The organism is Pseudomonas sp. Q12-87 (assembly GCF_001269755.1).
GTDB classification, from domain to species: domain Bacteria; phylum Pseudomonadota; class Gammaproteobacteria; order Pseudomonadales; family Pseudomonadaceae; genus Aquipseudomonas; species Aquipseudomonas fluorescens_S.
The window spans coordinates 1-56215 of sequence record NZ_LHVI01000035.1 but is presented as its reverse complement, the minus strand read 5'-3'; the positions used below and the strand labels follow the sequence as shown (position 1 = coordinate 56215).

Sequence of the window (56215 nt, the reverse complement as noted above, 5' to 3'; positions counted from 1 at the left end):
ATGTGACGTTGTGGCGCAACGGGCGCGAAGAGCGCTTGCCCTTGAAGCCAGAGGCCCAAGCCATGCTGCGCCGCTTGGGCACTGAAGAGGGACGCCCGGCAATGCTTGCTTCCCCGCAATACCTACGCCCGGTGGCCGGGCAATCAGAGCGATCGCATAAATGAACAGTTCTATCCAGGGCCGCGTATCGCGTGTCCTGTGCTGCCTTGCCGTGGCTTGTCCATTGATGTTCCCGGGTGCGCTGCGGGCTGAGCAAGCCCAATGGCAACTGGCGATGAACAACGCGGAATTGCGCGACGTGGTCGAGGAGTTCTCGGCGATCCTGGGCAAGACCGTGGTGCTCGATCCTCGGGTGTCAGGGCGCATTACCGTCATGTCCCGCGAGGCACTGGATCGCGAGGGCGTGCGCCGGTTGTTCTACTCGGTGCTCGATGCCCACAACTTCACCGTGATCGATGAAGGCGAGCGGATCCTGATCACTCCCGTCAGCGATGCCAAGACGCGCGCCGGTAACGATGCCAAAAGTGCCACGCCGTCGCAGTTCGTCACCCGAGTCCTCGACCTGCAATCGAGCATTGCCGCCGACATCGCCGGGCTGGTGCGGCCGTTGGTATCGGCCAATGGCTACGTCGGTCCCTCGGTTTCGTCCAACGCCTTGGTGGTCACCGACACGGCCGCCAACGTCCAGCGCATCGCCGCAGTGGTGCAGCAGTTGGACGCTGGCCGCAACCGCAACCATGTGGTGGTGCGCTTGCAGCACGCCCAGGCCGCGGACATCGGACCGCTCATGGAGGCCTCGGGTGGCAAGCGCGAGGGCGACACCGCAGGCCTGGTGATTGCCGACGTACGCAGCAACCGCCTGGTGATCATCGGCGCCCCGGCGGTGCGCCAGCGCCTGGTCGACCTCGCCCGGACCTTGGACGTCCCGGCGGTCGCCTCCCAGGACAACGCGCGGGTCATTCGCCTGCGCCACAGCGATGCCAAGCAATTGGCCGAGGTGCTGGAAACCATCGGACAGGATAGAAAAACCGCACCGACACTGGCTGGCCAACGGGAAAAGAATCCGTCGAGCCCATTCATGATCAAGGCTGACGAAAGCCAGAATGCCCTTGTGTTGATCGCCGAACCGGCCCAGATCCGCACCATCGAAAACATCGTCCGTGAGCTGGACCAGCCTCGGGCGCAGGTGCTCATCCATGCGGCAATCGTCGAGGTCTCCGGTGATATCGCCGAGGCGCTGGGCGTGCAGTGGGGGCTCAACAGCGGCAGCGCGACCGGGTTCGTCAATTTCCCCGGAACCGACATCCCCATCATCGGCGGGCTCAAGGAACTGGATAAAACCACGGAAGGCGCGCTGCTGCGGCTCGGCACAGACCGCTTCAGCGCGCTGGTGACGGCGCTGGCGAGCGATACCCACAGCAATCTGTTGTCGACCCCCAGCTTGCTGACCCTGGATAACCAAGAAGCGGAAATCATCGTCGGCCAGAACGTCCCGTTCAAGACCGGCTCCTACGCCACCAGCGGCAATGGTGCGGACAACCCCTTCACCACCGTGGAGCGCAAGGACGTCGGCATCAGCCTCAAGGTCAAGCCGTATATCAACGAAGGTTCCACCTTGCGTCTTGAAGTCCAGCAGGAAGTCTCGGACATCGCGCCGTCGGTTTCCGGCGTGGCCTCTTCGGACTTGATCACCAACAAGCGCGCCTTGAAGAGCACGATCCTGGCGGACGATGGCGAGATCATCGTGATCGGCGGCCTGATCCGCGACAGTGTCCGAACCCAGCAAAGCGGTGTGCCGCTGCTGCGCAGTATCCCTTACCTGGGCGCGCTGTTTCGCTGGAACCGCGACACCCAGACCAAAAGCAACCTGATGGTATTCCTGCGCCCGACCATCGTGCGCAGCCACGCGGACCTGGCCGAAGTGAGCCAGCAGCGCTACGACGCGCTGCGGGAATTGAGCAAGCCGGGCTCGCGCAAGAACAATTCGCTGCTGCTGCCCCGGGACGCCCGCCAGCTGTTCGAGCCGTCCACCCCGGCGGCCGATTCGCGTCCCCAGCACTCGGGTGACTTGTGAGTGAGTCGTTGCCCTTTGGTTTTGCCAGGCGCCAGGGGGTGTTGCTGGAAGGCCAGGGGCCAACCTTGAGTCTGGTCATGCGCCGCGACACGCCCTTGAGCGCCGTCGCGGAAGTCACGCGCCTGTGTGGTCGGGATTTGCCCATCCAGGTCCTGGAGCCGGCGCAGTTCGCCGCGCGCCTGGCCAGCGTCTACCGCCAGGGCCAGAGCGCCGCCGAGCAGGTTGCCCAAGGCCTGGACGAGGAACTGGACCTGCTCAGCCTGGCCGACCAGATACCGCAGACAACCGACCTGTTGGAACAACAGGGCGATGCGCCGATCATCCGCCTGATCAATGCCCTGCTCAGCGAAGCGGTGCGCGAACACGCTTCGGACGTGCACCTGGAAACGTTCGAGCAATACCTCTCGGTGCGCATGCGCATCGACGGCCAGCTTCAGGAAATGCTCCGCCCTCGGCGGGAGTTGGCGAACCTGTTGGTGTCGCGGATCAAGGTCATGGCACGCCTGGATATCGCCGAGAAACGCGTGCCCCAGGACGGGCGAATGGCGTTGCGGTTGGCCGGCCATGAAGTCGATGTGCGTGTCTCCACCCTGCCTTCGGCCCATGGCGAGCGCGTGGTGTTGCGCCTGCTCGACAAGCAGGCCGGTCGCCTCGATCTACAGCGCCTGGGCCTGCCCGACGATACCCTGGCGAGCCTGCGCCAGTTGCTCGGCAAACCCCACGGCATCGTGCTGGTCACCGGCCCCACGGGCTCGGGAAAAACCACCAGCCTGTACGCGGCGCTGAGCAGCATCAACGATCAGACCCGCAACATCCTCACGGTCGAGGACCCGATCGAATATCACCTGCCGGGCATCGGCCAGATGCCGGTCAATCCCAAAGTCGACATGACGTTCGCCCGTGGCCTGCGGGCAATTCTGCGCCAGGACCCGGACGTGGTGATGGTCGGCGAAATACGCGACCGCGAGACCGCCGAAATCGCCGTCCAAGCTTCCCTGACCGGTCACTTGGTGCTCTCGACCCTGCACACCAACACCGCTGTTGGCGCGGTGACGCGGCTGGTGGACATGGGCGTGGATGCCTATCTGTTGGCGTCTTCCCTGGCCGGCATCGTCGCCCAGCGATTGCTGCGCACCCTGTGCCCGTTTTGCAAGACGCCCTATGTGGCTGATGCCGCCACGTGTCGGCGCCTGGGGCTTGAAACCAATGCCGCGCCACGGTTGTTCAAGGCCCGGGGCTGCGAGCAATGCCAGAAAGGTTATCGGGGACGCTTTGGCATCTATGAGCTGGTGACTGTGAGCGCTGCCCTGTCGCAATTGATCCATCAAGGCGCCACTGAGCAGGCGCTGGCCCTTGAGGCGCGCAAGAGCTCCCGCAGCCTGTTCCAGGACGGACGGCAACGGGTGCTGGAAGGCCTGACCAGTGTCGATGAACTGCTGCGCATCACCCAGGAGGATTAGCGCCATGCCGACCTTCGACTATCGGGCCGAAGACGCCCAAGGCCGGCGCTGCAAGGGGCGGCTGGACGCCGACAGCCCTCGCCATGCCCGGCAACTGTTGCGCGAGCGTGGCCTGCTGCCGTGGGAACTGCACGAAGGCGGGCCACAACGGGCCTTGGGGGCCGGTCATGCCGGAGGACGCCTGAATGCGGCGGACCTGGCGTTGCTCACGTTGCAACTTTCCACCTTGATCCAGGCCGGCCTGCCCCTTGAAGAATCACTTGGGGCCGTGGCCCAGCAGAGCCAGAAACGTCGTATTGCCCATCTCTTGTCGGCGGTGCGCAGCCGTGTGATGGAAGGCCATGCGTTGGCGACGGCACTGAGGACATTTCCCCAGGCGTTCCCCGAGCTGTTCTGCGCCACGGTTGCGGCGGGCGAACAATCCGGACACTTGGGCCAGGTGCTGGAACAGCTGGCGACCTACACCCAGGCACGCCAGGCATCGCGCCAGCGCATCCAATTGGCCCTGGTGTATCCGCTGATCCTGATGCTGGCCTGCGTCTCGATCGTCGCGTTCCTGCTGGGTTACGTGGTGCCGGATGTGGTGAAGATTTTCATCGACAGCGGCCAGCCCTTGCCCTGGCTGACCCAGGCATTGATCGCCGTGAGCGATGGGCTGCGCCGCTATGGACTGTTGTTGCTCGGGGCGCTGGCTGGGCTGATTGGGCTATGGCGCTGGAGCCTGCGCCAGACGGTGTGGCGCCTGCGCTGGCATCGCCTGCTGCTCAGGCTGCCCTTGTTGGGCGACGTACTGCGGGCGATGGAAGCGGCCCGGTTCGCCAGCACTCTGGCGATCCTGAGCAAAAGCGCCGTGCCGCTGGTGGAAGCCTTGCACATCGCCGCGCAGGTGATCGGCAACCTGACCATTCGCGCCCGCATGGCCGACGTCGCCCGTTCGGTCCGTGAAGGCGGGACCCTGACCCGTGGCCTGGAGCTGGGCGGCGATATCCCGCCGCTGATGCTGCACATGATCGCCAGCGGCGAACGGGCCGGCGAACTCGACCGCATGTTGGCCAAGGCTGCCGAACAACAGGAGGCCAGCCTCGCGGCGCGCATTGCGCTGGTGGTGAGCCTTTTCGAACCAGCCATGTTGGTCCTGATGGGTGGCGTGGTGCTGCTGATCGTCATGGCCATCCTGCTGCCTATCTTGAGCCTCAACCAATTGGTGAACTGACCCATGAAACTTCAAAACAACCGACCTGCACGTCGCCAACGCGGCTTTACCCTGATCGAAATCATGGTGGTGGTGGTCATCATCGGCGTGCTGGGCGCCATTGTCGTGCCGCAGTTCATGAGCCGGCCCGACCAAGCCAAGGCCACGGCGGCGCGGACCGATATCCAGGCGATTGCCACGGCGCTGGAAATGTATCGCCTCGACAATTTCCAATATCCCTCGACCCAGCAAGGCCTGGAGGCGCTGAGCAAACGCCCGTCCGGCACGCCCGCGGCAAGAAACTGGAACCCCCATGGCTATTTGAAAAGCCTGCCGATCGACCCCTGGGGCACGCCTTACCAGTATCTCAATCCTGGCCACAAATCTGCCGATGGCAGCTATGACCTGTACTCGCTGGGCGCCGACGGCTTGCCGGGTGGGGATGGAATGGCAGCCGACATCGGCAATTGGGCCGAGTGAAGATGGGCCGTCGTTGTCGGGGCTTTACCTTGCTGGAACTGATGGTCGTCATCGTTCTGATTGGCGTATTGGCGAGCATGGTCAGCCTCGCCCTCGGCCCGAGCCCGGCCCGTGAGTCCCGTCAGCAAGCCGAGGACTTCGTCCGTGCGGTGCAGCAATTGCGCGAACGAGCGGTGCTGGAGGGGCAGGAATATGGGCTGCGGATACAGCGTGGCGGCTATCAGGCCATGCGATTCGAGGCCAGGGATTGGACTGCCGTGGCGGCGATTTACCGGTTGCCCGAAAACCTGACCCTTGGGCTGGAGCAGGACGGTCACGTCGTGCCCCTCGATGATGCCCAGGGCCCGCCGCAATTGCTGATGCTCAGCAGTGATGAGATCAGCCCGTTCAGATTGTTCATCCGAGCCTTCGGCCAGCCGGTTGCGCAGGTGTCGAGTGATGGTTTGGCGGAGCCGTCGATCGATGCGTGATACTCGCAGGCTGGCCGCCGGTTGCCAGGGGTTCACTTTGTTGGAGGTCATGATTGCCCTGGCGATATTCGCCACGGTGGCGGCGGCTGTGCTCTCGGCCAGCCAGTTCGTGCTCAAGCAAAGCGCCGGGCTCGAGGATCGCCTGTTCGGCGCCTGGCTGGCGGACAACCAGTTGAGCGAACTGCGCCTGCAAGCCGCTACGTCGCCAGGGCAACAGTTGCTGGACCGACACCTGGATCGTCGCGACTGGACCCTGCAACAGCGAATCGCGCCAGCCAATGACCCGCGTCTGCTCCAGGTCGAGATCCAGGTCAGCCGCGCCGGTAGCCCGATGGTCGTGCACCGCACCACCGGGTGGATCCGCAATCGCCATGAATAAACAGTCGGGCTTCACCTTGTTGGAACTGGTCATCGCCATCGCCATTTTTGCCCTGCTCGGCCTGGCCGGTTGGCGTTTGTTCGATGGCGCGGTGCGTGCCCAGCAGGGCGCTGGCCAACATGAGCGCGAGATCCGGGCCTTGCAGCGTGCCGTGGCGGTGATCGAACGGGATGTGTGGCAGGCCGTCGACGGTACTGTCGTGCTCACGCAGGGACATCTGCAACTGCAGCGCAGCCATTGGCGCAACCCACTGGACCAGCCGCGCAGTGAGCGACAAACGGTGGACTATCGACTCGAGGGCGCCGCGTTGTGGCGCGACAGTGTCGGTGAAGGCACGACCCGCGAGCAGCGGCAAAAACTGCTCGAAGGCGTACACAGCCTCGATTGGCGTGTGTTCGATCCGCAACGGGGTTGGCGCGGCGACACGGTGCGTGATACACCGCCGTTGGCGCTGGAATTGATCCTGTCGACGGGGCGTTTCGAACAGGTCCGTCGCGTGCTGCTGTTGCCGGGGGCGTTGCCATGAATCGACAACGAGGCGTGGCGCTGATCAGCGTGTTGCTGGTGCTGAGCCTGGCGCTGCTGCTGGTCGGTGGCATGCTGCGCAGTCATCGCCTGTTGCTCAAAAGCAGCGCGCAGCAGTTGCAACAGGTCCAACTGCGGCAGTTGGGGTTGGCCGGTGAAGCCTGGGCCCAGGCGAAGCTGGAAGGCAGTGCGATTACGCCGTCCGGGCCCGTGGACCTGAGCCAGGATTGGGCTCGGTTCGAGCCGGTATTCGAAGTGGAAGACGCCAGGCTTCATATCGATATCGAGGATTTGTCCGGGCGCTTGAACCTCAACGCGTTACTGGCCCGGGGCCAAATCGACCCAGTCACCCTCGGCCGTTGGACGCGGTTGCTCGCTTCGCTGGATCTACCGCCGCTGGTGTTGCCTCAGGTCGGGGCGGTCAAGGAGTTGAGTCAATTGCGTTTGTTGCCAGACATGGATGGCCAGACGCTGCGCCGCCTGGAACCCTGGGTGGTGCTGCTGCCCAAGGAGGCGCGACTGAACATCAATACCGCACCGCAGCGATTATTGATGACCCTGGACGGCATGGAGGCCGAGCCGGCCAAGGCGTTGATCAGCCAACGCGCGCAAGCGCCCTACACCAGTGTGCAGGCCTTTACCAACGACCCGTTGCTGTCCGGATTGGGCCTCAGCAGCCATGGCCTGGGGGTCAGCAGCCGCTGGTTCCGCATCACCGTGAGCGTGACGCACGCAGGCAGCCGCCTGCGCCTGGCCTCGGATATCGAGCGTAACCCCTTAACCGGACGCTGGACGGTGCTCCAGCGTCGTTTCCTGCCCATCAGCCCCAACGAGCGTCCTTGATGAAAACCTGGCTTTACCTGACCGCTGACGGCTTGAGCGCGCCTTGCGCCAATTGGCCCTGCTGCGTGTGGTCGCCAGCGGGCGAACGGCGTTGCATGCCCTTGCACGAAGCGGCCCGCGAGCTGCATGGGCATGTCGTCGATGTGTTGTTGCCGATGGAAATGTGCAGCGGGTTGCGCAGCGAGCCGTGGCCCTCACGGCGCCATCCCCGACCCCAGGCGCTTGCGTTCGCCATCGAAGAGCAACTGAGTGAGAACCTGGAGGCGCTGCACATCAGCGTCGGCCCACGGGATCGTCAACAGCGCTATCCGCTGATCGTGACCCAGCGAGCCCGATTCCAAGCGTTGCTGGCCCTGCTCGCTGAGCAAGGAATCGATGTGGGTACAGTGCATGTCGATGCCGATCTGTTGCCTGACGACAAGGCGTATGGCGTGCGCTGGTTCGGTCGCTGGTTGCTGGGCGGCGCGCTGTCGGCGCGGCTGTCGTTGTCCGCCCGAGCCTTGGCGGCGCTCAAGCCGGGCTTGCCCGAGGACATGCATTGGCTGGATGAAACACGAGATTGCCAGGGCATCGATGACTGGCTACTGAGCAGCGGTGGACATTCCATCGATCTGTTGCAGGGTGAGTTTCGTCGGCGTCGCCGGCCTCTGCCTTGGCGCGGTGCGGCGGTGGCTGCGCTGGGAGCACTGGTGCTCAGTTGGGCTTTCAATGAGGCCCGGGTGCGGTTCCTTGAGAGCGAAACCCGGCGCCTGTATGCCCAGGCGGAGCAGCAATTCAGGTCGCTGTATCCCGGGCAAAGCCGGATCGTCGACCTGGCGGCACAATTCCAGGCCTTGCAGAGCCGAGGTGGGCCGCCTCGGGACACTCAAGTTGCGCGGCTGGTGCGTCTCACGGAGCAGGTCATTGGCGCCAGCAATGTCGAGGTGCAGCGCATCGATTTTCGTGAAGGCGAAGGCTGGAAGATCCAGTTGACGGCCAATAGCTTCATCGAACTCGAACAGTTGCGCGAGCGCGGACAGCAAAACGGGCTGCCCCTCGCATTGGGCAGCGCCAGTAAGCAGGACAATCGGGTGCAGGCCATCCTCACGCTGGAGGACAGTTGATGAACGTCAATGCATGGCGGGGCTTGATGCAGGCGTGGGGGAGGTTGTCACGTCGTGAGAGAGGTTTGTTGCTGGGACTGGCCGCTCTGGTGTGGGTGGCGGTGGGTTATACCTCGATCTGGCAACCCACCCGGCAACGGCTGGACATTGCCGAACGACAGTATCGCCAGCAGGCCGAACTGAGCGCCCGGATCCAGCGCGCCGAGCCCGTCCGGGACATGAGCGCCGCTACACGGCCCTTGTCGGTGCGAGCCAGTGACAGTGCGACGGCGGCGGGGTTGGACATGGCCGAAATGCAGATCGACGGCGACTCGTTGCGACTCACCGTCAGCGGCGATGCCAGCCGGTTGCTTCATTGGTTGGATCAACACGAGCGGGACGGCACGGCGTTGCAGTCGTTGAGCCTGGAAGCGCGGGACGGGGTGCTTGAGGCGCGGGTGGTGTTGGGCCAGATCAACTAAAACTGTTCGAATTGGGGACCTGGTCTAAACCTGAACATTCCCCGGCAGCAACGGCAATTTCGCCAGTTTTACCGCCACCCACAACGCCACCGCGAGCAAGCTGCCGATGAACAGGCCGATCCCGTTCCAGCCTGCCAGATGCCAAGCTACGCCGCCTGCCGTGCCCGCGACGCTTGAACCGGCGTAATAGCTGAACAGGTAAAGCGACGAGGCCTGCCCCTTGGCTTTGAGGGCACGACGACCGATCCAACTGCTGGCGACCGAGTGGGCGCCGAAGAAACCGAAGGTGAACACCAGCATGCCCAGGACAACCAGCCACAGCGGCGTGGCCATGGTCAGCGCAAGGCCGGCGAGCATCAGGGCGATGGTTGCCCAGAGCATCTTGCGACGACCGAGCTTGTCTGCCAGCGCGCCGACTTTCGCCGAGCTGTAGATGCCCGACAGATACACCACCGACAGCAAACCGACGAAGGCCTGATCCAGGTGATACGGCTCGGCCAGCAGGCGGTAGCCGATGTAGTTGAACAGCGTGACGAATGCGCCCATCAAGACGAAGGCTTCCAGGAACAGCAGCGGCAGGCCGGCGTCGCGAAAGTGCATGGTGAAACCGTCCAGCAGGCTGCGCGGGTGCAGCGAGCGGGGACGGAAGTTACGCGACTCGGGAAGGATCCTCCAGAACACCGCCGCCGCAATCAGGGCCAGGCCGCCGATCACCAGCATTGCCGTGTGCCAGCTGACAAAATCGATCAATACCCCAGTAATCAGGCGTCCGCACATGCCGCCGATGGCGTTGCCGGCGATGTACAGCCCCATCGCCAGGCCAATGTGTTTGGGATGGATTTCTTCACTCAGATAGGTCATCGCCACCGCCGCCAATCCGCTCAACGACAGCCCCACCAAGGCGCGTAGCAGTAACACGCCGTGCCAGGTCGGCATCATCGCGCTGGCGATCGTGCACACCGATGCGGCGAACAGCGCCGCGACCATCACTGGCTTGCGGCCGATGCGGTCGGAAATCGGGCCGGTGATCAACAGGCCGATGGCGAGCAGGCCGGTCGCCACCGACAGGATCAGGCTACTTTGCGCCGCATTGACGGAGAACTCCCTGGACAACAGCGGCATCATCGGCTGCACGCAATACAGCAGGGCGAACGTTGCAAAGCCACCGCTGAACAGCGCCAGCACCGTGCGCATGAACTTCGGCGTGCCTTTTTCGATGTAAATGTCTTTGAGTTCGGCGACGGCGTCATCCTGCACACGAGGCGGGATTTCATGGGCCAATGGAGCGAGAGCAGTTTTCACGGTGGACCTCAGCGAAGCACGGCCAGGCAGGCAATGGAAAAAGCATATAGCCGGGTAATCTTTCTATCCAATATATTGTTCGACCTGTTTAAGACGTTTTACGACCTATTGGATTGCCCATGGAATTGCGTCACCTGCGCTACTTCATCGCCGTCGCCGAAGAACTGCATTTCGGCCGGGCCGCCCTGGCCCTGGGTATTTCCCAGCCTCCTTTGAGCCAGCAGATCCAAGCCCTGGAGCAGGAGATTGGCGCGCGGTTGTTCGAGCGCACCAATCGTCGGGTCGAATTGAGCGAGGCCGGGCGATTGTTCCTCGAAGAGGCACGCCGGGTATTGGCCCAAGTCGACAAGGCGGCTGACGTGGCCCGCCGTGCCCAGTTGGGGGAACTGGGCGAGCTGAAAATCGGCTTCACCTCTTCGGCGCCATTCAACTCCACCATTCCCCAGGCGATATTCGCCTTTCGCCAACGCTTTCCGGCCGTGCACCTGAACCTGCGGGAAATGAGCAGCACCCAGGTGGCCGATGCGCTGCTGGATGACGCGATCGAGGTGGGCATCATGCGTCCGCTGCCATTGCCCGACTCCCTCAGGGAAATCGAACTCAGTCGCGAACCCCTGGTGGCTGTGCTCAGTGCCAAGCATCCCCTGGCCCAGGGCAATGAAGAAGGCCTGTTTCTTTCGGCATTGGCCCAGGAACCGTTCGTGTTCTTCCCCCGCAGCTACGGCAGCGGCCTCTATGCCCAACTCCTGAGCCTGGCCCGCGACGCTGGCTTCAGCCCGCATTTCGCCCAGGAAGCCGGCGAAGCCATGACCATCATTGGCTTGGTCGCGGCGGGGCTTGGCGTTTCGGTATTGCCAGCGTCTTACCAACGCATGCGTATCGATGGCGTGGTCTACCGGCCGCTGCTCGACCCGGCGGCGGTCTCGGCGGTGTGGCTGGTGCAGCGCAAGGACCAGCGCTCGCCGATGGCGAAGGCGTTTGTGGCGTTGTTAAACGATGGGGTGGAGTTATCGACGCAAGCATCTCTCAATCTTGCGGAACGCTCCAAGTGATCCGGGCTCTGGCTAAGTGTGAAAAAGGGCTCAGACTTTTTTGTACAGGCTGTACCGTCCGATCATTATCTATTTCGCAAAAACGCCAAAATCGCCTCGCGGGTAGCCTGCGTTTGTTCTTCCAGCACCCAATGCCCGGTGTCTACCAATATCAATGAATGCGGTTGTGTAGCGATGCACAAGGCCTGCTCGGCCAAGGTCTTTCCTCTCGAATGGTCACCGCCGATGGTGAGCACAGGAACAGTCAGTTTATTCTTGGAAAACTCCTGGTTGTCATTCGCATCATCCGTTATCCAGGCTGAATACAGCTTGAAGGCGGCTTCCATGCGTCCGGGCCGGGAGTAGTCTTCCACCAGCGCCTGTCGCACCTCATCTGGCACTTTGTCGTTGCCTTCGAAGACAAAATCATCAAAAAACATGTCCAAGTAGGTTTTTTCCTGCCCTCGGATCATGCGGATGGCCGTTTCGCCAAAAAAGCGGAAGTGCCATTTGCTCGCAATGCCGGCCGCAGGGTTCCCGTTATAAGCGGTTTCCCAGCCGGGGATACCTGGAATGAATCCATCCATCAATATGATGTGTTTGGTTTCTTCGGGATATAACGCTGCGTAGGCGTAGGCAATGATTAACCCCATGTCGTGACCTACGATATCGACCTGCTTGATATTCAGCAGCGTTACCAGCTCGTGTAAGTCATGTGCCATGTTTTTTTTGTCGTAGCCACTGATGGATATATCTGTTTCTCCAGCACCGCGATAATCAGGAATGATCAGCGTAAAGTCGGCACGCGCCAGTGCACCTACCAACGGCTCCCAATTACGCCAGCTGCCTGGAAACCCATGCACCAGCAGAACTGGGTGTTGGCCATCACCGCTCATAAGGTAGTGCAGGCGAATGCCGTTCACGTATGCATAGGCACGTGTAAGTTCCACGCCGTCAATAACGACGCTGTTTTGTTTCCCCGAAGAGGATGTGGCGTGGTTGGTAGACATGGCTGCGCGGCCGGACCAGGCTATTGTGTCCATCAATTTTTTATCCATGTCTGGAGCCAGGTTAATGTTTCTGAGGCGCGTGTTGCGGCTCATAAGGCCGAGCGGTTTACCGACTGTTGCCCCAACGATGTCTAAAAGACTGGAGCTATCCCGGATCCCCTCGATACTGTCAGAGCTGACAGTTCCGACAAGTGGCAAAAAAAGCGCTGCTCCAATTGAATCAGCAGAAGAGGGGCGGGTGGAAAATAAGGTGTAACTTGCGTAAGGCTCCTCCCGACTGTAGGAAATCGCGCGTTCCTAGTTACGACGTTTCCTGTTCGCTACAGATGCCGTGTTTTTGGGGTTGCGACTCGCCAGCGCTGCAATGTTTTATTCATTATTTCGAGTCATCCGGCTCAGTGCGCCTTCCCGACGGAAAGGGACGCTGCCTGAAACCCCTGAATAAGGCCCCTGGAAATGCGTCCATCTTTGCATGCCCCTTACACCAACGAAATCTCTCATGAATCGCTCCGCCATTTGGATGACTTGTATTTGGTGCAACGGCAACTGGAGGGTTGCGACGAAACAGTCGTGGCCTTTATTAATCGTCAAAAATCTTAAGTCGAAGCTCATCCTCCACTCGCTATTTACCGAGTAGCCACTGAGGGTAGCCAGACTCGTAACGGCGGAACGGTCCAGCAAGCGTCATCGTCGTTGCGGTTCACCTTGGATAATGGCTGGAAAATACGAGCAGCGCAGAAAGGCGACCAGGTTGTGTACGCCGATGGCAGCACGGCGCGGATCGTAACCGCCGCCGGGGAAGCCAACAGCAACATTGCGCTGGTCGGCAGCCGCCTGAGCAATGGCGACGAGATCATCAATACGCTCCAGAGACGTTTCTTTATCATCGTGCGTGAAGGCGTGCCGATGGCAGAGGATTTCTTGCCCGCGCTTAAGCTGGCGGATGTTCACCGCCTGCACTCGAAGACGATGAGGGGGGAGTCCAATGAATGAGGAATGCCTGTGAGAGCGAGCCTGCTCGCGATGACGGCACAGCCATTCTCACCGGTACTGACCAGGCGCTCCCCCAAAGGTATTTCGCTTAATTGATCGGCATCCTCCCAACGGCTGGGTCACGGCATGGACACAGTACGGTAGGCCGCGATTTCATCTCAGCGTTGGTTGTTCAACAGTGCGTCAGCGCGCCCTCGGGGCGGGGCCAGGTTGTCCAGGGCGCGGTTGACCAGTAACTCGCCCAACACGGCCAGCTGTTGGATGGCCAGCGCCACGTTGCGCCGTGGGCCTTGCAATTCGCAGGCGAGGTCGGCGGTCATGACGTTGAGCGAGGTAAGGGTTTCGCAGGCGTGGCAAAGCAGGGACTCGGTGTCGACATCCGGAATGATCATGAACACATGACTGGCAGGCTCGGGACGGCCAGGGTCGTACATTCGGGAGTCGTCGAAGTCTGGGGACTCAGGGAGGTTGGGGGGTGTCCTGTTCATGTTGAGCTCCTTGCAAGATTTAAGGGGCGTCACTCTTATTTGTCCAGCCGGACTATGTATTGACTGACGGTCAGTAATATTTAGCAGAAAAACCTTTGGCACCCATCAAATTATTTAACATCTATGTAAAAAAATGATTCATTTGTATTGAGTCTATGAAGTTCCTTCAGGGTTTTCTTTTTGTGGTGTAAGAAATATCGCTCGATTCGTAGTCGAAGATCTTTGTGTGTAGGAAATACCCTGCATTTCAAATATAAGTATTTTTTCTGAGAGGCAGGGTGTGTAACATGCCCCACCCTATGAAAATCACTTTCGAAGGTGTTTCGTCAAGGTGTTTGATTTGTTGTGATTATAAGGAAGTAGCGAGGCGTAGATGTTTAAAAGAGATCGGACAGAAAAGCTACGGAATAATATTAGATACCTTATAAAAAGCCGTGGGGAAACACAGCTGTCCTTGTGTAATGCGAGCGGTTTGACCAGAACAACTATCTACAACATCCTAGAAGGCCGGGTTGTTAACGTACAGCAGTCCACTATTCGTAAGATATCCGATTTTTTTGGTGTTTCTTATGAAGAAATAGAGACGGTGGATTTTGAAGAGAAGGAGATTATAGAGAGCAGTGTGTCCTTGTATGGAAATATGAACCCTGCTGCGGTGCCGATCATCAAGGAAAGCCAGGTCATTCAGAATATGAATAAGCGAATTGGTGAGCTGATTATCAGTCATTCCTTGACTTATTATTTTGGCACGGCGTGTAATTTGATAGGCGTTTTATTGGAAAACAAAATCAATGGGATGAATGATGCTGGTGATTTACTGATAGTGAAGAAAGGTGCATGGACCAGAGAAAGTGAAAAGCTGGTGTACGATAAAGTAATCGACAGATTTTTCGTCGTTGCTGAGATTTGCGTTGATCCGGATGTAGTTGTTGTGATTGGAGATATAATAGAGGAGCGTTTCAATGGCTGATGGCCCAGGAATGGAGAACAGTAGATATAAGCTGTTGGGCTTTGACAACCATAAAAGCCTCGCGATCATCATGGTGATAGCAACCGGACAAGTCATCAGAATAAAGTTGGAGAATTTATTGCGTAGTGAAGTTGTGGATGATTTAAATAAGTCGGAAATTCGGGAGGTTTATAAGAAATACTATTCGGGCGGAACAGCACTGACTGCTTACGAGGTCAGGGATCGTCATGAACGATCATGGTTGATTTACGTGGTTTTGAATTTGATGCTGTTTGCGATATATATTTTTACTAATATTTCCGCCGCAAAGCTTGTCTATATAGAATATTTCGATGTGGTGGTTACTCCAGGTGTTTTTTTATATCCGTTGACTTTTCTTATGGTGGATATGCTGAATGAGTTTTATGGGTTTAGGCTGGCACGAAAGGCGATACTGTTTGGGTTTGCAAGTAACGCGTTTATTCTTGTTTTATTAAGTGGCAGCAGTTGGCTTCCGGGACTGTCGGGTTGGAAGCTTGACGGTCCCTACAGTGAGGTTGTCTCTCATGTGCTAGCTGTGTTAGTAGCGTCGTCGGTTTCTTTCGTTTTTTCTGAGTATGTGAATTCCTATTTGTTATGTCGAATAAAAGAACTCACAAATTCTAGATATTTATTCTTGCGGGTTTTTCTCAGTACCTTCTTTGCGGTGATAATAGATAGCTATATTTTTTGCTTTATTGCATTTTATGGAAAGATGCCAGTTTCGGAAATCTTAAACATAGTCTATGTTCAAATAGTGATAAAGATGTGTTTTGCTGTTTTTAATGTACTACCCGCCTATGGCGTCAGGGCGTTGTTTAGAAAGTACGTAACCGGTGCCCAGCCTGCATAAGAGCTCAATGGGCTATTGCCTCATAGCCCATTACCCTTCGAGCGTTGGGCCTATAAATCCAGTTTTGTCTTCAGGCTGTTCATGATCTCCACCCGGCTTTCAAGGTAGTGGCTCAGGCCCTTTGCGCGCAGATGACAGGCGGCGCAGTCACCGCAGCCACTGCCCTTGATGCCGTTGTAGCATGTCAGTGTCTGTTGATCGATGAACTCCAACCGCCCGTGATAATCGGCCAGCGCCCAGATTTGGGCTTTGTTCAGCCACATCAAGGGCGTCTCGATGCGCAAGGGATAGTCCATGCCCAGTTCAATGGCGTTGTTCAGCGCCTTCACAGACGCATCGCGGCAATCCGGATAGCCCGAGAAGTCGGTTTCACACACACCGGTGATAAGCGTTTTCGCACCCACCTGATACGCATAAATAGATGCCAGGGTCAAAAACAGAATATTGCGCCCGGGTACGAAAGTGCTAGGCAGGCCATCGCCTTCGTTTGCCGAAGGTACTGGAATGTTATCGCGGGTCAGGCTGCTGATGGCCAGTTCCTTGAGTAGCGTGGTATCCAGTATTTTATGTACGGTCACGCCAAGGGTTTTGCAGAGCCGTTTCGCCACTTCAATTTCTTCACGGTGGCGTTGGCCGTAGTCGAACGTGATGCAATGAACTTCGTCGTACCGGGGCAAGGCGTGAATCAGGCAAGTGGTTGAATCCTGGCCGCCGCTGAAAACGACGACTGCTTTTTTTCTCATTTCATTCATTTTGGACCTGTCCCAATAGGTGTTGAAGAAGTGACCGTAGCTCGAAGCTCAACACCTTGTTGTGGGACGTTTCCGAAATTGCGTACTCCGCTTTCTCTATTTGGTTTTTCGGTGGCAGGTGAAGCGGTTTGAGGATCGCTGCCACGGCTGGCGCCGCATATTCAGAATTATCCGTGTGGGGGGCGGCGCTTGCCGTGGCAATCGGTGCTCACCTCGATCCTTTATTTTTCCACTTAGCCTTCCCAGACCGTCGCAGGTTTATTCGCGTGGTAGTCGTAAAACCCTTGAAGCACCCAAGTATCGCCCTTGCGTTCAAACGCAGCGCGCCATGCGCCTCTGCCGCTGCCGGGGGATAGCTGGGCCATGTCGTACCAGTAATATTTGTTGATGCGTTTTGTCGTGGCCCGGCCGGCTCGGATGTCATCCATGATTTCGGTGATCTTGGCCCTGGCTGCTTCGGGGAAGTTGTCATAAGACATCTGGGTTTCAGCCAGTGTGCTGAGGCTCACCGTGAATTTATCGGTGGCAATCGACGCCTGCGCGGTGGCCGGAGGGGTACTGGTGGTGGGCGACTTGCCGGGAACCTTTTTCGTCCGGACCTGGGTCACGACCTCGATATCGAAGGCGTCGTAGTTCGAGAGGTCTTTCGTGAAGTTGCTAATGTCCTCTCCCGTCACCAGCAGGGTTTTTCGTTGCGACTTGCCCCTGTTGGCAATGACGTAGGGAATCCTGTTACTGCGCAGTTCTGTCAGCAGGCCGGGCTTGTGCCGTTTCTTCATCTCGTCCCTGAAGGCGCTGAGCTTGTTCTTTTTGTATTCCAAGAAGTTTTCGGGCGTCGCTTTGTACTTATTCCTGGCGGCTTCAACTTCGGGCCCCTCCCCCGAATACAGAGCGCCCAGCTCTGCCCAGACTCGCTTCTCCGCTGCTTTGACCACGTCGTTGATGTCGTTCTGGATCTTAGTCATCGCCGCTTTCTTTTTTCCCTGGTCGGGAATGATGGTGATGAATAACGCGCCGGTAAGGTTATCCGGCAACGAGGACATCATCATCTTGAAGTTACCCTCGTTGTCGAAAAGCTCTTTCTTGAGCGGCAGGGTCATGTCGAATATTTTTATTTTCTGGGCGGAAGTAAGCTGGATCCCCCGTACCTGTGAGTCGATGTCTTTGGTGCAGTAATCGATGGCCTGCCAGACGTTGAATTTATAAAGCAATTTTTCGTGGGCGATTTTATGGTGGGCGAGGCCTCGCAGGCGCCTGTTGATTTGACTCAAGAGCGAGCGATAGGTGTCGATGTCGTTGACGCCGAGGTCATTCATGCTCTCGTGCAGGATGCGTTCGGCCAGTTCACCGGGCATCGTATGGATGACACTTCTTGCCGTATTCATCACTTCCCAAGAAGGCCAATGATGATCGACCAGCACGCCTTCCAGCAATGCGTTGTAAGTCCTCTGCTGCGACGTTTCCGGGGTCCGATTCAATAGGCTCTGTACGATTCCGCCACCGAGCAACCGTTGCGGCGCCTCGATCTGCCAGCGACCGTTTTTCCACGTCACGGTCCGCTGGTGGGTACGGTTGTTTGGCGAATAGATAATCCGCTGGCTTTCTTGCACTGCGGTTTTGCAGTAGTCATTTTCCAGCTTCAAGTAACCTTGCCCGTTCGCGTCCCTGAACAGGTTGCGACCTTCGGGAATCAGCCCCTTGCCGTCAAAGCCTCTTAAAAGGAATGGCCCGAGTTCCGGATCAGGCATGCGGAGCAGGGGAGACAGTTGGGGTCGAGTGTCGCCCCGGCGTCGTGCCGCGCGAGCCATGATCAAGTCCTGTCCGGCCTCTACCAGGACTTCACCCAGCCCACTGATGAAATCGCTCGTCCACTGGCTGAAACTGCCGCCCTCGTCTTTTATTGCCGACACCGCGGCGCCACCGGCCATAACGGGCAGTATCGCGCGCCCGAGTACCCCGCCCAGGCGGCCGGCATAAAACATGGCCATCGCGCCCGTCAGCAACGCGACACCATTCCTGCGCCCCTCCTGGGCTGCCGCGCTGTTGCGTTCGGCGTTTGTTACTGTCAGTGCATCAACTGTCTTGAGCGCGTGGCTGATTTGCGTCTCGTGCAGCGTTTTGAGCAGGTTGCCTTTAACCACCGGGGACCCGACTTTCAAGGCGAAATCATCCTGTACCCGGTGTTTTATCCACGAGAGGGTGGGCTGCGTGACTTTCTTGATTTTCTCGTTGAGTGTCAGGTTTTCCGATGCAGGCACCAGGCTGGAAAGCTGATCGGCCTGCTCCATCAAGGGCAATTGCGCAATCAACCAGCGGGTCATTTCCAGCGAAGCCGTGAGCGTCTTTACCAGGGCGGCTTCCAGCTCCCGGTCGCTTCCGGCGTCTATGTCCCTGAACATTTTGCCGTCCGGCGCACCAGGTGTGTACAGCGTCAACGAGGGCCGGCTGGCGAAGGTTTTGACCCCGAAGGCCAGCAGCTCTTTCAACACGCTATCGCCCCATTGAATCTGTCGGACCACCACCTCGTGCCCATTGACCTTGCGGCGATCCTCGGGGGCCGGACTGTCGAGTGCCGAGAGCACCAGGTTCAGCCCGGTGTTGTCCTTGTCTTGCGTAAAGTCGCCTGAGATATGGGCTGCCCATGCCTGCGCACGCATTTGCCTGGCCTTCAGCAGCATCCATTCTGCCTGGCGCTCCCGGGCCGCGACCTGCACTGCGGCCGGTAGCCGGGCGCCGACGTTCGCCCGTTCGATGACTTCGACAATCTGCGCGAAGGACAACGGCCCTTCGACGGTCGTGTGAGCCGCATTGCGTTCGTCCGGCGTCAGGTTGGACATCGCCCACTCGGTCATGGAACGGCGGTCTTCATACATTGCCTGCGCCTTGCCCAGCGCTACCCCGGAGCCAAATGGCGACTCGCCCGTCGGCGCGTTGGGGTCGATGATCTGCTTGCGAATACTCAGCGACACCGAATCAGGATCGACCGGGGCGTATTTATCCTTGATGAAACCGGCGAGCAACGTGCGGGTGCGGTCCGCAATGGCCTCAGGGGTGGCCAGTGTCACCGGGTCCGGCAATGGTGGCGCATCCACCGTGGTGAATTGCAGGTCTTGCACCGCCCGCCACCAGGCCACGCGATCATTGCCAGTGACGTTGGGATTGCCGCGCAGCCAGTCGTCGAGTTTTTTCTGATACAACCGTAACGCGCGCTCGTCCATGGCGCCCGCCAGGTCCAGCCTTTGCCCGACGTCTGCCGCAGTGTCCACCCTGGCGATCCAGGCAGTGATGTCCTCGCCTTCTGCCGGACCGTTCAGCATTGCCTCGGCCACGGCTGTTTTTTGCACTGATCGCAAGTCCATGACCAGGCGGGCGAGGAAGTCTTCGGAAATGGGTGTGAGATTCACCGCGTCCACAGCGCTGTCTTCATCCTCCGCCAGACTGGCCTTGAGTGCCGCCAAGTCTTCGTACACTCGCAGCGGATTACCCGGCCTATATAGCACCGCGCTTCCCGAGTCCTCGACACGGTCATGCCGGGTCAGCGCAACGGCTGCCGGCATCGATACGCTGGCCCACCACCCTTTGGGAGTAATTTCCAGGCTGTACACCCCAGGCCGATCGCTGTCGGGCATCCTCGCGCGAGACGCCGCGTCCAGCCCCGACAGCGCATGGTCCGTCACCGCCTTGTGCATCGGCAGGCTCAGCGTTCCGTCCACCCGATGAAGATCCGCCTGGGCCTTGAGTTGCATGCCCAGTTCAAAAGTCAGCCAATCGTTGATGTTGAGGTTCGGGCTGAAATCGGGCGGCTTGTTCCAGAAATCATCCAGTGCGCCTGTCAGCAGTTGTTCATGCACAACGGGTGAAGTGCTGATGAGTTGTTTGATTGCCGCTTTTGCTTCAAGGCTATTGAGGGCCATCGGCATCTGCGTGGCATCGTCTTTGTTCGTGACGATATTGATATTGGCCAAATCGTCGAAGAGCTCTCGCGCATTCACCTTACCGGCGACCGAGCGCCAGAAAAGTGTGTCGAGGGCGACCGTGTCCATTACCGTTCGCTGCGACGCGGGTCCATCGCCGGTTTGCAGCCGGCAGACGAGTATTTCGTTGAGGGTGAACTGGCCCGATAGGGCGGGGAAAGCTCTCTTGAGCCAGTAATCCAGATGTCGCGTCGCTACCTTCGAGAAGCGTGGGACGGCGTCGTTCAGCCGGATCATTTGCTGCTGCGAGGCCTTCAGCTGATGCATCAGCAGGGCGCTTGGGTCTGTGGCGCTGGCGGCCTGTAGCGGGTTGTCTTGCGGCATGTTCTCTTCCTGAGAAATTGTTTGGAAGAGACAACCTATTGAAAAAAGGCGAAGGCGAGGTGGTACATAGATACCGCACGCAACGGTGCCGGCAAGGGTATGAAAATTCCTTCCGCCAGGACGCTACAGGCCTGCGGAACCACAATTGCTGTGGGCGCGAGCTTGATCGCGATAGCGGTGGTTTGGCTTGCAAGGATGTTGGATGTGACGGCCTCTTCGTGAACAGGCTCGCTCCCACACTGGACTTTCAGCGGACAAGGAATCTGTGTTCGACACAGGTCCCCTGTGGGAACGAGCTTGCTTGCGATAGCGGTCGGGCTTATTGCACCTTCGCCAAGTCCCCTTTCAACGCAACGCCCGCCATGATCGCGCCGGCGTGGCATTCGTAGGTGGTAGGGTCTTTGCGCTCGTTGCTCTTGTAGAAGCTGACGATGTTGGTGACGGCGTTGGCGCCCGCATTCTTGGCGGCCTGGTGCAGGGTGATCAGGGCCGATTGCAGCACCCATTCGCAAGCCACTTCATCGGACTTGTTGAACGCGTTGGTTTTCTTGTTGGTCACGGCACCCGGGCTGATCACGGTGACGGTGCCGGCCGGTTTGTTGCCGGCCAGGTAGAACTTCACGCTGCCGTCGATCTTGCCGGTGCGGATGGCTTCGGCGACGACTTTGTCGAACGGCAGGTACAGGGCGGTATCACGAGCCTGGCTGAGGGTCGGCAGGGTGCTGAGCAACAGGGCGGCGGTTACGGCGATCTTCTTCAACGACATCATGGTCTCCTTGACGAGGGTACGGGGTTTTGAATCCGATTCAGTGCCAGCGGCGGAAAATCAGCGAGGTGTTGACCCCACCAAAGGCGAAGTTGTTGTTCATCACGTATTCGTTGCTCATCGACCTGAATTCATTGCGCAGGTAATCGAGCTTGCCACATTGGGGGTCCACCTCGTCGAGGTTGAAGGTATGCACGTAGAGGTCGCGGTTGAGCATTTCGATGCTGAACCAGGACTCCAACGCCCCGCAGGCACCCAGGGTATGGCCGAGGAAGCTCTTCTGCGAACTGATGGGCATGCGTTCGCCAAACAGGCTGCTGGTGGCCAGGGTTTCGGCAATATCGCCCTGTTCGGTGGCGGTGCCGTGGCCGTTGACGTAGCCGATGGCGGCAGGCTCGAGGCCGGCGTCTTCCAGGGCCAGCTCCATGGCCCGGCGCATGGTGCCCAGTTCTGGCCGGGTGGCGTGCTGGCCATCGGCGTTGCTGCCAAAGCCAACGATTTCGGCATGGATATGCGCGCCACGCGCCAGGGCGTGCTCCAGTTCTTCGAGCACCAGCATGCCGGCGCCTTCACCGATCACCAGGCCATCGCGGTCCTTGTCGTAGGGACGCGGGCTGGTTTGCGGCGCATCGTTTTTCAAGCTGGTGGCGTAGAGCGCATCGAAGACCATCGCTTCGGTCGGGCACAGTTCTTCCGCACCGCCGGCAAGCATCAAAGGCAGGCGGCCGAACTTGATCGCCTCGTAGGCGTAGCCGATGCCATGGCTGCCGCTGGTGCAGGCGCTGGAGGTGGGAATCAGGCGCCCGGTCAGGCCGAAGAAAATGCTGATATTCGCCGCTGTGGTGTGGGGCATCATCCGCACATAAGAGTTGGCGTTCAGCCCTTCGGCCACGCTGTTGAGCAGCATGTTGCCGAAGGCCTTGATCTCGTCGGTGCTGCCGGTGGACGACCCGCAGGACACGCCCATGCGCCCATCCTTGATCGACGCGTCGCCCAGCAGGCCGGCGTCGGCCAGGGCCTGTTCCGCCGCGCCCACCGCCAGGCGCGAGACCCGGCCCATGCTGCGCAGTTGCTTGCGCGTCCAATGGGCCGGGACCAGGAAATCGTCGATAGGCCCCGCCAGGCGGGTGTTCAGCTCGGTAAAGCGGTCCCACTCAGCCATGCGCCGGATACCGCTGCGGTTGGCAGCGAAGTTCGCGGCGATGGTGTCCCAGTCGCTGCCCACCGAGGTGATGCCGGCCATGCCGGTGACGACAACGCGCTTCATCAGCACAAGCCTCCATTGACGGCCAAGACCTGCCGAGTGATGTAGCCAGCTTCGGCGGACATCAGGAAATTCACCGCGCCAGCCACCTCTTCAGGCGTGCCCATGCGCTGGGCGGGGATCATTTTCATCAGTTCTTCCACGGGTACGTTTTCATCGAGCATGGCGGTGTCGATCAGCCCAGGCGCGACGCAATTGACGGTGATCTTGCGCTTGCCCAACTCGATTGCCAATGCCTTGGCCGCGCCGATCAAACCGGCCTTCGAGGCGCTGTAGTTGACCTGGCCGCGGTTGCCGATCAGGCCGGAAACCGAGGTGATGCAAACGATCCGTCCGGCGGCGCGACGACGAATCATCGGCATCATCACCGGGTGCAGCACGTTATAGAAACCGTCGAGGTTGGTGCGCATCACCGTGTCCCAGTCGTCCTCGCTCAAGGCCGGAAAGGCGCCGTCACGAGTCAGGCCGGCGTTGAGCACCACGCCGTAATAGGCGCCATGGGTGTCGACATCGGCTTCGAGAATGGCCTTGCAGGCGGCACGGTCGGCCACATCGAATTGCAGCACCCGGGCGTTGCGGCCCAGGGCCTGGATCTGCGCCTGGACGGCTTCGGCCTCGGCGCGGCCGCTTCGGCAGTGCAACACAATGTCATGCCCGGCCTGCGCCAGGCGCAGGGCGATGGCGCGACCGATGCCACGGCTGGAGCCGGTGACCAGTACGGATTCAGTCATGGCGGGTTTCCTGTTGCGGTTTATCGTTGAGGTATTGGGCGGCCTGGGGTGGGCGGAACACGTTCAGCCGGGCCGTGGCATGGATGCCGGGGGCATTGATGTGGCATTCGAACACGCCCATGCCGTTGTCGTCTTCCAGGGAACGCACGCCGTGGATGGTCAGTTCAGTGCCGACCGGAAAACATTCGACGTTGCATTCGAACTTGCGCGTGCCGAGCAAAAAGCCCAGCTCCACGGCATCACCGCGTTGGCGCGCATGGCAACCGGCAAACGCCGCGACGCTCTGTGCCATCAACTCGATGCCGACCCAGGCCGGCAGCGCGCCGTCCTCACGGTTGAACAAACCACCGGGTTTGACCGTGGCCTGGGTATGGATCTGCTCGTCATCGAACGCCAGGATCCGGTCGATGAGGATCATATCGCCTGCGTGGGGCAGCAGCTCGGCGAGCGGCCAGTCAATCATGGGGCGTCTCCGATTATCAGGCTGACGTTGTTGCCGCCGAAGGCAAACGAGTTGCTCATCAGGCGACGCGGCGATGTCGGGTCCAGGCGGGTTTTGGCCGTTACCCAATCCAATGCCGGCAGCCCAGGATCGGCCTGGCCGTCCCAGACGTGGGGTGGCAGCGCCCGGGCGGGGTTTTCGCAGCTCAGCGCCAGCCAGCAGAACGCGGCTTCCAGCGCCCCGGCTGCGCCGAGGGTATGGCCGGTCATGGGCTTGGTGGATGAACACGGCACACCTGCCGGAAACAGACCGGCCACCGCCTGGCTTTCCATGGCGTCATTGTGTTGCGTGGCGGTGCCGTGCAGGTTCAGGTAGTCGATCTGGCCGGGCGCCAGGCCTGCGCAGTGCAGGGCTTTTTCCATGGCCTGGCGGGCGCCGCGACCACTGGGTTCAGGGGCGGAAATATGGTGGGCGTCGGAACTGGCGCCGTCGCCCAGCAAGGCAATCGGTGTGCCTTCAGAGGGTGTCTTGCTCATGAGAAACAGCACCGCTGCTTCGCCAATATTGATGCCGCTGCGATTCACTGAAAACGGGTTGCAGCGATCGCTCGACACCGCTTCCAGGGCGGAGAAACCGTTGAGCGTCAGCTTGCACAGGCTGTCGACGCCACCGCAGAGCACGGCATCGCACAGACCCAGATCCAGCAGGCGGCGGGCGCTCATCAACGCCCTGGCGCTGGAAGTGCAAGCGGTGGAAATCACGTAGGAGGGGCCGCTCAGGCCGAGCCAATCGGACAGGAAATTGGCCGGTGCGCTGAGTTCCTGCTGCTGGTAGTCGTAGCCGTCGGGGAAACGCTGTTCGCGCAAGTAATGGGCAATGCCATGGCTGGCTTCATCGATGCCCGAAGTGCTGGTGCCCAGTACGATGCCGATGCGGGCACGGCCGTATGCCTGAATGGCCTGATCGATCTCGGCGCGAATCTGCAGCCCTGCTTCCAGCAGCAATTGATTATTGCGGCTGCGCTGCGCCTCCAGTCCTTGCGGGATGCTGGCGAGTTCGCCTGACACCGAGGCCACCGGCAACGTTCGCTCGGCCACCCAGCTGTCTTCGATGCGCACGCCCGAGCAGTCGCCGGCAAACAGGTTGCGCGCAACGGTGCGCTTGTCGCGGCCCAGGGCACAGATCACCCCGAGCGCATTCAGGTAGGCGGTCATGGGGCGCTCTCGGTCAACGATGTGATGCGGTAATGCGGGCCTTCGGGCAGGCTTACTTCGAAGTCCAACGGCCGCTCGTAACGTACCTGCCAACGCGTATCGAGGGTCCGTTGCGAGGCCTGTTGTCGGGCGCTTGGGTAATTGCCCGGCAGTTCGGTTTCGGGGGTCAGGGCAAACAGCAGCGCGGCGAACAGCTCCCGGGCTTCGGCGTTGGGCGGTAACAGGCCGTCGGCCTGCCACTGGCGGTCGACCAGGCGCTGGCGGGCCACGGGAATGCCCAGCGGGTCCATCATCGACCAGCGGATGCTGGCCTCTTCACGCTGGATTACCAGCAACCAGTCCTGGCGCTGGCCGTCGAGTTTTCGTTCGATGTGCAATTGCATGGGCAGCGCCAGGGTCGGTGTGCGCTCGGGCAGTGGCGCCTGGCTGGCGCAGGCGCCAAGCAGCAGCAGGCAGCCGATCAGCAGGCTACGGATCATTCGGCGGCCCCTTCGAGTGGCTTGCGGGCCACCACGTTGACCAGGGTTTCCTCGCGCTCGCCAAACGGTTTGGGCCGGCGCAAGCCAAGGCGTTCCAGCAAGCCGAAATCCTTGGCGCGGCTCCACCACAGGTACGGGTAGGACACGTTGCGCGCCTCGAACTCGAAACCCTCGCTGCGGATCATCTCAAGGTATTGCGCGGCACTTTTTTGTACATGCATGGGGTGGCGGAACAGCCAGCGGATCACCCAGGTGTCGATGTAGGCTTCGGTGGACTCGGCGAACATCAGGTAGCCGCCGGGCTTGAGTACACGGTAGAACTCGGCGAGGGCTTTTTCCTGTTCCACCAGGTGATGGAAAGTCTGATGGCAGAACAGCAGATCGACGCTGGCATCCGGCACGGCCAATTGTGCGCAGTCGCTGCCGATCAGTTCCACCGTGATGCCCTGGCGTGCGGCTTCGCCAGCGCTCAGTTCGAGGCTATGAGGGTCGGCGTCCACCCCGATCAGGCTTTTCGGCGCGAACGCCTGGCGCAGGTATTGGAATGACTTGCCTTGGCCGCAGCCGGCATCCAGCAACACTGGGTTGGCCGGCAGCGGATGGCTGAACAGACTGCGCAGGTCATTGATCGCCACGCGCAGCACATGGTGCTGCCACGTATGGCTGCGCAGGAACCAGAAGCCGAAGCGCGTCTCTTCGACGTAGTTGTCGCTCAGGTAGCTCATCGCAGGGCACTCATGATGCCGGGCTCGCACAGATTTCCGAAAGCATGCGCAGGCGCCGCTTGGGTTCGCTGACGAACGGGTTGCGCTCGTCCCAGGCGTAACCGGCCAGGATCGAACTGATCATGCGGCGGATATCATCCGAACCTTCGGTATAGAAAATCACGTCCTGGAAAGTCCCGGCGTACCAGCCCTCGACATAGCAGCGGAAGGTATCTACGCCGCGCTTGAGGGGGGCGGCGAACTCGCTTTGCCAGTCCACGCTTTCGCCTTGCAACTGACGGTGCAGCACGCCAGCGGCCATGCTTGCCGAGCGCATGGCGATGGTCACGCCGGAGGAAAACACCGGGTCGAGGAACTCCGCGGCATTGCCCAGCAGGGCGAAGCCAGGGCCATGCAGGGTTTTGACATTGGCCGAGTAGCCGCCGATGGTCCGCGCCGGGGTATCCCACACGGCGTTCTTCAACACTTCGGCCAGGCTTGGGGTTTCGTCGATGAAACCACGCAGGCAGGCGTCGAGGTCATCGGTGCGGCCGGCGAAGTGTTCCGCCGCCGCGACCACGCCCACCGAACAGCGTCCGCCGCTGAAGGGAATGGTCCAGAACCACACATCGCGCTTGCTCGGGTGGGTGGTGATGAGGATCTTTTCGCGGTCGAAAGTCGGCGCGTCGATGCGATCCTCGATGTGGGTGAACACCGCCTGGCGCACTGGGAAGTTCGACGGCGCCTCAAGGTCGAGCAGGCGCGGCAGGACCCGGCCATAGCCGCTGGCGTCGAGCACGAAGTCGGCTTCCACGCGGTATTCGCTGCCGTCTTCACGCTGCACGCCCAGTTGCGGCTTGGCGAGGGTGAAATCGGCGCTGGCGATAGCTTCGCCATAACGGATCTCCACGCCTTGCAGCGCGGCCTGGTCGGCCAGCAATTTGTCGAAGTCGGCGCGCTGCACCTGGAAAGTCGTGGGTTTGCCGTGGCTGAAGGTGTCGCCGAAATCAAAGGCGCTGTAGCGCTCGCGCCAGGCGAATGCGGCGCCGTTCTTGCGCTGGAACCCGGCGGCATTCACGGCCTCGAGCATGCCGGCTTCTTCGACGAAGTCCAGGCAATGGGACAACAGGCTTTCGCCGATGGAGAACCGGGGAAAATGCTGGCGCTCGATGACCAACACATCGTGGCCCTTGCGCTTGAGCAACGCGGCGGCGATGGCGCCGGAGGGGCCCGCACCGATGATGACGACCTGGCGACTTTCCATTTCAACGCTTGGCACTTGAGCTCCTGGCCGGGACGGCAATCGAGGGAATACGGTGGAAACCGGCCACGGCCGGTAGCAGTGTTGCGATCAAACCCATCAGCATCAGCATGAAATACAACGCCGGGCTGATGAGCTGTTGTTGCAATAGCAGGTTGAGGAAGACGATTTCACTCAAACCGCGAATATTCAGCAAGACACTTTCACGCCAGCGGCTGGCGCCCGCGAAGGATGCGCCGGCCCAACCCAGCCCCAGCCAGTTGCCGAGCAATTTGCTGGCAATGGGCAACAGCAGCAATGCCGCCAGTTGCACCCCGTTGAAGCTGTTCAGGGCGCTGTGGACGTTGATCTGCACGATGCCGAACGTCAGGATCAGCGGGATCGCCAGGTACGTCTGCAAACCCTGCATCCAGGCGGCGTTGAGCGGCAATTTCAACGGCACTTTGAGCGCGGCCATGCACAACAGGTAGCCGATTCCGACGATCAGTGCGTTGAGCCGGTAATGCTCGGCCACCACCAGCAGGGCAAAAAATACGCCGCTGTGCAGCAATGGCTGGCGCAGGCCAACCAGGCGCAGCAGCAACGGCACGCAGGCGCCGGCCAACGGCAGCAGCAGGCTACTCAGATGGAGGCTGCCCTGGGCCAGGCCGAACAGGCTCCAGCAGGTCAGGTCGATCAGGATCGCCGTTTGCACCAGTCGCCGAGTGGCGGCGGGCGGGTAGTCGATATGGCGCAAGTACAGGTACAGCACCGGTATCGCTGTGATTGCGAACAGCAGGCCCACCGCCAGGGAACTGATCCACGGCTGGGGCGGCAGCAGCCAGAACGCCGTCGCCAGGCCGCAGGCAAATGGAACGATGAAGCTTGGCAGGGCGATCTTCATGCTCTGGCGGTCCAGGCGCAGGTCGATCACGTCGCTGAGGATGTGCCCCAGCAACAGCGCAAATGCGAGGCTGTAGAAATTCTTCAACCACACCGGCGACACCAGTTGCGCACCGCTGAGCTGCCAGCCCGGCTCGATCCAGAAATACATCAGCAGCGGCAGGCCGAACGTCGCCAGTAGCAACTGACTGACAATCGGGATCAGCCCGAAACGGCGACCCACGAATGTTGCCGCCGCGAACAATCCCAAGGCCATGAGCCAGAACACCGGGACCATCATTGCAGAGCCTCCTGCACGACAGGCGCGTGTGCCTGGCGTCCGGCCCACGGCGCCAGCATGAAACTGAAGGCCAGCCCCAGGCTCACCGCCAGGCCGAAGTTGCTCACCGCCGGTGTGCTGGACAGCGCCAGCAGGCCGAACGATAGCCAGGTGGTGACCGCCGCCAGCAGGGTGCCCAGCAGGCTCACGGCGGCGCCGCCGATTTGCTCGCGCATGAGAATGGCGTAATCGACGCCGATGGCCGTTACCAGCAGCAGGCCGAACAGGCTGAACAGCGTCAAGGGCTGGCCCAGCCAGCCAAGGCTCGCCAGGCTGCACAACGCGGCCAGCAGCGGCAGGGCGACAATGCGCAGGGCGGCGCCGACGCCGAACGGCCAGATCAGCACCAGCACAATCAGCACGCAGGAGGCCAGTTTCAGTTCGGCGGCGCTGACCTGGGTAGCTGCGAAGATCCGGTTCAGGTCCCCCAGGCGATCCACCAGTTGCACGCCCGGCAAGTCCACCGCCTGCACCCGCAGCAGCGCGGCATCGTTCAGGCCTTGCAGGCTGATCGTGGCGGCCACGCCTTGTGCGTTCGGTCCGAGCCAGAGCGTGCGGTACGGCTCGGCCAAGGGCCCGGTCAACGCGGCATCGATGTCTTGCACCGGCAACGCCTGCAGTTGCGCCAGCTCCGCTTGCAGCGCGGCGACCGGCACGCCCAGGTCCAACAGCGGTTGCCAGAACGTCGGCAACCGGGCCAGGCCTTCACGCACTTTCTGTTGCTCGGCCGGTGGGCTGACCAATTGGTTCAGCGACAGGTAGCCCTGGAGTCTTTCCAGGCCGATCAACTGGTCGAGCCGTTCATTGAGGGCTGTCTGACGCTCAAGCAGTTGTGCCTGATTGGCGGCGCGGATCAGGAAGAACTGGCTGGTGGGCTGGAATCCGGTGATGCGGGCGATGTCCCGGGCTTCATCGGTCAGGTGCTGGGGCGTGCCGATCCATTGGCGGATATCGTTTTTCGTGGTCAGGTGCCAGAGCCCGCCCGCGCAGAAGGCCAGCAGCAATACCAGCAGCACGGGTGTAGGCAACCGCGTGAGCAGCGCCTCGCGCACCTTGAGCAGGTTTTCACACAGGCGCAGCGGCCACTGGGCCGGACGCAAGTCGGCGCCCTTGAGCAGCGCCGGCAGCAGGCAGACGGCCGTCAGGTAGGCACCGACGAGCCCGGCGGCAGAAAATATCGCGATCTGGGTCAGCGCCGGGAATGGTGTCCAGGCCAGGGCGAGATAGCCGATGCAGGTGGTCGCCAGGCTCAGGCTCAGCCCTGGCAGGGTCAGGCGCAAGGCCGGCCAACTGCGCCACGGCTTGAGGCTCCAACTCTTGGACAGGTAATGCAGGGGGTAATCCACCGCCACGCCGATCAGGCTGGAACCCAGTACCAAGGTCATCACGTGCATGCGGCCAAACAGCGCCACGCACGCCACTGCACCGAACAGCATGCCCACCAACACCGGCACGAACGCCAGCCACACCCGCAGGCGCCGGAAGGCCAGCAACAGCAGCAGCAAGATGCCGACCGTCGCGCCACCGCCGACCCAGGTAATTTCCCGCGAAGCCTGTTGCTGGCCGCTGGCGGCATAGAGCAAGCCACTGGCGGCCAGCAGTTGCCCTTGGGCCTGCTCCGCCTGATCACGGCTGCGTTGCAGCAGCTCGGCCACTTGCAGCGGCAGGTTCATGTCGAACGCGGTGCCCTGGGCGCGGGCGCGCAGCATGACCCAGCTTTTGCCGTCGGCATCGGCTATCAACGCACCGCTGCCCACGTCCAGCTGTATCGCGCCGCGTTGTGGCTGGCTGTTCTGGATACGCCCGGTCAGGCCCAGCCAGTCGTCCTGGTTCGGCACCAGGCTGAAGCCGGTGAACGGATCGAACAGCGCCTGCACCCGTTGCTGGATGAACGCCTGGGGCTGGTCGATCAATTGCTGGCGGTCCGCCGCCGAAAGCATCGCCAGCCGCCCGTTGAGCAGTTGCGTGCGCAGGGCCGGCAAGTCGGCTTGCAATGTCCACTGGACCTTGTCGAACAAACCGCTGGCTTGCCATTGCTCGCCCAGGGTTTGCGCCAGGGCGATGGCTTGTTGGCGGTCCGCATGACCGACCAGCACCAACACCTCGCGATTGAGTGGCTCCTGCATGCGCTGTTCGGCGACGAGCTCCAAGGCATCGGGCGAGGTGCCCGGCACCAGCTCCATGAGGTTGGCCGACAGCGGCGCACCGTTGCGCCATTGCCAGCCGGCGAGCGCCAGCACGGCCAGCAGCAGGATCAGGAACAGCCGGGGCAGCATCCGTTCACTCGGCAAAATCATGTTGCTCCGCTTCGCTCAAGGGTTGCGCGCGGGTAGCGTCTTGCATGCGCAGGACCGTGCTGTCGCCCTGGGTTTCCAGCAGTTCGATGCGTTGCACCAGTTCGCCGCCGTCGATGTTGATCTGGTTGAAGACCTGTTTGAGCAGCACCGAGCGCGGGGTCAGGGTGAGCTTCCACTGCTGCGGCTCGCCCGCCAGGCTCAGTTCGAAGTCCCGCTGCAAGCCACTGCTGTCGCCCTGCAATACGGCCAGGAACAACCGGTTCTGTTCGGCGCCGGCACTCTTGTTCGGCAGCATCTGCCAGGCGCTGCCGTCCCGTCGGGCGATGCCTTGGGCGGTGATGCGATAGTCCTGTTGCAACGGCGTCTGCAACAGCCAGAGCAGGCCGTGGTTTTTCGCCAATACGAAACGGCCCTTGCTGGTCAGGGGCTGGGGCAGGGCGCGCAGGTGTTTTTCCTGGATGAACTGCCCGTGGATCACCTCCGGGCGGGCCAGTTGGTCGCTCAGCTGTTGCAGGTCGAACGCCTGGGCCAAGGGCACCAGGCCGCACAGCAACAGCCAGACACACAGGCGCTTCATGGCAACTTCCTTTCAACGGCTTCGACAAATACCCGCGGCGAGGCCAGCAGCATTTCGCGACTGGCGACGTCCACGGCCACTTGCACTGAACTGGCACGGGTAAGCCGTTCCCCGGTGGCGGCGTCGCTGATCAGGTAGTTGATCTTCAACCGGTTCTCCCATTCCACCAGGCTGGCACGTACGATCAACGCCTGTCCGAACACGGCGCTGCGCACGTAGCGCAGTTGCAGGTCGATCACCGGCCACGCATGGCCGGATTCGAGCATGTCGGTGTAGTTATGGCCGATGTGATCGAGCAAGGCGCAGCGGGCCACTTCCAGGTATTTGACGTAGTGGCCATGCCAGACCACGTTCATCGAATCAACGTCGAAAAACGGCACCACGATCTGCGTCTCGACATGCAACACGCCTTGGCTACGCATGCAGCCTCCAGTGTTGCTCGGCGATGCGTTGCAGGCACAGGCGCAGTTCGCCTTCCAAGGCGCGGTCTTCGATGACCGGCGCGAAGTCCTCGGCCAGTTGCGCGTGCATGGCGGCCAGGGCCGGCGGCAAGGGGCGTGCGTCTTCGGCGCGGCTGCGCAGCCACACGCCCTGGTTGGCGGCCAGCAGCGTGGCGGCGGCGACTTGCTCGGTCAGTTCCAGCACACGGATCGCATCCCGGGCGGCGATGGTGCCCATGCTCACCTTGTCCTGGTTGTGGCACTCGGTGGAGCGCGAGAACACGCTCGCCGGCATGGTGTTTTTCAGCGCTTCGGCGGTCCAGGCGCTGGTGCCGATCTGCACGGCCTTGAAGCCATGGTTGAGCATCGCCCGCTCGGCGCTGGCGCCGGACAGGTTGCTCGGCAGGCCGTGGTTGTAGCGCTCGTCCACCAGCAGCGCGAGCTGCCGGTCCAGCAGGTCGGCGACATTGGCCACCAGGTTTTTCAGGCTGTCCATGGCGAAGGCGATGTGCCCGCCGTAGAAATGCCCGCCGTGCAGCACGCGCTCGGCTTCGGCGTCGATGATCGGGTTGTCATTGGCGCTATTGAGTTCGGTTTCGATGAACGAGCGCAGCCAGTTCAAGCTGTCGGCCAATACGCCAAGCACATGGGGCGCGCAGCGTAGGGAATAGCGATCCTGCAGGCGATGCAGCGGCGCGGTCGGCGCGTCGATGGCCAGGTCCTTGCGCAGCCACGCGGCGACTTGCATCTGCCCCGGGTGCGGCTTGGCGGCGAACAGGCGCTCGTCGAAGTGTTCCGGATTGCCTTGCAGGGCAACGACGTTCAGCGCAGTGATGCGGGTCGCCAGTTGCAGCAGGTAATCGGCCCGGGCGAAGGCCAGGCAAGCCAGGCCGGTCATCACGGCGGTGCCGTTCATCAGCGCCAGGGCTTCCTTGGGCCGCAGCACCAGCGGGGTCCAGCCCAGTTCACGATGCACATCGGCGGCCAAGCGGCGCTCGCCGCGGAACATCACTTCTCGCTCGCCGGACAGCGTGGCGGCGACATAGGACAGCGGCGTCAGATCGCCGCTGGCGCCCACCGAGCCTTCTTCCGGGATCAGCGGCAGGATGTCATGTTCGAGGAAGGCCTGGAGCCGCTCCAGCAATTCCACCCGCACCCCGGACACGCCATGGCACAGCGACTGCAAGCGCGCGGCCAGTACCGCGCGCGTGGCCTGGGCGTCCAGCAGCTTGCCCAGCCCGCAGCCATGGAACGTATACAGATGACGCGGCAAGGCCTCGACGTGGTGCAACGGCACGGCCACTACGCAGGAATCACCGTAGCCGGTGGTCACGCCGTAGATCACGCCTTCCTTGTCCAGCAAGGAGTCGAGGAATTGCGCACCCTTGGCAATGCGTTGGCGGAACGCCGGATCATCCTGCAACTGCGTCGGTGCCTGGCGGTTGGCCAGGGCCAGCACATCTTCGATGTGCAAGGGGCGTTCGCCGAAGGTTACCGGCTCAAGAGTGGGCATCGTCATCGGTCTTCCAGAAAGGGTAAAAGTTGAACCACTGTTGTGGGCCCTGGAGGCAGTACTGCGCCAGGCGTTCGGCATAGCGGCCGGCCCAGTGGGCGATCACTTGTTCGCGGTCGTTGCGTTTCCATGTCACGGCATCGGCGAAGGGCTCGAGGGTGACGCGATAGCGGCCCTCGTGCTTGAGACACATCAGCAGATTGACCGAGCATTTGAGCAGGCCGGCCATCAGCCAGGGGCCTTGGGGGAATGCAGCCGGATGGCCCATGAAATCCACGGTCACGCTGCGCCCGCCGTGCAGCGGCACGCGGTCGCCGGCAATCGCCAGCCACTCGCCGCGCTCCAGGCGTTCGCTCAGTTGCAGCATGATCACCGGGTTCAGCTCGCTGACCTGGATTAGCCGCAGGTGCGTGGCGCCGGCTTCGCCCAGCAAGCGATTGAACTGCTCGGCGTGCTTGGTGTGCACCAGCACGTTCATGGTCACTTTCTCGCCCAACTCTGCCAGCGCCCGACACATTTCCAGGTTACCCAGATGCGCGCCCACCAGCATTTGCCCGCGCGCATCGCGAAGATGATTGCGCAGCAGCGCGGTATCGACGATTTCGATCTGCTCGATGCTCAGCTTGCCGTTCCAGACGTCGAGCTTGTCGAGCAGTGAGTCGGCAAATGCCATGAACTGCCCGAACACCCGCCAGCGGGTCGGGCGCAACTCGGCGCGGCCGCTCCAGTCAGCCAGGCGCTGCTGGTATTGCCAGGCGGCTCGGCGAGCGCTGCGACCAAAAATGAAAAAGTACAGGACGATGCCGTACAGCACCGGGCTCAGCAACCGTCGGCCCAGCACTTTGGCGGCAATTGCCGTGAGTTTCATCAGCCAGAAGCTGCCGCGTTCCTGGCGGTCGGCCCAGTGTTGCTTGTCGGCCTGAAGGCTCATGCTCGCCACCGTCGCCAGAGAATCAGGGGGAAACGCGCCAGCATGCCGAAGAACAACCGGGTGTGCATGCTGGAGATCAGGACGTTGTCGTGGAACAGGCGAAAGTGCGATACGCCGTCCTGGGGGTAGTGGACACGGGTGTGCAGCCAATGCATCGGCTGATTGCGCCAGGCCAGGCGCACGAGGATGTCCGAATCGAAATCCATGCGCTTGCCGATATTGGCCGAGTCGATCAGCGCCAGGGTTGGCGGCAGGGGATAGACCCGAAAGCCGCACATGGAATCGCGAATCTGCAGGGACAGGCTGTTGATCCAGACCATGACGTGGGTCAGGTAGCGTGCGTACAGGCGACCTTTCGGCACGCTGGCGTCGTAGTGGGGATAACCACAGATCACCGCGTCAGGGTGGGCACGGGATTGTTCGATGAAGGCCTTTACGTCGCCAAGGTCGTGCTGGCCGTCGGCGTCCACCTGCAAGGCGTGGCTGAAGCCCAGGCGCGAAGCCTCTCGCAAGCCGGTCATCACTGCGCCACCCTTGCCCTGGTTGACCGCCAGCCGGACCAGGTGAACCCGCTCGCCCTCGGCCAGCCGATCAAGCACGGCGGCGCAGGCCGGGCTGCTGGCATCGTCCACCAGCACGCAGGGCAGGCCATTGGCGAGCAGCGCCTGGACCACAGCCGAGACGGCGGTTTCGTGGTTGTAGACCGGGATGATGGCGCAGGGGTTATGCATGGTTTGCACCTTCCACCGATCTACTTTGCGTCGCTATCCTGTGGCGAGGGAGCTTGCTCCCGCTGGGCTGCGAAGCAGACCCTAGTTCTTGAGAACCCTGGGCGAGCGCTGCGCGCTCGAGCGGGAGCAAGCTCCCTCGCCACAGGAGGGCGGTGTGAGCATTAATCATCGGCCATCCCCAACACAATCCGCCCACTGGAACACGCTGCCGTGTCATTGCGATAGGCGAAATACAGCTTGCCGCGCTCGCGGTCGAAGCGCAGGTGCAGCTGGATTTCATCGCCGGGACGCACCAGTTGCTGGAATTTCAGCACCTCCATGCCGACGAACCGGGGCGGAAGGTCCAGCAATTGCTGGCCAAGGCTCATGGCCCAGTCGACCTGCACGACCCCCGGCAGTACCGGCGCGGTGGGGAAGTGACCGCTGAAGTACGAAAGATCCGGCGGTACGACCAGGCGCAGGTTCCATTCGCCGTCGGTTTCAGTTTGCTCCAACACGTCGGGGGCTTTGGGGCGTGGCGACATCAGCAGGGCTTCGACCTCGGCCTGGGGCAGCTTGCCCTGGGCATTGAGCGGCAGTTGCCGCAGCCAGCGCCAGCGCCTTGGCAAGGCCAGGGTTTCGCAATGGTCGCTCAGGTGCCGGCGCAGACCTTCGGTGACGGCGCGCCGGCCCAGGTTGCGCAAGGCTCGCAGGCCGTTTTCGCTCAGTACCAACAGCGCGCCGAGGGAGGCGCGACTTTCCTGGACCACCCCCAGTCGCGCTTCGCTGACCCAGTCGTGGGCCGCCAACGCCTGTTCCAGCATCGGCAGGGAAATGCGCTTTTCCTCGAGCTTGACGATGCGGTCCAGTCGTCCGAGCAGCTCAAAGCGCCCGTCTTCGGCGATGCGCGCTGCGTCGGCGGTGTGCTCCACATGGCCGACCGGCAAATAGGGCGAGGCGATCAGCAAGGCGCCGTCGCTGTCCTGGCTCAGCGTCACGTCGGCAAAGGGTTGCCACAATCCGCCGCCCTGGCGCCAGGCGATGCCGCCGGTTTCCGAGCTGCCAAAGATTTCCGTCGGCCATTGCCCCAGGCGCTGCTGCAAAGCCTGGGCGGCCTCGGTGGGCAAGGCGCCGCCAGAGGAGAACACCCGACGCACGCAGCTCAAGGCCGGCCAGTCGAGGTTATCGCCCATGCGCTTGAGCAGGGCCGGACTGGCGACCCAGGCGAAGGTGGGGTGCTCTCGGCTGGCGCGTTGCAGGTCTTCCGGGAAGGCCAGTTGCCGACGCACGAAGGGACGTCCAGCACACAGCGGCCACAGTACTCGGAACAGCAGTCCGTAGATGTGCTGGGCGGCGACGCTGCCGATCATGCAGGCCGGGCCAAGGTCGGCGCCCCACAGGTGTTCCAGGGCATGGACCTCGTTGCTCATCTGGCGCAGGGTTTTCTCGATGCGCTTAGGCTCGCCGCTGGAGCCGGAAGTGCACAGGCTCAGCCAGCACTGGTCGAGATCCAGCTCGGCGGCGTCCATCGGCTCCTGTTGCAGATCGCCTGGATGAGTATCACCGGGTTGGTCGGTCAGCCACAGGTCGACGTCCGTCGCCCAGCGCTGGCGTGTCTGCGCTTGGAGGTCGGCGGGAAGCAGGACGCGCACACCGGCGCGCCAGGCGCCGAGCAGGGCGACGGCCAGGTCGGCGGCATCGTCCAGGTGCACGGCCACATGCCGCACGCCCAGGGCCTTGAGGCGGGCAGCCAGGCGCAGTGCCGCATCGCGCAATTGCGCGTGATTCAACGCCGGATCGACAGCGACTGCGCGCTCCGGCTGAGCCTCGAGCAGCATTTGCTCAAGTGTTATCCAATTCATGGGCGGCCTCTTACCCGTTGTCGTATGAGCCATTCAATGGCAAACAGCAGCCCCATCAATCCGTAGGAAATCAGGCCGGTGTACAACATCCACCAGCTCAGCGGCGCCCAGAGGGTCAGGGCGGCGGCGAGCAAACCGTTACACAGGAAAAACACACTCCAGGCCACCGTGACCTGGCGGGTATACACCACCGCTCTGGCCGGCAGCTGCGGCTCGCGCAAGCGGGCCAGGCGTTCGGCTACCGGCGGGCCGTATTTCAGGCTCAGGGAGAACAGCCCGAGCATGAACGCGCTGATCAGCACCGGATACCAGCGCAGCAAGAGTGGGCTGTCGAACAAAGCGAGCAATCCACAGAACACAATCGCCGTGACCGCCATCCAGCGGCTGCCTGCCCCACCTTTGCCGAGCAAAGCCCGGGCCAGCCACAGGCTACCCAGCAGCAGGCCGAACTGCCACGGGGCGAAATGCTCCATGCCGAAATACACCGCAAAAGGGTACAGCAGGCCCGCCAGCAGCAGGCCAAGGCCAATCAGCCGGGTCATGCGGCCGGTTGGACCAGTCGATAGACCGCCTCGACCACGTCATTGACGGTGCGCACGGACTTGAATTCCTCCGCGGCGATTTTCTTGCCGGTCTGGCGCTTGATGTGGTCGATCAGGTCGACCGCGTCAATGCTGTCGATTTCCAGGTCCTGGTACAGGTTCGATTCCAGCGTCACACGCTCTGCGTCCAGCTCGAAGAGCTCGACCAGAGCATCGCGCAGGGTGTTGAAAATATCGTCACGAGTTTGCATGGTCTGGTCTCAGGCTTCGCTTTTTGCAGTGACGAAGGCCGCAAGGCTTGCCACATTGCTGAAGTGGTTACGGGTGTCCTTGGCGTCGGCGTCTATCTTGATGCCGTACTTTTTCTGGATCGCCAGGCCAAGCTCCAGGGCGTCCACCGAATCCAGGCCCAGGCCTTCGCCGAACAGGGTCTGGTGGTCGCCGATGTCACCGACGCCAATATCCTCCAGGCCGAGGGCGTCGATGATCAGCTGTTTGATGTCACGGTGCAGATCGCTCATCTTCGGCGAGCTCCTTGATGAAATAGTGATGCAGAAAATCGTTGAGCCTGCGCGAAGCCTGGGGTGGTGGGCCGAGCGCGGCGAACGCCTGTGGGTCTATATCGGCCCCGATGCGAAAACTGAAGTGCACGCGGCGTTTGGGAATGCGATACCAGGGTTCGGCCTTGGTCAGGGTGGTTGGGTAGACCTTGATGGTGACGGGTGTGAGAATTTTCGCACCCCGCAAGGCAATGGCCGCACCCCCCCGATGAAAGGCCGGCGCCTGGCCTGGCTGGGTGCGCGTTCCTTCGGGAAAGACGATCAGGGTCTGCCCCCCTTGCAAGGCATCGCTGGCGGCGTCGAGCATGTCCATGCTGCCGTCGTTGCTGATGTATTCGGTCGAGCGCAGCGGACCACGGGTAAAGGGGTTGTCCCACAGGCTCTGCTTGACCACGCAGTTGGCGTTGGGCACCAGGCCGATCAGGAACACGACATCGATCAACGAAGGGTGATTGGCGATGATCATCTGCCCGGGCCGCCCGAGTCTTTCGGCGCCATCGATCTGATAAGTCAGCACCCCGGTGCGGGCCATGAACCGGATAAAGAACCAGAACAGCCGCCCGACCGTGCGGCGAGCCCTTTGCCGGTGGGCCTGGGCATCGCCGGGCAACCAGGCCAGCACCGGAAAAACCAGCAAACGCAGGCACAGCCCGCCCAGCCCGAACAGGGCGAAGCTTGCGGCGGTCGCGATAAGGCGCCAGTAATAGGCGTCGCGATGTTTACCGGTCACCGGTTGCGTTGCCAGGTCCATACGCGATTCTTCCAGGCATGTTGGCAGGTGGTTTGGTTGTTCAGCAGCGTACGCAACAGATCCAGGGCATGGGGCCAGTCATTGCCCGGCGACTGGCCGGCCTGTGGGGCCAGGTCCAATTGCCAATCGTCGCCAGGGGTCAGCAACAAGCCCACCGCATAGGGAAACGGCACGTCATCGACCCACGGTGCATAGACCTGCGGCGGTTGTTCCTCGGTGATCACCAGCAATACTGCAGGCGATCCTTCATTCAACAGCGCGGCAGCTTCCAGCACGCCGTGTTCCAAACCGTCGCCATTGGCGGCCAGGGCGGTCATTTCACTGGTTTCGCCGCGCATGATTGACCACAGGCCAATCACCGCGTTATGCACCGACAGGCTGAACTGGGTCGGCGATAAGGGTTGGTCGGCGGCCAGGTCCTTGAGAATCTCGAAAGTGCGCGGGGTTTCGCCGTGACGGGAAATAAAGACCAACGGTAGGTCCGGTCGGCCTTCGGCCAGTGGCCAGCCAACGCTGAAGGCCATCCGCGCCAGGCGGCTGAGGCGTCGACGCTGCATGGCCGGCAGGAACGATACGTCGGGGGCGGCATCGCTGGCAGGCAATACGACCGGCTGTCGGCTCCATGCCAGCCAATCGTCCACGCTTTCGAGCCCAGGGGCCCACGCGCGCCATTGGGCGATACTGAAATTGATCACAGATTCCATCCCACCCCTGCGGGCTTTTTTTTTGTCACGGTTCAGTGGTTTGACCCGCGTCCAACCCTGCATGGCCTTGCGACCCAAGTGGCGCGCATTATCCCGGTGCGGTTGGCTTGTAGCAAATGTTGGTTACATTTTGCCCAGCAAAATGTACGGGTTTGTTCGTTGCAGGTCCTGCATCGGCTATTGTCCTGATCATGAAGCGCCTGTCTGTCGCCTATGTCTGTCATTCTCCGGGCGAATTGACGCTCCCATTGTGGGAAAAGCCACCAATGCTGTAGTCCTTCTACGCAGAAGGTAGCTAAGCGGTGTAACGGCCTACTACACTCGGGAATCTTTGATACACGGAGGTTTTGACATGCGGCGCGTGGTATTCAATCAGAAAGGGGGCGTGGGCAAGTCCAGCATCGCCTGCAACCTGGCGGCGGTCAGCGCCAGCGAGGGGTATCGCACGCTGTTGATTGACCTGGATGCCCAGGCCAATTCCACTCAGTACCTGACAGGCCTGACCGGCGATGACATTCCCATGGGCATCGCTGATTTCTTCAAGCAGACCTTATCGTCGGGACCTTTCTCGAAGAAGAACAAGGTGGATATCTACGAGACGCCGTTCGACAACCTGCACGTTATCACCGCCACTGCGGAGCTGACGGATCTGCAGCCCAAGCTCGAGGCGAAACACAAGATCAACAAGCTGCGAAAATTGCTTGAAGAGCTGGATGAGGATTACGACCGGATTTACCTGGATACGCCGCCGGCGTTGAATTTCTATGCCGTTTCGGCGCTGATTGCCGCCGATCGAGTGCTGATTCCCTTCGATTGCGACAGTTTCTCCCGCCAGGCGTTATACGGCCTGTTGGCAGAGATCGAAGAGCTCAAGGACGACCATAACGAAGGCCTGGAAGTCGAAGGCATCGTCGTCAACCAGTTCCAGGCCCGCGCCAGCCTGCCACAGCAAATCCTCGACGAACTGATTGCCGAAGGCCTGCCGGTGTTGCCGGTATACTTGAGCAGTTCGGTGCGCATGCGCGAATCCCACCAGGCGAGCCTGCCGCTGATCCACCTGGACCCACGGCACAAGCTGACCCAGCAGTTCGTGGAATTGCATGGGTTGCTGGAAAGCGCCTGACTTGCTGGCTATGCAAACCCAATGTGGGGGCGAGCAAGCCCGCTCCCACTGTTGTGAAAAGGCTTCAGATTCCCTGGCTACGCAACCACTCCATCAATTGCGGCAGCGGAAATGCACCGCTCTGGCGCGCCACTTCCCGACCGTCCCTGAACAGGATCAGGCTGGGAATCGAGCGAATCCCCAACTGCGCCGATAATTGCTGATTGGCCTCACTGTCGAGCTTGGCCAACCGGCATTTACCCGTCAGCTGCGCGGCGGCCTGCTCGAACACGGGGGCGAAGGACTTGCACGGCCCGCACCAATCGGCCCAGACGTCCACCAGCAATGGCAGGTCGCCCTTGATCTGGCTGGCGTAGTCGCCTTGCTTGAGTTCGAACGGTTTGTTCAATAGCACTTGGGCCTTGCAGCGCCCGCACTTGGGCTGGTCGCCCAGGCGTTCGGCGGGGATGCGGTTGAGCCCGTTGCAATGGGGGCAGGGGATCAGCATCGGGTCGGTCTCCAGGAAAAATCGTTGGCACAGATTGAACACTATATACAGACCACCACAAAACCTGTGGGAGCGGGCTTGCTCGCGAAGGCGATGTATCAGACACATAGATGTCGACTGATACTCCGCCTTCGCGAGCAAGCCCGCTCCCACATTTAGTACAGTGTTGCCGATTATTTCCCGTTGGTCAGGGTGTTATAGCTGGTCATCAGGTTGCGGTAGTCCGGGATGTGGTTGGAGAACAAGGTTGCCAACCCTTCCACATCGTTGCGCCAGTCGCGGTGCAACTCACAGGCCAGGCCGAACCAGGTCATCAGTTGGGCGCCCGAGGAGGACATGCGGTCCCAGGCCGATTGACGGGTCAGTTCGTTGAACGTGCCGGACGCATCGGTGACCACGAACACATCGAAACCTTCGGCCAGGGCCGAGAGTGCCGGGAAGGCTACGCAGACTTCAGTGACGACGCCGGCGATGATCAGTTGCTTCTTGCCGGTGGCCTTGATCGCCTTGACGAAATCTTCGTTGTCCCAGGCGTTGATCTGGCCAGGACGGGCGATGTACGGCGCGTCTGGAAACAGGGTCTTGAGTTCTGGCATCAGCGGGCCGTTAGGGCCGGTTTCGAAGCTGGTGGTGAGGATGGTCGGCAGTTGGAAGTACTTCGCCAGGTCCGCCAGGGCCAGCACGTTGTTTTTGAAGCGGTCCGGATCGATGTCACGTACCAGGGACAGCAGGCCAGCCTGGTGGTCGACCAGCAGAACGGCGGCGTTATCTTTGTCGAGACGGTTGTAGGAAGTTGTCATGGCGTAGCCCTCATTAAGTTTTGGTTGCCGAAGGTTTCGGCGTGGTTAAGGTTTTTAATGTCGGTATAGCGATTGATCGGTGACTCATCCGGTCGAAGCGCCCGGCTTCAATCCGTGTTGCGTTTCGATGGGTGTAGATTAAAACTCGCACCTTTGATGCGCTAGACTGCGAAAATCCGCCTTAGCGTTCTATTTGGAGAACGGTCATCGAAGACCTCAATACGCTGTATTACTTCACCCAGGTGGTCGAACACCGCGGTTTCGCCGCTGCTGGCCGTGCGCTGGACATGCCCAAGTCCAAGCTCAGCCGACGCATTGCCCAGTTGGAAGAACGGCTCGGCGTGCGGTTGCTCCATCGCACCAGTCGCCACTGCACGTTGACGGAGATCGGTCAGGCCTATTACCAGCGCTGCCTGGCAATGCGGGTCGAGGCCGAGAGCGCGGCCGAAGTGATCGAGCGCAACCGTTCCGAACCCCAGGGGTTGGTGCGCATCAGTTGCCCGACAGCGCTGCTCAACAGTTGGGTCGGGCCGATGCTGACCCGCTACATGCAGAAGTACCCGCGGGTTGAGTTGTTTATCGAGAGCACCAACCGCCGGGTCGACCTGATTCATGAAGGCTTTGATATCGCTTTGCGGGTGCGCTTCCCGCCGCTGGAAAACACCGACATGGTCATGAAAGTGCTGAGCAACAGTACCCAGTGCCTGGTGGGCAGCCCGGATTACCGCGAGCGCCTGTCGTCCCCCGCGTCCCCAGCGGACCTCAACGGTTTGCCAAGCGTGCATTGGGGCGGGGCGCAGCGTGAATATCAGTGGGAATTGTTCGGCCCGGACGGTACCCGGGCGTTGATCCGCCATGAGCCGCGCATGGTCACCGATGACCTGCTGGCCCTGCGTCATGCCGTGCTGGCCGGCATCGGCGTCGCTCACCTGCCTACAGTGGTAGTGCGCGAGGACATTGCTGCCGGGCGGCTGGTGGAACTGGTGCCGGGCTGGACGCCGAAGTGCGGGATCGTCCATGCGATCTTCGCTTCACGACGCGGGTTGCTGCCGTCGGTGCGTACGCTGATCGATTTCCTCGCCGAGGAATTCAGCCACAGCGACATGGCCTAGCGTGGAGGCAGCCAAACCACTGTGTTTTCCATGTGGGAGTGGGCTTGCTCGCGAAGAGGCCGGCACATTCGATAGAGATACCGTCCATCAGGCCGTCTTCGCGAGCAAGCCCGCTCCCACAGAGGCTTACATTCCGGGTTTGTACCAGATTCATCAAGGTTGCCATTCATCAGGTGTGCCGCACTGAAAAGGTGTCGCGGCCTCAAAAAGACACAACGTACCTGTTTGCAACCTCAGGAGGTCCCATGAACCATCCTCAAGACCCAACCACCCCACAGGCAGTGGATAGCCCCAACGACGACGGCTTTGTTCTCGGCACCGCCGGCCGCGACGAAGACCCCAACGCCGCCCCGGCCTACGCCATCGATAGCCGCCACGACCGCGATGAGCTGACTCCCGAAGATGCCCGTGGTATGCCCGGTTACCCCGAGGAAAAACCGTCGGAAAAACCGGCCGACAAGGACAATGCCGAAGCCGAGCCGGGTATCGAGACGCCTGAGCAAGGGAACGATAAGGTGGGGTGAGCTGGGCTCACCTCCACTCACATTTTTTAACGAAGCTCGAAGCATTGGCTAACTAGGCTAAAACGCATTCGGGCGGACGTCCGTCTGAAGGAATGTATCGCAACTTGCGATATTTGCGATCTGTGTTTAACTCTTCCATAGCAAAATGCGATAAGGACGTTGCATGCATGTGATCACTGAGAAACGCATTGGGAGGCCAAGGAAAAATGGCCGCGCTCAGCTGGCGCGCTGGATCAATGGTATCGACTTATCAAGCGCAACAGCCCTGCTGACTTCGCTGCGATGAAGTCCATTTTTCCCGCAACCGATAAGGTCGGTCCGTTACATGTGTTCGATATTGGTGGCAATAAGTTGCGACTGATCGCCGTGGTTCGCTACCGGCCGCAGCGCTTGTACATCAAATGCGTGCTGGATCATCACGAATACGATAGAGGCAAGTGGAAGGAGGAAAAAGGATGAGCGCACTGATAGAACAAGTCGCCGCCCATTGGGAGTTTGTGTCGCCTCTGCTGCGCAAGCCCAAGAGCGAAGAGGATTATGACCGGTTGGCTGCTGCTCTTGATGAATTGTTGGCCTTGGTGGGCGATGACGAAGCCCATCCGCTCATGAGTCTGGTGGATATTATCGGTGAATGGATCGAGGCATGGGATCACGAGCATCGACCGATGCCCAGGGGGAGCGGCGTCGCAGCGCTTCGTTACCTGATGCGTGAACATGGCTTGAACCAGAGCGATTTGCCGGGTGTTGGTACTCAGTCGGTGGTGTCGGAGGTATTGAGCGGTAAGCGTCAGCTCAATTTGAGGCAGATCCGTTGGTTGGCGGAGCGCTTTTGTGTCTCGGTTGAAACATTCATTTGATGACCTGAAATACCAATTCGCTTTTGTGGCGAGGGAGCTTACTCCCGCTCGGCGGCGCAGCCGTCGTAAAGCCGGTTGACGCGGTCTGCCTGGAAGTCCGTGTCAGTCCAGCTTGGGGCGGCTGCGCCGCCCAGCGGGAGCTAGCTCCCTCGCCACGGGGCTATGTATTTGGCAGGAAGGTTACGACGAGCAGCTGATCTCCAGATGCTTGCCCCACTCCGGCGGACGTTGCGCGTAGTTGTCCATGCCCGGTTGTTCTTCGAATGGTCTGCTCAGAACGGTATGCAAGCGGCGCACTTCGTCGTAGTCGCCTGATTCGGCGGCGTCGATGGCTTTTTGCGCCAGGTAGTTGCGCAGCACATACAGCGGATTGACGGCGTGCATGCGGATGCGGCGTTGGTCTTGATCAACAGGGCCTTCGCGATTCACCCGGGCGACATAAAGCTCGCCCCAGGCATCGAAGCCCTTGAGGTCGACGAAATCATCACGCAGGGTGGCGACGGCTTGTTCGGGAGACTGATCGCCCAGCCGACGGAAGAACAGGCTGTAGTCGACGCCGCTGTTTTGCATCAATTGCAGCAGCCGCTCCAACAGTTTCTGGTCATCCTCCTCGGCACTCGTCAGGCCGAGGCGACGGCGCATCAGGTCCAGGTAGTGAGCCTGGAAGAGTGGCAGGTACAAACCGAGGGTCTCGCGCAGGGCTTCGACACTGATGAAGGGCGTCAAGGCCTGGGCCAGGGCGCTGAGGTTCCACTGGCCGATCGGCACCTGATTGCTGAAGGAATAGCGGCCCTGATCGTCGGAGTGATTGCAGATGAAGTTGGCGTCGAAATCGTCGAGGAAAGCGAACGGCCCAAAATCGAAGGTGATGCCCAGGATCGACATATTGTCGGTGTTCATCACGCCGTGACAAAACCCGTAGGCCTGCCATTTGGCGATCAGTTCGGCGTTGCGCTCGACGATTTCACGGAACATCGCCAGGTACGGCTCCGGTTGTTCGCGACACTCGGCGAAGTGCAGGTTCAACACATGCTCGGCGAGGGCCGCTTGCAGCTCGGGCTTCTTGGTGTAGTAGAAATATTCGAAATGCCCGAAGCGCACGTGGCTGGGTGACAGGCGCAGCACCATGGCGGCGCGCTCTTGTTTTTCGCGCCATACCGGGGTGTCCGAACCGATCACGCACAAAGCGCGAGTGGTTGGGATGCCCAAGGCGTGCAAGGCTTCGGAGGCGAGGAATTCGCGGATCGAGGAGCGCAACACCGCGCGCCCGTCGCCCATCCGCGAAAATGGCGTCTGGCCGGCACCTTTTAGGTGCAAGTCCCAATGTTCGCCGGCCTCGTTGTACACCTCACCCAACAGCAACCCACGGCCATCGCCCAACTGCGGGTTGTAATGGCCGAACTGGTGCCCCGAATACACCATCGCCCGGGGTTCGGTTTCGGCCCAGAGCTTGTGTCCGCCGAAAATCTCGGCGAACAGCGGCGTCTCGGCTTCTGCCGGGTCCAGGTCCAGCAGCGCCATGGCGGCGGGGCTGGCAACCACCAGGCGCGGATTATCGATGGCCTCGGGCAGCACATGCGCCGAAAAACCGTCGCCCAGGCGGGCAAAACGGTTATCGAAGGTCAGCGTTTCCAGTGTCTTCATGGGCGTCTCCGGCGGGGCGCCCTCAGGCAACCCGCTATCAATCGAGAATGTCTTGCGGCGGCTCGGGCACCGGTTTGATGCTGGCGACCGCCGAAGGCACAGGCGTAATGGACTTTTTATCGGGCTCGGCAGGCACCAGTTTGTACTCCTGGCCTTGCATGTTCTTCAGATAGATTTCCATCTGACGGAAGGAGATGTTGATATGTTCCTTCTTGAACTCCCGGTTGATGAAGCGGTTGATCTCGTCCAGCACCGGGTTGCGGTCGCCAAGGTCGCGCACGTGCATGCGCAGTTCATGGTCCAGGGTACTCTCGCCGAAGTTCAGGAAGTACACGATCGGTTCCGGTTCCTTCAATACCCGTGGGTTTTCACGGGCCGCCTTGAGCAGCAACTCGCGAACCCGATCCAGGTCCGAGCCGTAATCCACGCCCAGTTTCAGGGTTACCCGGGTGACGGTGTCGGTCAGCGACCAGTTGATCAGTTGCCCGGTGATGAACGTCTTGTTCGGGACGATGATGTCCTTGCGGTCGAAGTCGGTGATGGTGGTCGCACGGATGCGAATCTTGCTGACCGTGCCCGACAGGTTGCCGATGGTAATGGTGTCGCCGATCCGCACCGGACGCTCGAACAGGATCATGATCCCGGAGATGAAGTTGGCGAAAATCTCCTGCATGCCGAAACCCAGGCCCACCGACAGCGCGGCCACCAGCCATTGCAGCTTGTCCCAACTCACGCCGAGCGTAGACAGCGTGGTGACGAAACCAACGCCGGCGATCACATAGGACAGCAGCGTGGTGGTGGCATAGGCACTGCCCTGGGCCAGGTTCAGTTTCGACAGTACGAACACTTCCAGCAGACCTGGCAGGTTGCGCGCCAGGGCGAAGGTGATGCCGATGATGATCAGCGCGCCGAGCATGTCGCCAATGCTGATGGGCACCATGTTCATGTTGACGCCGGTGCCGCTGGTGTATTCGTAGAGGGTGATGTTATCCAGGTAGGAGAACACACTGATCAGGTCCGACCACACCCAGTACAGTGCGGCCATGAAGCCACCCAGCAGGGCGAGACGGATCAGGCGCAGGGACTGTTCGTTGACCTTTTCGATGTCCAGGGTCGGTTCCTCGACCACCGCTTCGCCGTCGCCGGCCTCCTTGGCCGCTTGGCGCTTGGCCAGGGCCCGCTGGTACGCCAGGCGCCGCGCCGCGACTGACAGGCCGCGCACGAAGGTGGCTTCGATCACCAGCCAGAACATCAACAAGTACAGGGTGTTGATCAACCGGTCGCTGAGCTTCAGCGCGGTGTAGTAGTAACCGAAGCACACCGCCACGAACAGCGCGATGGGCAGCGCGGTGAACATCACCCCGACAGCCTTGCGAAACAGCGAGGTGTTCTGGTGCGTCGGGCTGCTCAGTAGCAGGCGGCTGAGTAACCATGCCATCAGGGCGTAGCAAGTCAGCACCACCGGCATGCCGAGTACGTCATCGGCCAGGGTTGCAGGTTGCAACTCGGCCACGGCCACCACGGCCACCAACGCTAATACCACCAGCCCGAGTCGACGGATCCAGCCTTGGAGGAATTCGACCTGGGGTTTCTCCCAGCGGAAATGCAACTCGGCCACACCGCCCGGCGCCAGCACTCGATAAGCGGTGTAGAACACCAGCCAGGCCTGGCCGATCTGCAGCAGCGCTGCGCCGAGGTTGGCGTTCTGGCCGCGGGCGTCAATCTGCAACGCATAGCCACAGAGTGTCAGCGCCAGGGCCACCGGCATCGCCAGCAGGATATTGATGAGGATCGCCTGGGGGGTGTGCCATTGGCTGTCGCGCTTGAAGTGGCCGACGTCCTGGTGAACCTTGTTCAAGCGAGCATAGAGATTCTTGCGCCGCCACAGCAGCGCGCCGATCAGCAGCGCCAGGGGCAGGAACAGCAGGGGGCGCTGGGTCAGGCCATCGGCCAGCTCGCTGAGGCTCGAAGCCCAGGGCAGCGAGTCGATCTGTTTTTCCAGGCGTGCCGGCACGGCACGCATCCATTCGAAATCCAGCGGCTTGTTGCTGGGAATCCAGAACATCTGCTCTTCGAGGGTCGCCCGCAGGCTCTGGGCTGTGCTGAGCAACTGCTTCTGATTGAGCTGCAAGGTGATGGATTCGTTGAGTACCGCGCTCAATTCACGGTTCAGGCGTTCCAGCAAGTCGACACGGGTCAATGCCAGCTCAAGCAGCGCCTTGCGCAGTTGCGGTGTGGCTTGCTCCGATGGCTGAGAGGCCAGCAGGCCGTCGACGTAGGCGCTTGGGTTGCTGAGCAATTCGCGTTGTTGGCTGACTTCGAACTGGTACAGGCGGATATCGGCGATCTGGTCGGCCAGGTTCTGGTCCAACTTCAGGCGCGGCAATGTCTGGCGCTGCTTATACAAAATCTTGGAGAGCAACAGGCTGCCCTTCAGCACGCTGATCTGCTCGTCCAGGGCGGCGTCGGTCTGGGTGACGCTGTCCAGCAATTGCTTGGTCTGCAAATTCTGCTGGGTGACCTCGTTGAGGCGGTCGGTGCTTTTGAGCAAGTAGTCGGAGAGCTTCAGGTTGGTCGAGCTTTCGGTCGCCAGCAGACTGCTGCCACCGGCCTTCTGGGCTTCGATGGATTGCTGGGTCACGGTTTGCTGGGACTGGGCCAGGCGCTTCTGGTTGATCAGGTTTTGCAGGTCCTGTATCTCCTGCTCCATGCGGGCGATTTTTTCCATCAGCAAGTCATGCTGGCCGTTGCCCAGGTCCTGCAGTTGGCTGTTGCCGGCCAGTTCCTGGCGGCGCAGCGGAATCAGCGCATTGAGCGCCGCCAGTTCGGCGTTGAGCTGGTCGCGCTGTTCGCTGCTCAGGGCTTTGCCGGCGTCGCGGCCGGCCTTGAGGATGGTGTTGATCTGCTGAATGCGGGTCTGGCTGCTGGAAATTTCCGCCTGCGCGCGCTCGGGACGGGTCTGGGCCGTGATGATCAGGCTGTTGGCGTCGGCCAAGGCTTTTTGCAGATCGCTCTGCTGGGTCGAGCGTTCCGTCAGCATCTGTTCGAGCTGGGGAATCGGCAGGTTGGCGTAGCGTTGCGCCACCGGCACCACCATGGTGCCCTTGAGCCGCGCCAGCTCGCGCTGATTCTCGATGTTCTGCTTGGGCGCATTGGCCAGTTGCTGTTTAAGGGCGAGCAGCTTCTGCTCGTAGTCGGCCTGGTTGGCGAGCTGGGTCAGCGTCCCTTGCAATACGGCCTGCAGGGCTTTCTGGTCGGCTTCCGGCAGCTTGCGGTCGGCGATCTTGTCCAGGCTGGCCTGCACCGAGGCACTGGTGGGCTGTTCAGCGGCTTGCAGCGTGCAGACAGAGAGACTCAGGCCCAGCAGGGCGATGGCAAAGAAGGAGCGCAGGGTAGGCATAGAGACCGGTCAAGCAAGTGAGAGTGGGAGCAGTTTAGAGGAACAAGCCGGGACCCGGGCGACTTCCTTCGGGGAATCTGACGCCCACTTTGCCGATCTTGTTCCCGTCCATGGCCGCGACAGTCCAGAGGGTGTTGTTCCAGTCCACCTGGTCACCGACCACGGGGGCACCGCCGACTTTCTGGGCGATAAAGCGGCCCAGGGACATGTCCGGATCGATACCGTCCAGCTTCAGCCCGTACAGGGCAGCAACCGCAGCCAACTGGGCGTCTCCTTCGAGTACGAAGTCGCCGAAGAAGCGCAGATCCAGACCCCGTTGCGGTGCCTGGCTGAACAGTTTTCCGAGGGCTGGCAAGTCGTGTTCATGGCCGATAACGCACAGTAAATCATCGACTTCCAGCACCGTACTACCCGACGGATGGAGCAATTGCTGGCCGCGAAACAGTGCCGCGATGCGCGTTCCGTCGGGCATTTTCAGGTCTCGCAGGGGCGAGCCGATGCACCATTTTTCGGCGCCGAGGCGATAGATGAACAACTCCCACTCGCTGGTGACGTGCACTTCCAACGCCGCCCGGGAAATCGGCAGCGGCTCCGGCGGGACAGTCACATGCAGCAACTTGGCGACCCATGGCAGGCTTGTGCCCTGTACCAGCAGCGAGACCAGCACGATAAAGAACGCCAGGTTGAAATAGAGCTGGGCGTGGGGCAGGCCGGCCATCAGGGGGAAGACTGCGAGGATGATCGGCACCGCGCCGCGCAGGCCGACCCAGGAAATGAACGCCTTCTCGCGGCCATGGAAAGCCTTGAACGGCAGCAGGCCCACCCATACCGACAAAGGACGAGCGAACAGGATCATCCACAGCGCCAGGCCCAAGGCAGGCAGGGCAATAGGCAGCAGGTCATGGGGCGTGACCAACAGCCCAAGCACCAGGAACATGCCGATCTGTGCCAGCCAGGCCATGCCATCGAGCATATGCAAGATGCCATGACGGCTGCGCACCGGGCGGTTACCGATCACCAGGCCGCAGAGGTAAACCGCCAGGAAGCCGCTGCCATGCAAGGCGTTGGTCAGGGCGAACACGGCCAGGCCACCGCTGATGACCAGGATCGGATAGAGACCGTTGGCCAGGTTGATACGGTTGACCAACTGCAGCATCACCCAGCCGCCGCCCAGGCCGAGCACCGCACCGATGCCGAACTCGCGCACCAAATGTCCGAGCAGGCTCCAATGCAGGCCGGTTTCACCGCTGGCGAGCATGCCGATCAGCGTGACGGTGAGGAACACCGCCATGGGGTCGTTGCTGCCGGACTCGATCTCAAGGCTGGCGCTGACCCGTTCGTTCAGGCCCTTGCCACCCAACAGCGAAAACACCGCCGCGGCATCGGTCGAACCGACGATGGCGCCAATCAACAAGCCTTGGATCAGGTTCAGATTGAACAGCCACGCCGCCGCCAGGCCGGTCAGCCCGGTGGTGATCAACACGCCAACGGTGGCCAGCGACAACGCCGGCCACAGCGCCACGCGGAAACTCGACACCCGCGTGCGCAAGCCGCCGTCCAGCAGGATGACCGCCAGGGCGAGGTTGCCGACCAGGTAGGCCGTTGCGTAGTTATCGAAAAGAATACCGGCGCCGTCGACACCGGCCACCATGCCCACGGCCAGGATGATCACCAGGATCGGGATGCCCAGGCGGGATGAAAGAGAACTCACCAGAATGCTCGCACCTACCAGCAACGCGCCGATCAAGAACAGGCTGTTGATGGTCGTCGCAGTCAAAGGCAGTACTCCGGAAAGCTGAGGGCGGGCGCAGACTGACCATGCAGTCTGCGTGCCAGCGATTCTAACCTGTTGAAATGTGATGCTGTCAAAAAAGGTTTGGGATTGAGGTACAAGCGCGGCAGCAATACTGTGGCGAGGGAGCTTGCTCCCGCTCGGCGGCGAAGCAGTCGTCGCTTTTGAGGTCCTGGGGCCGCTTCGCCGCCCAGCGGGAGCAAGCTCCCTCGCCACAGAGCGGGTCGATCAGCGATCAACCCGGCAGGTAGGTCAGAGGCTGAACCGTCCGACCATGCTGTTGAGGTCCACGGCCAGGCGCGACAGTTCATTGCTGGCGGCGCTGGTCTGGTTGGCGCCGGTGGCCGATTGCACCGACAGGTCGCGAATGTTCACCAGGTTGCGGTCCACTTCACGGGCCACCTGGGCCTGTTCTTCGGCGGCGCTGGCGATCACCAGGTTGCGTTCGTTGATCTCGACGATGGCCGAGTTGATCGTGTCCAAGGACATGCCGGCACCGCGGGCGATGTTCAGGGTCGATTCGGCGCGTTCGGTGCTGTTGCGCATCGAGTCCACGGCCTGTTCGGTGCCGCTCTGGATGCTGCCGATCATGCGCTCGATCTCGCTGGTCGACTGCTGGGTGCGATGGGCGAGGGCGCGAACTTCGTCGGCGACGACCGCAAAACCACGACCGGCCTCACCGGCACGGGCGGCTTCGATGGCTGCGTTCAACGCCAGCAGGTTGGTCTGGTCGGCCAGGCCGCGGATGACGTCGAGCACCTTGCCGATGTCGCGGGATTCTTCGGCCAGGTTGCCGATCAGCGTGGCAGTGCTTTGCACATCGCCGCTCATGCGTTCGATGGCACTGACGGTTTCCTGCACCAGGTCGCGGCCGTCGCCCGCCGAGGTGGTGGCGTTCTTCGAGGCTTCGGAGGTGCTGACCGCGTTACGCGCGACTTCTTCCACGGCGCTGGTCATCTCGTTGACTGCGGTGGCGGCCTGTTCGATTTCATTGTTCTGCTGGGTCAGGCCACGGGCGCTTTCGTCGGTGACGCTGTTGAGTTCTTCAGCGGCGGAGGCCAATTGCGTGGCCGAACCGGAAATCCGCTGCAAGGTGTCGCGCAGCTTTTCCTGCATGGTCGCCATCGCCCGCAGCAGGCGCCCGGCTTCGTCGCTGCCATCGACCGTGATCGGTCGGGTCAGGTTGCCCTTGGCGATTTCTTCAGCTGCATCCAGGGCGCTGCTGATCGGACGGGTAATGCTGTTGGTCAGCAGCCAGGCGAACAGCAGAGTCAGACCGGTGGCGATGACCAGCAGCGTGACGACCCAATTAAACGCCGACGAGTACTGCTGTGCAGCGCCTTGGTTAAGCGCCTCGGCTTGTCGGTTGTTGATTTCCAACAGGCGATTGATCGCCGCATTGATTGCGTCGGAGTTGGTGAGCATTTCGGAGTTGAGCAGCGCTTGCAACTGATCGATCTGATTGTTGCGCGAGAGGGTCTTCATCCGCTCTTCTAGCTGACGGTACTGATTAAGCAACTGCGCATATTGGTCGTAGGCGGTTCGCTCGTCCGGCGCGCTGATGAGCTTTTCGTAATTGGCCTGCGCTTCGCGGATCTGCTGGTTGCGTTGCTCGAACAGCTCATAGGTCTTTTGCTGGACGTCGGGTTCGCGATTGGTCAGCAGGCGATAGGACAGCACGCGAAGGCGCAGGGTGAGTTGGGTGAACTCGTCCAGGGCCTTGATGCTGGGTACGCTGTTCTGGACGATGGTGTCGCCCGATACGCGGATTTTGCTCATCTGGGTCAGGGCAAATACCCCAAGCGCCAGCATCAGGGCGCCGATCAGGGCAAACCCCAGGAACGCCCGCGGCGCGATGTTCATATTACGTAGAGACATGGAAAGTACCGTGAAGAAGCGCGTCCGTGCGGGGCTGTGACTGGTTACCTGGCTTATCGGTCCTGCGACTGGAGTCTTGAGGGCGATGCGTGCTTTTGTCGCACCGCAACGCGGTCGGCGCGACGAAGGGTAGGAACCAGAATCCTTGTTTACAGTCTTTACAGCTCGCGAGGGAAACACCGCTGCCCTCTGAGCCGTGGCGCTGGCGGTGACTTTTCTTTATCGTACGCGCCCCTTGAAAAAGACTGGAAATCAATATGTTGGAAGCATCCCTCAGCCAGCTGGAGCAACTGGTCAACGACCTGGTGCAACAGAACCGTCACCTCGCTGGACTGAACGAAACCCTGAGCGCCGAACTGGCGAAGGCCAAGGATGAAAACGAAAGCCTGCAACTGAACCTGATGGAACAGGAAGAACTGCACGGCGCCACCGCCGCCCGTATCCAGGCGCTGATCGAGCGCGCCAGCAGCGGTCCCGTCAGCGCATGAAGCATGCCGCCGATGGGGTGACAGTCGTTTCGATCCTTGGGGAAGATTATTCGATCAAGGCACCTGCCGGGCAGGAACAGGCCCTCCTGGACGCCGCTTCGATGCTCAAGGCTGCCCTGGCCGATACCAAGAGGAAATACCCGACGCTGATCGGTGATCGCCTGTTGGTGCTGGCGGCGATGAACCTGTGCTCGCAGCAGATGGAAATGCACAAGCAACATCAGGCGGAACTCGTCCGTTATGAAGAGCAAGTCAGCGCCACGGTCGAGGTGATTGCCAAGACGATCCAGCAAGCCTGAAGTCTTTCAGGACTAAGGGTTGTCGGTGATCCAAGTGTGGGAGCGGGCTTGCTCGCGAAGGCGGTGTATCAGTCGCAATTGATTTGCCTGATATACCGCCTTCGCGAGCAAGCCCGCTCCCACAGGTTTTTCAGGTGGATACAGGATCTATATTCACCCCGGCCTTCTGTGGGAGCGAGCCTGCTCGCGATTGGCCTTCAGCCGCGCCACAAGTCTCGCCTCAGAACCACTCATCCCGCATCTCCAGGCACGTATCATCCCGCGCCTCAAGAATCGCCAGGTCATGATGACAGCCCGGCACTTCCCACGTCAGGAAGTACCGCGCGGCCTGCAGCTTGCCTTTATAGAAGTCGCGGTCCGCGGCATTGCCCTTGGCCAGGCCTTCCTCGGCGCGAATCGCCTGTTCCAGCCAACGCCAGCCAATCACCATGTGGCCAAACACCTTGAGGTACAGCGCCGAGTTGGCGAGGCTGCTGTTCACTTTGCCTTGGCCCAGGTCCGTCAGCAGGCCGAGGGTGACCGTCTGCAGGCGTGCCACGAGGGTTTCCAGTGGCTGGCGCAAGGGTGTCAATGATTCGCGTGCTTGGGCGCGTTCAGTGGTGTCGGCCACCAGGCGGATCAGTTGCTTGAGCCCGGCGCCGTCGTTCTGCGCCAGTTTGCGTCCCACCAGATCCAGGGATTGGATACCGTGAGTGCCTTCATGGATCGGGTTCAGGCGGTTATCGCGGTAGTACTGCTCCACCGGATATTCGCGGGTGTAGCCGTGGCCGCCAAGAATCTGGATCGCCAGCTCGTTGGCCTTCAGGCAAAACTCCGAAGGCCAGGATTTGACGATAGGGGTCAGCAGGTCCAGAAGCTCATGGGCACGTCGGCGCTCGGCTTCGCTTTCCAGTGTGGTGGTGTCGTCGAATAGCCGCGCCGCGTACAACCCAAGGTCAAACGAACCCTCGACGTAGGCCTTCTGGGTCAGCAGCATGCGGCGCACATCGGCGTGCTGGATGATTGCCACCGGGGCGGTGGTCGGGTCCTTGCTGTCGGGCACCCGGCCTTGCGGGCGCTCGCGGGCGTACTCAAGGGAATACAGGTAGCCGGCATAGCCCAGCATCACCGCGCCCATGCCGACACCGATCCGCGCCTCGTTCATCATCTGGAACATATAGCTCAAGCCGTGGTGCGGTTTTCCTACGAGGTAACCGACGCATTCACCGTTGTCGCCGAAATTCAACGCGGTAGAGGTGGTACCGCGCCAGCCCATTTTGTGGAATAGACCGGCCAGCAGCACGTCGTTGCGCTGGCCGAGGCTGCCGTCATCGTTGACCAGGAACTTGGGCACGATAAACAGCGAAATGCCCTTGACCCCCGGCGGCGCGTCCGGCAGTTTCGCCAGGACCATGTGCACGATGTTTTCCGACAACGGATGATCGCCGCCGGAAATGAAGATCTTGTTGCCTTTGAGCCGATAGGTGCCGTCGGACGCCGGCTCGGCGCGGGTCCGAATATCTGACAGGGATGAGCCCGCATGGGGTTCGGTCAGTGCCATGGTACCGAAGAAGCGGCCGTCGATCATCGGTTGCAGGAAGCGCTGTTTCTGCTCCTCGCTACCAAAGCTTTCGATCAGGTTCGCCGCGCCCATGGTCAGGAACGGGTAAGAGGTGGATGCGGCGTTGGCCGACTGGAAGTGTGCGAAACAAGCCTGGGACAGCAGCGTTGGCAGCTGCATGCCCCCCGCGTCGAAGCTGCGCGCAGCGTTGAGAAAACCCGCCTCCAGGAACGCGTCCACCGCCGGCTTCACTTCCGGGATCAGAACGGCTTGGCCGTTTTCGTAGCGCGGTTCGTTTTCATCATTCTTGCGGTTGTGCGGCGCGAAATATTTCTCGGCGATGTTGCGGGCCGTCGCGAGGGCAGCGTCGAAGGTTTCACGATTATGTTCGGCAAACCGCTCGCGCTGGGTCAGGCCCTCGGCATCAAGGACTTCGTACAGCTCGAAAGCCAGATTGCGGGAACTGAGCAGCGTCTCGGACATGGCGGCCTACCTTTTTGGGAATGGGCCGAGTCTAGGCGTGGGGATAGAGGCTGAACAGGAAGATTGATGGCGGTGATGGAGGGGCGAGGTCGACACTAATCCAATGTGGGAGCGGGCTTGCTCGCGAAAGCGGTTGG

The 56215-nt window shown here is 61.1% G+C and carries 53 protein-coding genes and 3 pseudogenes (1 of these 56 cut by a window edge); 22 read left to right on the top strand and 34 right to left on the bottom strand.

Features of this window, described 5'->3' with window-relative positions; genetic code table 11:
* The 11 genes in view from AD663_RS25815 to gspM are tightly spaced (at most 4 nt apart) and all read left to right on the top strand, a layout consistent with a single transcriptional unit that may run on beyond the window.
* On the top strand, window positions 1-164 hold the end of the coding sequence (locus AD663_RS25815; RefSeq protein WP_053214763.1) for a type II secretion system protein N. Its footprint begins 376 nt before the window's first position; the window shows 164 of its 540 coding nt (coding positions 377-540); its start codon lies off the left edge, out of view; the stop codon is at window positions 162-164.
* Window positions 161-2074, top strand: coding sequence for a type II secretion system secretin GspD (gene gspD / locus AD663_RS25810; protein ID WP_053214762.1), 1914 nt, complete (start codon window positions 161-163; stop codon window positions 2072-2074). The genes AD663_RS25815 and gspD overlap by 4 nt, the downstream gene beginning before the upstream one ends.
* A complete protein-coding gene (gspE, locus tag AD663_RS25805) occupies window positions 2071-3534 on the top strand; it encodes a type II secretion system ATPase GspE (RefSeq protein ID WP_003186597.1) in 1464 nt (487 codons plus the stop codon). Before gspD ends, gspE begins: the two co-directional genes overlap by 4 nt.
* 4 nt (window positions 3535-3538) lie before the next feature.
* Window positions 3539-4747: a type II secretion system inner membrane protein GspF gene (gspF, locus tag AD663_RS25800; protein ID WP_003186596.1), complete on the top strand. Its 1209-nt coding sequence runs from the start codon at window positions 3539-3541 to the stop codon at window positions 4745-4747.
* A gap of 3 nt (window positions 4748-4750) precedes the next feature.
* The gene (gene gspG / locus AD663_RS25795) at window positions 4751-5206 is read left to right on the top strand and encodes a type II secretion system major pseudopilin GspG (RefSeq protein WP_003186595.1); all 456 of its coding nucleotides are present in this window, start codon (window positions 4751-4753) and stop codon (window positions 5204-5206) included.
* A gap of 2 nt (window positions 5207-5208) precedes the next feature.
* The gene (gene gspH / locus AD663_RS25790; RefSeq protein ID WP_003186594.1) at window positions 5209-5676 is read left to right on the top strand and encodes a type II secretion system minor pseudopilin GspH; all 468 of its coding nucleotides are present in this window, start codon (window positions 5209-5211) and stop codon (window positions 5674-5676) included.
* Window positions 5669-6055, top strand: coding sequence for a type II secretion system minor pseudopilin GspI (gene gspI / locus AD663_RS25785; protein WP_003186593.1), 387 nt, complete (start codon window positions 5669-5671; stop codon window positions 6053-6055). Before gspH ends, gspI begins: the two co-directional genes overlap by 8 nt.
* Window positions 6048-6581 (top strand): type II secretion system protein GspJ, encoded by a 534-nt coding sequence (locus AD663_RS25780; protein ID WP_003186592.1) that lies wholly within the window; start codon window positions 6048-6050, stop codon window positions 6579-6581. Before gspI ends, AD663_RS25780 begins: the two co-directional genes overlap by 8 nt.
* Window positions 6578-7423: a general secretion pathway protein GspK gene (locus tag AD663_RS25775; RefSeq protein ID WP_003186591.1), complete on the top strand. Its 846-nt coding sequence runs from the start codon at window positions 6578-6580 to the stop codon at window positions 7421-7423. The genes AD663_RS25780 and AD663_RS25775 overlap by 4 nt, the downstream gene beginning before the upstream one ends.
* Window positions 7423-8526: a type II secretion system protein GspL gene (gspL, locus tag AD663_RS25770; RefSeq protein WP_003186590.1), complete on the top strand. Its 1104-nt coding sequence runs from the start codon at window positions 7423-7425 to the stop codon at window positions 8524-8526. Before AD663_RS25775 ends, gspL begins: the two co-directional genes overlap by 1 nt.
* Window positions 8526-8987, top strand: a complete 462-nt coding sequence (gspM, locus tag AD663_RS25765) for a type II secretion system protein GspM (protein ID WP_003186589.1) — start codon at window positions 8526-8528, stop codon at window positions 8985-8987. The genes gspL and gspM overlap by 1 nt, the downstream gene beginning before the upstream one ends.
* Before the next feature lie 24 nt (window positions 8988-9011).
* Here gspM and AD663_RS25760 read toward each other — a convergent pair whose 3' ends face one another.
* Window positions 9012-10268, bottom strand: a complete 1257-nt coding sequence (locus tag AD663_RS25760; protein WP_371261246.1) for an MFS transporter — start codon at window positions 10266-10268, stop codon at window positions 9012-9014.
* 140 nt (window positions 10269-10408) lie between these two features.
* Here AD663_RS25760 and AD663_RS25755 point away from each other — a divergent pair, with 140 nt between their 5' ends.
* Window positions 10409-11341 carry a LysR family transcriptional regulator gene (locus AD663_RS25755; RefSeq protein WP_003186587.1) on the top strand — a complete coding sequence of 311 codons (933 nt, stop codon included), beginning with the start codon at window positions 10409-10411 and terminating at the stop codon, window positions 11339-11341.
* Between the two features lie 65 nt (window positions 11342-11406).
* Here AD663_RS25755 and AD663_RS25750 read toward each other — a convergent pair whose 3' ends face one another.
* Entirely contained in the window at window positions 11407-12363 is a 957-nt protein-coding gene (locus tag AD663_RS25750) for an alpha/beta fold hydrolase (protein WP_003186586.1), read from the bottom strand.
* A 660-nt stretch (window positions 12364-13023) separates the two neighbouring features.
* On the opposite strand from AD663_RS25750, the gene AD663_RS29470 reads away from it, so the two are divergent.
* Window positions 13024-13323: a hypothetical protein gene (locus AD663_RS29470; protein ID WP_225970849.1), complete on the top strand. Its 300-nt coding sequence runs from the start codon at window positions 13024-13026 to the stop codon at window positions 13321-13323.
* Between the two features lie 158 nt (window positions 13324-13481).
* Here the strand turns inward: AD663_RS29470 and AD663_RS25740 are convergent, their stop codons facing one another.
* Entirely contained in the window at window positions 13482-13811 is a 330-nt protein-coding gene (locus AD663_RS25740) for a DUF6124 family protein (protein WP_033046330.1), read from the bottom strand.
* 373 nt (window positions 13812-14184) lie between these two features.
* On the opposite strand from AD663_RS25740, the gene AD663_RS25735 reads away from it, so the two are divergent.
* Together AD663_RS25735 and AD663_RS25730 are read left to right on the top strand one after the other, a co-directional pair.
* Window positions 14185-14781: a helix-turn-helix transcriptional regulator gene (locus AD663_RS25735; RefSeq protein WP_003186583.1), complete on the top strand. Its 597-nt coding sequence runs from the start codon at window positions 14185-14187 to the stop codon at window positions 14779-14781.
* Window positions 14774-15652, top strand: a complete 879-nt coding sequence (locus AD663_RS25730) for a queuosine precursor transporter (RefSeq protein ID WP_053214761.1) — start codon at window positions 14774-14776, stop codon at window positions 15650-15652. Before AD663_RS25735 ends, AD663_RS25730 begins: the two co-directional genes overlap by 8 nt.
* A gap of 50 nt (window positions 15653-15702) precedes the next feature.
* On the opposite strand, the gene queC is transcribed toward AD663_RS25730, so the two are convergent.
* From queC to AD663_RS25615, 23 genes are all read right to left on the bottom strand, one after another.
* Entirely contained in the window at window positions 15703-16395 is a 693-nt protein-coding gene (gene queC, locus AD663_RS25725) for a 7-cyano-7-deazaguanine synthase QueC (RefSeq protein ID WP_033046328.1), read from the bottom strand.
* A 242-nt stretch (window positions 16396-16637) separates the two neighbouring features.
* On the bottom strand, window positions 16638-20702 hold the full coding sequence (locus AD663_RS25720; RefSeq protein WP_003186579.1) for a dermonecrotic toxin domain-containing protein: 4065 nt from the start codon (window positions 20700-20702) through the stop codon (window positions 16638-16640).
* Between the two features lie 319 nt (window positions 20703-21021).
* Window positions 21022-21468 (bottom strand): hypothetical protein, encoded by a 447-nt coding sequence (locus tag AD663_RS25715; protein WP_003186578.1) that lies wholly within the window; start codon window positions 21466-21468, stop codon window positions 21022-21024.
* A 40-nt stretch (window positions 21469-21508) separates the two neighbouring features.
* Window positions 21509-22735, bottom strand: a complete 1227-nt coding sequence (locus tag AD663_RS25710) for a beta-ketoacyl-ACP synthase (RefSeq protein ID WP_003186577.1) — start codon at window positions 22733-22735, stop codon at window positions 21509-21511.
* Window positions 22735-23463: a 3-oxoacyl-ACP reductase FabG gene (gene fabG / locus AD663_RS25705; RefSeq protein ID WP_003186576.1), complete on the bottom strand. Its 729-nt coding sequence runs from the start codon at window positions 23461-23463 to the stop codon at window positions 22735-22737. Before fabG ends, AD663_RS25710 begins: the two co-directional genes overlap by 1 nt.
* Window positions 23456-23926, bottom strand: a complete 471-nt coding sequence (locus tag AD663_RS25700) for a hotdog family protein (RefSeq protein ID WP_053214760.1) — start codon at window positions 23924-23926, stop codon at window positions 23456-23458. The genes fabG and AD663_RS25700 overlap by 8 nt, the downstream gene beginning before the upstream one ends.
* A complete protein-coding gene (locus AD663_RS25695) occupies window positions 23923-25119 on the bottom strand; it encodes a beta-ketoacyl-[acyl-carrier-protein] synthase family protein (RefSeq protein WP_053214759.1) in 1197 nt (398 codons plus the stop codon). Before AD663_RS25695 ends, AD663_RS25700 begins: the two co-directional genes overlap by 4 nt.
* Window positions 25116-25598: a DUF3261 domain-containing protein gene (locus AD663_RS25690; RefSeq protein WP_053214758.1), complete on the bottom strand. Its 483-nt coding sequence runs from the start codon at window positions 25596-25598 to the stop codon at window positions 25116-25118. Before AD663_RS25690 ends, AD663_RS25695 begins: the two co-directional genes overlap by 4 nt.
* Window positions 25595-26323, bottom strand: coding sequence for a class I SAM-dependent methyltransferase (locus AD663_RS25685; RefSeq protein ID WP_003186572.1), 729 nt, complete (start codon window positions 26321-26323; stop codon window positions 25595-25597). Before AD663_RS25685 ends, AD663_RS25690 begins: the two co-directional genes overlap by 4 nt.
* Before the next feature lie 10 nt (window positions 26324-26333).
* Window positions 26334-27581, bottom strand: a complete 1248-nt coding sequence (locus AD663_RS25680; protein ID WP_053214757.1) for an NAD(P)/FAD-dependent oxidoreductase — start codon at window positions 27579-27581, stop codon at window positions 26334-26336.
* Window positions 27568-28725: a hypothetical protein gene (locus AD663_RS25675; RefSeq protein ID WP_053214756.1), complete on the bottom strand. Its 1158-nt coding sequence runs from the start codon at window positions 28723-28725 to the stop codon at window positions 27568-27570. Before AD663_RS25675 ends, AD663_RS25680 begins: the two co-directional genes overlap by 14 nt.
* Entirely contained in the window at window positions 28722-31061 is a 2340-nt protein-coding gene (locus AD663_RS25670; protein ID WP_053214755.1) for an MMPL family transporter, read from the bottom strand. Before AD663_RS25670 ends, AD663_RS25675 begins: the two co-directional genes overlap by 4 nt.
* Entirely contained in the window at window positions 31045-31638 is a 594-nt protein-coding gene (locus tag AD663_RS25665; protein ID WP_053214754.1) for an outer membrane lipoprotein carrier protein LolA, read from the bottom strand. Before AD663_RS25665 ends, AD663_RS25670 begins: the two co-directional genes overlap by 17 nt.
* On the bottom strand, window positions 31635-32060 hold the full coding sequence (locus AD663_RS25660) for a thioesterase family protein (RefSeq protein WP_053214753.1): 426 nt from the start codon (window positions 32058-32060) through the stop codon (window positions 31635-31637). Before AD663_RS25660 ends, AD663_RS25665 begins: the two co-directional genes overlap by 4 nt.
* Window positions 32053-33597 (bottom strand): histidine ammonia-lyase, encoded by a 1545-nt coding sequence (gene hutH, locus AD663_RS25655; RefSeq protein WP_003186566.1) that lies wholly within the window; start codon window positions 33595-33597, stop codon window positions 32053-32055. The genes AD663_RS25660 and hutH overlap by 8 nt, the downstream gene beginning before the upstream one ends.
* Window positions 33578-34522: a glycosyl transferase gene (locus AD663_RS25650; protein ID WP_003186565.1), complete on the bottom strand. Its 945-nt coding sequence runs from the start codon at window positions 34520-34522 to the stop codon at window positions 33578-33580. Before AD663_RS25650 ends, hutH begins: the two co-directional genes overlap by 20 nt.
* Window positions 34519-35253: a glycosyltransferase family 2 protein gene (locus tag AD663_RS25645; protein ID WP_053214752.1), complete on the bottom strand. Its 735-nt coding sequence runs from the start codon at window positions 35251-35253 to the stop codon at window positions 34519-34521. Before AD663_RS25645 ends, AD663_RS25650 begins: the two co-directional genes overlap by 4 nt.
* Window positions 35254-35414: 161 nt before the next feature.
* A complete protein-coding gene (locus tag AD663_RS25640) occupies window positions 35415-37094 on the bottom strand; it encodes an AMP-binding protein (RefSeq protein WP_053214751.1) in 1680 nt (559 codons plus the stop codon).
* The gene (locus AD663_RS25635) at window positions 37091-37636 is read right to left on the bottom strand and encodes a hypothetical protein (protein WP_003186562.1); all 546 of its coding nucleotides are present in this window, start codon (window positions 37634-37636) and stop codon (window positions 37091-37093) included. Before AD663_RS25635 ends, AD663_RS25640 begins: the two co-directional genes overlap by 4 nt.
* The gene (locus AD663_RS25630) at window positions 37633-37887 is read right to left on the bottom strand and encodes an acyl carrier protein (RefSeq protein ID WP_003186561.1); all 255 of its coding nucleotides are present in this window, start codon (window positions 37885-37887) and stop codon (window positions 37633-37635) included. Before AD663_RS25630 ends, AD663_RS25635 begins: the two co-directional genes overlap by 4 nt.
* A 9-nt stretch (window positions 37888-37896) precedes the next feature.
* Window positions 37897-38157 carry a phosphopantetheine-binding protein gene (locus AD663_RS25625; RefSeq protein ID WP_003186560.1) on the bottom strand — a complete coding sequence of 87 codons (261 nt, stop codon included), beginning with the start codon at window positions 38155-38157 and terminating at the stop codon, window positions 37897-37899.
* Window positions 38138-38947 carry a 1-acyl-sn-glycerol-3-phosphate acyltransferase gene (locus tag AD663_RS25620; protein WP_053214750.1) on the bottom strand — a complete coding sequence of 270 codons (810 nt, stop codon included), beginning with the start codon at window positions 38945-38947 and terminating at the stop codon, window positions 38138-38140. The genes AD663_RS25625 and AD663_RS25620 overlap by 20 nt, the downstream gene beginning before the upstream one ends.
* On the bottom strand, window positions 38923-39651 hold the full coding sequence (locus tag AD663_RS25615; protein ID WP_053214768.1) for a beta-ketoacyl synthase chain length factor: 729 nt from the start codon (window positions 39649-39651) through the stop codon (window positions 38923-38925). Before AD663_RS25615 ends, AD663_RS25620 begins: the two co-directional genes overlap by 25 nt.
* 352 nt (window positions 39652-40003) lie before the next feature.
* Between AD663_RS25615 and AD663_RS25610 the strand changes: the two genes are divergently transcribed.
* Window positions 40004-40774, top strand: coding sequence for a ParA family protein (locus tag AD663_RS25610; protein ID WP_003186557.1), 771 nt, complete (start codon window positions 40004-40006; stop codon window positions 40772-40774).
* Window positions 40775-40838: 64 nt separating this feature from the next.
* Here AD663_RS25610 and trxC read toward each other — a convergent pair whose 3' ends face one another.
* Window positions 40839-41261 (bottom strand): thioredoxin TrxC, encoded by a 423-nt coding sequence (trxC, locus tag AD663_RS25605; protein WP_003186556.1) that lies wholly within the window; start codon window positions 41259-41261, stop codon window positions 40839-40841.
* 173 nt (window positions 41262-41434) lie between these two features.
* The gene (gene ycaC / locus AD663_RS25600) at window positions 41435-42061 is read right to left on the bottom strand and encodes an isochorismate family cysteine hydrolase YcaC (RefSeq protein ID WP_003186555.1); all 627 of its coding nucleotides are present in this window, start codon (window positions 42059-42061) and stop codon (window positions 41435-41437) included.
* Between the two features lie 206 nt (window positions 42062-42267).
* On the opposite strand from ycaC, the gene AD663_RS25595 reads away from it, so the two are divergent.
* From AD663_RS25595 to AD663_RS25580, 4 genes and pseudogenes are all read left to right on the top strand, one after another.
* Window positions 42268-43173 carry a LysR family transcriptional regulator gene (locus tag AD663_RS25595; protein ID WP_033046324.1) on the top strand — a complete coding sequence of 302 codons (906 nt, stop codon included), beginning with the start codon at window positions 42268-42270 and terminating at the stop codon, window positions 43171-43173.
* A gap of 245 nt (window positions 43174-43418) precedes the next feature.
* Window positions 43419-43697 carry a hypothetical protein gene (locus AD663_RS25590; protein WP_053214749.1) on the top strand — a complete coding sequence of 93 codons (279 nt, stop codon included), beginning with the start codon at window positions 43419-43421 and terminating at the stop codon, window positions 43695-43697.
* A gap of 163 nt (window positions 43698-43860) precedes the next feature.
* Window positions 43861-44156 (top strand): annotated as a pseudogene (locus tag AD663_RS25585) (type II toxin-antitoxin system HigB family toxin).
* Entirely contained in the window at window positions 44153-44554 is a 402-nt protein-coding gene (locus tag AD663_RS25580; protein ID WP_003186551.1) for a type II toxin-antitoxin system HigA family antitoxin, read from the top strand. The pseudogene AD663_RS25585 and the gene AD663_RS25580 overlap by 4 nt, the downstream one beginning before the upstream one ends.
* A 180-nt stretch (window positions 44555-44734) precedes the next feature.
* Here AD663_RS25580 and selO read toward each other — a convergent pair whose 3' ends face one another.
* The 5 genes and pseudogenes from selO to AD663_RS29740 all read right to left on the bottom strand — a co-directional run.
* Window positions 44735-46198: a protein adenylyltransferase SelO gene (selO, locus tag AD663_RS25575; RefSeq protein ID WP_003186550.1), complete on the bottom strand. Its 1464-nt coding sequence runs from the start codon at window positions 46196-46198 to the stop codon at window positions 44735-44737.
* A 37-nt stretch (window positions 46199-46235) separates the two neighbouring features.
* Window positions 46236-49598 (bottom strand): mechanosensitive channel MscK, encoded by a 3363-nt coding sequence (gene mscK / locus AD663_RS25570; protein WP_053214748.1) that lies wholly within the window; start codon window positions 49596-49598, stop codon window positions 46236-46238.
* A gap of 34 nt (window positions 49599-49632) precedes the next feature.
* On the bottom strand, window positions 49633-51375 hold the full coding sequence (locus AD663_RS25565; RefSeq protein ID WP_003186548.1) for a potassium/proton antiporter: 1743 nt from the start codon (window positions 51373-51375) through the stop codon (window positions 49633-49635).
* A 267-nt stretch (window positions 51376-51642) separates the two neighbouring features.
* A pseudogene (locus AD663_RS29745) lies at window positions 51643-52242 on the bottom strand (methyl-accepting chemotaxis protein); the annotation flags it as partial.
* Between the two features lie 303 nt (window positions 52243-52545).
* Window positions 52546-53202: pseudogene (locus AD663_RS29740) on the bottom strand (MCP four helix bundle domain-containing protein); the annotation flags it as partial.
* Window positions 53203-53525: 323 nt separating this feature from the next.
* On the opposite strand from AD663_RS29740, the gene AD663_RS25555 reads away from it, so the two are divergent.
* Together AD663_RS25555 and AD663_RS25550 are read left to right on the top strand one after the other, a co-directional pair.
* The gene (locus tag AD663_RS25555; RefSeq protein ID WP_003186546.1) at window positions 53526-53756 is read left to right on the top strand and encodes a hypothetical protein; all 231 of its coding nucleotides are present in this window, start codon (window positions 53526-53528) and stop codon (window positions 53754-53756) included.
* Window positions 53753-54055: a cell division protein ZapA gene (locus tag AD663_RS25550; RefSeq protein WP_003186544.1), complete on the top strand. Its 303-nt coding sequence runs from the start codon at window positions 53753-53755 to the stop codon at window positions 54053-54055. Before AD663_RS25555 ends, AD663_RS25550 begins: the two co-directional genes overlap by 4 nt.
* A gap of 220 nt (window positions 54056-54275) precedes the next feature.
* Here AD663_RS25550 and AD663_RS25545 read toward each other — a convergent pair whose 3' ends face one another.
* Window positions 54276-56078, bottom strand: coding sequence for an acyl-CoA dehydrogenase (locus AD663_RS25545; protein WP_053214746.1), 1803 nt, complete (start codon window positions 56076-56078; stop codon window positions 54276-54278).
* Window positions 56079-56215 lie beyond the last annotated feature (137 nt).

Coding starts and splice junctions, on each gene's coding strand:
- AD663_RS25690 (WP_053214758.1), bottom strand. CDS start 25,598: ATGATCCGTAGCCTGCTGATCGGCTGCCTGCTGCTGCTTGGCGCCTGC.
- trxC (WP_003186556.1), bottom strand. CDS start 41,261: ATGCTGATCCCCTGCCCCCATTGCAACGGGCTCAACCGCATCCCCGCC.
- fabG (WP_003186576.1), bottom strand. CDS start 23,463: ATGACTGAATCCGTACTGGTCACCGGCTCCAGCCGTGGCATCGGTCGC.
- mscK (WP_053214748.1), bottom strand. CDS start 49,598: ATGCCTACCCTGCGCTCCTTCTTTGCCATCGCCCTGCTGGGCCTGAGT.
- gspI (WP_003186593.1), top strand. CDS start 5,669: ATGCGTGATACTCGCAGGCTGGCCGCCGGTTGCCAGGGGTTCACTTTG.
- AD663_RS25750 (WP_003186586.1), bottom strand. CDS start 12,363: ATGGACACAATAGCCTGGTCCGGCCGCGCAGCCATGTCTACCAACCAC.
- AD663_RS25720 (WP_003186579.1), bottom strand. CDS start 20,702: ATGCCGCAAGACAACCCGCTACAGGCCGCCAGCGCCACAGACCCAAGC.
- AD663_RS25730 (WP_053214761.1), top strand. CDS start 14,774: ATGGCTGATGGCCCAGGAATGGAGAACAGTAGATATAAGCTGTTGGGC.
- AD663_RS25645 (WP_053214752.1), bottom strand. CDS start 35,253: ATGCATAACCCCTGCGCCATCATCCCGGTCTACAACCACGAAACCGCC.
- AD663_RS25580 (WP_003186551.1), top strand. CDS start 44,153: ATGAGCGCACTGATAGAACAAGTCGCCGCCCATTGGGAGTTTGTGTCG.
- AD663_RS25700 (WP_053214760.1), bottom strand. CDS start 23,926: ATGATTGACTGGCCGCTCGCCGAGCTGCTGCCCCACGCAGGCGATATG.
- AD663_RS25620 (WP_053214750.1), bottom strand. CDS start 38,947: ATGGACCTGGCAACGCAACCGGTGACCGGTAAACATCGCGACGCCTAT.
- hutH (WP_003186566.1), bottom strand. CDS start 33,597: ATGACGATGCCCACTCTTGAGCCGGTAACCTTCGGCGAACGCCCCTTG.
- gspF (WP_003186596.1), top strand. CDS start 3,539: ATGCCGACCTTCGACTATCGGGCCGAAGACGCCCAAGGCCGGCGCTGC.
- gspH (WP_003186594.1), top strand. CDS start 5,209: ATGGGCCGTCGTTGTCGGGGCTTTACCTTGCTGGAACTGATGGTCGTC.
- AD663_RS25555 (WP_003186546.1), top strand. CDS start 53,526: ATGTTGGAAGCATCCCTCAGCCAGCTGGAGCAACTGGTCAACGACCTG.
- gspD (WP_053214762.1), top strand. CDS start 161: ATGAACAGTTCTATCCAGGGCCGCGTATCGCGTGTCCTGTGCTGCCTT.
- AD663_RS25710 (WP_003186577.1), bottom strand. CDS start 22,735: ATGAAGCGCGTTGTCGTCACCGGCATGGCCGGCATCACCTCGGTGGGC.
- AD663_RS25640 (WP_053214751.1), bottom strand. CDS start 37,094: ATGAATTGGATAACACTTGAGCAAATGCTGCTCGAGGCTCAGCCGGAG.
- queC (WP_033046328.1), bottom strand. CDS start 16,395: ATGAGAAAAAAAGCAGTCGTCGTTTTCAGCGGCGGCCAGGATTCAACC.
- AD663_RS25615 (WP_053214768.1), bottom strand. CDS start 39,651: ATGGAATCTGTGATCAATTTCAGTATCGCCCAATGGCGCGCGTGGGCC.
- AD663_RS25675 (WP_053214756.1), bottom strand. CDS start 28,725: ATGATGGTCCCGGTGTTCTGGCTCATGGCCTTGGGATTGTTCGCGGCG.
- AD663_RS25630 (WP_003186561.1), bottom strand. CDS start 37,887: ATGCAAACTCGTGACGATATTTTCAACACCCTGCGCGATGCTCTGGTC.
- AD663_RS25610 (WP_003186557.1), top strand. CDS start 40,004: ATGCGGCGCGTGGTATTCAATCAGAAAGGGGGCGTGGGCAAGTCCAGC.
- AD663_RS25545 (WP_053214746.1), bottom strand. CDS start 56,078: ATGTCCGAGACGCTGCTCAGTTCCCGCAATCTGGCTTTCGAGCTGTAC.
- AD663_RS25685 (WP_003186572.1), bottom strand. CDS start 26,323: ATGAGCTACCTGAGCGACAACTACGTCGAAGAGACGCGCTTCGGCTTC.
- gspL (WP_003186590.1), top strand. CDS start 7,423: ATGAAAACCTGGCTTTACCTGACCGCTGACGGCTTGAGCGCGCCTTGC.
- AD663_RS25735 (WP_003186583.1), top strand. CDS start 14,185: ATGTTTAAAAGAGATCGGACAGAAAAGCTACGGAATAATATTAGATAC.
- AD663_RS25775 (WP_003186591.1), top strand. CDS start 6,578: ATGAATCGACAACGAGGCGTGGCGCTGATCAGCGTGTTGCTGGTGCTG.
- AD663_RS25780 (WP_003186592.1), top strand. CDS start 6,048: ATGAATAAACAGTCGGGCTTCACCTTGTTGGAACTGGTCATCGCCATC.
- AD663_RS25650 (WP_003186565.1), bottom strand. CDS start 34,522: ATGAGCCTTCAGGCCGACAAGCAACACTGGGCCGACCGCCAGGAACGC.
- selO (WP_003186550.1), bottom strand. CDS start 46,198: ATGAAGACACTGGAAACGCTGACCTTCGATAACCGTTTTGCCCGCCTG.
- AD663_RS25550 (WP_003186544.1), top strand. CDS start 53,753: ATGAAGCATGCCGCCGATGGGGTGACAGTCGTTTCGATCCTTGGGGAA.
- AD663_RS25665 (WP_053214754.1), bottom strand. CDS start 31,638: ATGAAGCGCCTGTGTGTCTGGCTGTTGCTGTGCGGCCTGGTGCCCTTG.
- AD663_RS25740 (WP_033046330.1), bottom strand. CDS start 13,811: ATGAACAGGACACCCCCCAACCTCCCTGAGTCCCCAGACTTCGACGAC.
- AD663_RS25625 (WP_003186560.1), bottom strand. CDS start 38,157: ATGAGCGATCTGCACCGTGACATCAAACAGCTGATCATCGACGCCCTC.
- AD663_RS25660 (WP_053214753.1), bottom strand. CDS start 32,060: ATGCGTAGCCAAGGCGTGTTGCATGTCGAGACGCAGATCGTGGTGCCG.
- gspM (WP_003186589.1), top strand. CDS start 8,526: ATGAACGTCAATGCATGGCGGGGCTTGATGCAGGCGTGGGGGAGGTTG.
- ycaC (WP_003186555.1), bottom strand. CDS start 42,061: ATGACAACTTCCTACAACCGTCTCGACAAAGATAACGCCGCCGTTCTG.
- AD663_RS25695 (WP_053214759.1), bottom strand. CDS start 25,119: ATGACCGCCTACCTGAATGCGCTCGGGGTGATCTGTGCCCTGGGCCGC.
- AD663_RS25670 (WP_053214755.1), bottom strand. CDS start 31,061: ATGATTTTGCCGAGTGAACGGATGCTGCCCCGGCTGTTCCTGATCCTG.
- AD663_RS25590 (WP_053214749.1), top strand. CDS start 43,419: ATGAACCATCCTCAAGACCCAACCACCCCACAGGCAGTGGATAGCCCC.
- AD663_RS25715 (WP_003186578.1), bottom strand. CDS start 21,468: ATGTCGTTGAAGAAGATCGCCGTAACCGCCGCCCTGTTGCTCAGCACC.
- gspG (WP_003186595.1), top strand. CDS start 4,751: ATGAAACTTCAAAACAACCGACCTGCACGTCGCCAACGCGGCTTTACC.
- AD663_RS25755 (WP_003186587.1), top strand. CDS start 10,409: ATGGAATTGCGTCACCTGCGCTACTTCATCGCCGTCGCCGAAGAACTG.
- AD663_RS25635 (WP_003186562.1), bottom strand. CDS start 37,636: ATGACCCGGCTGATTGGCCTTGGCCTGCTGCTGGCGGGCCTGCTGTAC.